Source organism: Shewanella sp. AS1 (assembly GCF_021412565.1).
GTDB lineage: Bacteria > Pseudomonadota > Gammaproteobacteria > Enterobacterales > Shewanellaceae > Shewanella.
In genome coordinates, this window is the sequence record NZ_JAKCLJ010000008.1 from 57672 (window position 1) to 115342 (window position 57671).

The following is a 57671-nucleotide window of genomic DNA, read 5'->3' on the forward strand; positions in this document are numbered from 1 at the left end:
GAGTGTAGATGTGCCTGGAGGGAGCGAAAACAGGATGTTTTCACTAAGCCGTTATGGATGGCGAAAAGCGTCCCGAAGGACTCTATGTGTCACTGCATCTACTACACGCCGTGAATCCATCCTTGGAGGCTTGACGATGGCATCCATGCCATCGACATTCGCAGCTGCAACAACACATGGTGTTATCTCTACAATTTGGCTTTTCTTTAAGTAAGAAGTCAATTTTTGGGTATTCAAAGTTCTCTGCTGGCGTGATATTTATTAGTTTGTTATTAATATCATAAAGATATAAACAACATCTCGCCTCGATAGTAAGTTTGGACGCTATGGAATCATCATGGCTTACAAGCCATTTTAAGTGGCTTGATATAGCAGAGAATAAGGAGTTTCAGTGAAATTAGCCTTGGTTAGCGACAATTCGACAGCCCAGGGAACAGAGGCTGTCGATTATTTATTGAAGAGTATTGGGGTACCGAAAAGCGATATTTCTATCGGTTATATTGCCTCATCTCCCGATCCAGATAAGTTCTTTTTTGGGCAAACAGTGGCGTTTTACCGATCACTGGGAATAGCGGATGTGGTCTATCTGGAATTAGAGGATGGCTATAGCCAGGTGTTGGCAACAGAGGTTTTGTCGAAAAGTGTCATACATCTGTCAGGTGGGAATACCTATAGGTTTTTATCTTGGCTAAAACATAGGGGGTTAGACGTTCAGTTACGTGCCCTGGCATTAAATGGTAAGCCCATGGTCGGTGTGAGTGCCGGTGCAATGCTATTGACCCCCTCAATTGCTTCGGCTGCCTTATGCGGCGATATTAATGAAGTTGACTTGTCAGACGATTCGGCCCTTGGGCTTATCCCTAGCTTATTTTGTGCCCATTCAACAAAAGATGTTGCCGAACAGGAGTTGGCGCTACAAATTTCAGCCAAGACGGGAAACAAGCTTGTTATGTGTAGCGACTCAGATGCTGTGTATGTGGATGATAAGCAGATAAAAGCGTTTGGCAAACCTGTGTGGATTGCATCAGAAACGGACATTTAGATTTGACTCGAGCAATGAGTTTATAAACCGGAGAAGCTATGGCTAAGGGACAGTGTAATTGTGGCGCGGTGGCGTTCGAGATCGATGGCGAGGTGACAGATATCTATGTCTGTCACTGCTCTATCTGCCGCCGATATACGGGTAATAATGGCGTGGCCGTGGTGATTGCCAGTAATGACAAATTTCGCTGGCTCAAAGGGGCTGAGCAGGTCACGACCTGGCGCAAGCCTGTGGGCGATTGGGAGTCGCGCTTCTGTCGTATCTGCGGATCATCACTGCCGATGAGAAATAGTGAGTCCAGTATGGCGGTGCCCGCCGGCAGCATTATCGAGGGCGGGGATAAGCTGCAGGTAAAGCATCATATCTGGGTGGACTCGAAGGCCAGCTGGGATGAGATAGGTGATGCAGGCAAACAGCATCTCCAGGCCTTTGAAGGAAGCGCTTAAGTGAAGTGTTTAAGATAAGCCTTTAAAAAAAATGGTATCTTGTTGTATTTAAAAGTATTACAGCCTTGCCAGGAGAGAAAGTGCAAGTTGGGGCTTACAGCTTGACCTAATCTTAAGTTTCGTTTTGTAGAATTTACTCAATTAGTTTTAATTTAACTGTTGAGATGAGTCTATATGAATGAATTTATTGAAAATGTACGTCAAAAGCTTACAGTGAAAGTGACGACATTTATTCTTCTTCTCTCAGGGTATTTTGCTTTCGTATTAAATCAGCCAGTGATTGGTAAGATATTTGCGCTTGGCAGCACAGTGCCAGACTGGTGGTTCCCCTATACGGCGCCAATACTGTTATTGGCTGCCTTTGTAATTATCTACTCCTTATTTGCCATTCCCTATCTGATTAAACCCTTTGCGATTTTTCTGGTGTTAACATCGGCAGCGGCGCTTTATGCCTCCCAAACCTTTCAGGTTATGTTTGATATGACCATGATGGAAAACCTGTTTGAAACTAATTCAGCCGAAGCCTCATTCTATATTAATGGCACCTCTCTTCTGTTTGTGCTGCTTTATGGTGTGCTGCCTTCCATAGTGATCGCATTGGTGCGTTTTGAGTATCGCAGTACGCTAGGGCAGGAGCTGTTTTCCCGTATTGTTTTGGTGATTAGCGCATTACTGGTGATTTTGATGATTGTGGCCAGCAGCTACAAAAATTACGCCTCTGTGGGACGTAATAATCATTATTTAAATAAGATGATTATTCCGGCTCATGTTTTTAATGGGGTCAAATACATTAAGCGCACCTATTTATCGACGCCATTGGAATATAAACAGATAGGTGATGACGCCGAGCTGATTGCCAATGACAATGGCAAACCGACCATGATGATCTTTATCTTGGGTGAAACGGCCCGGGGTATGAACTATGCCTATAATGGCTACCACAGAGAGACCAATCCCTATACTCAGAATCAGGGTTTTATTTCATTAGCCGATGTGCAATCTTGTGGTACTTATACCGCATTATCAGTCCCTTGTATGTTCTCTAATATGACGAGAGAAAATTACAATAAAGAGCGAGCCTACAATCAGGACAATGTGCTGGATGTAATTGCTAAAGCGGGAGTTGAGGTCTTATGGGTCGAAAACGATGGCGGTGATAAAGGCGTCGCAAAGCGGCTCCCTAAGGTTAAGATAGATCCTAAGCAAAAGGTTGAAAATTGTAACGGCATAACCTGTTATGACGCCGAAATGCTTCGCCATATAGACAATTTTTTAGCAGGAGATGATGTCAAGAACAGGCTATTAGTGCTACACGGTATAGGTAGTCATGGTCCTACTTATTGGCAGCGTTATCCCAAAGCTATGGCACGCTATACTCCGTCCTGCGATCGCAGTGATATCGAAAAATGTAGTGATGAAGAGATCCGAAATGTCTATGATAATACCATTGCCTATACGGACTATGTGACCTCGAAATTAGTTGAAAAGTTAGAAAATTACTCAGATAAATACAATGTGGCTCTGATGTATATCTCAGATCACGGTGAGTCTTTAGGCGAAAATGGGCTCTATTTACACGGCACGCCGTACGCGATTGCGCCGAAAGAGCAAACCACAGTCCCCTGGTTAATCTGGATGCCGCAGCAATATGCTGAGCAGAAACACATTGACCCCGGTTGTTTAGAGGGACAAACCCAGGTGACCCACGATAATCTGTTTCATACATTACTTGGGTTGTACGGGGTTAAAACGGCTGCCAAACAAAGTGATTTAGATTTAACAGCCCGTTGTAGCGTTTAAAGAGCGGCTTAACGCTATGGGGGTGATTGTTTGGCTATCGATTTAAACATTCAGGGTAAAGCCACCGATGAAGTTGCTACTAATAGAGGACTCAGAACCTTTACGACGGGGCCTGATGGTCGGATTACAGAACTTGGGTTACCGGGTTGATGAAGCCGCTGATGGTGAACAAGGGCTCGCGATGGCCTTAAGTCTGCGATATGACCTGATAGTGTTAGATCTGATGTTACCTAAGATGAATGGCCTACAGATTTTAGCCGAAATACGGCAAAAGGGGCTGCAGATTAAGGTGCTGATTTTATCTGCCAAAAGTGAGGTTAAGGATAAAATTGATGGTCTGATGCAAGGTGCAGATGACTACCTAGCCAAGCCTTTTTCTTTTGAAGAGCTACACGCCCGTATTATCGCCCTGACACGACGAGGTGAACTGACCGAGTCGACAAGCCAGGGGGAGGTTAATGGTTTTCGCATCGATGGCGAGAAAAAGCGGCTAACTTATCAACAGCAAGAGATTGAGCTGACTCCCCATGAATTTCGAGTCGTAGAGTGTATCTTTAATGCTCGCGGCAGAGTGGTCAGCCTAGAACAGATAAGTGACGCCCTGGTCGGTGAGTTTGATTATGTTTCTAAAAACACCATAGAATCGCACTTATCTGCGGTGCGGCGCAAAGTCCGCGAGAAGGGGGCCGTGCTGCCCATTAAAAATAAGCGGGGCTTTGGCTATATAGTCGAAGTGCTTTAATAGGGATCTTGTTCCAACAAGGCGATGTAAAAATGAAACGAAGCGCATCAATCATGGGAGGCTTGGTCAACTCGCTCTTGGCTGTGTTTTCACTGTTTATTTTTATTATTTTCCTCGTCGTTGATCTCCTGGTGGATAACTGGGCAGACGAACAATTTGAAGATGATTTAATGAGTCATGCCAGCTATCTCCAGAATTTGATTAAAGAGCAGGAGCAGACCGCAACGCTCAAGATAGATACCTTGTTGATCAAAGAGTTTGCCGATAAGGAACATCCAGAGCTAAGCTTTTTTCAGGTCTGGGATGACAAGAAGCAAACCCTTCAACGCTCCCCTTCATTGCAGGATTTTCCCGATGTTGAACTGATTAGGCTCGAGCAGCCGATTAACAGTATTAAGCTAGTGAATGTTGAGTTGCCAAATGGGGATTCCGGCCGAGCTGTGATGAGCTATTTTGCGATTAACCTTCCTCAGAAAAATAACCCTGTACCTATCTATCTGACCGTCTATAAATCGGATAATGCTTTAGAGACTTTTCTTTGGGGCGTGGATATCCTGCTGTTCATCTCATTTTTTGTGGCCATTTTTATTATGCGCACTCTGGCGATTCGCATAGTTTCTAACGGTTTAAAGCCACTTGATTTTATTAACCAGCAGATTAAGAGTCTCAGTCTGGCTCGGCAAAATAATCACAACCTCTCTCTGAATATTTCCCCCTTTGAGCCACCTATTGCTGAGATCGAGCCGATCCGCAATGAACTGAATAATTTTATTCGTACCAATCAGCAGTTGATTGAAAAAGAGCAGCGAATCACCGCCGATATTGCCCATGAACTCAAGACACCGATCGCGGAAATTATCAGCTTGACTGAGGTGTCGCTTAATTTCCCTGATGATGTTCGTATCAGCGAAACCTATCAGCAGGATATGCTTAAAATCTCCCTGCGGATGAAAAAAATTGTTGATAACTTACTCTTGTTACAAAGGGCATCTTCTGATCAGTTTGTGGTGCAGTTAGAGGAGGTCGAGTTAGAAGATCTGCTGTTAGAGGTTCAAAATAGCCTGATGTTTAAATACCCGGATATAAAACAGCGGGTCGTCAGGAAAGGGGAAGAGTGGCATCAATTGGTGATAGTGGACTATTTCAGCCTCTATACCATTTTGCTCAATCTGCTCGATAATGCGCTCTATTACGGCAAAGACCAAGGCTTGGTCGGCGTTAGCCTGGATCTGGACGCCGATGCAAGTTTAACCCTGATCGTGACGAATGAGTTGGATGAAGTGTTAACCGATAGGCAACTGCAGCAGTTAACCGAGCCGCTTTACCAGGTAGACTCAGCCCGAACCGAACAACAAAAGCATGGCCTGGGCTTATCCATAGTGCAGCAGCTATGCCAGCAGAATCAGCTAAGGTTGAACATAGACAAGGGGGGCGACGGTTCCACCCTGAATGTGGCGATTAAAAACATCCGCTGTGTCGACGCTGAAGCGGAGCAGAGCCGTTAGGGCTAAGGTCTGGCTTTATTTTGCTGTAAAACACTTATTTAAAAGATGATTTAAAAGAGAAGTTAAAAGATGACTTAACTGCTTTATCTTACAGTGATAGCGCATTTTAAAGCCGAGAGTGTAACTAATAAATCGAGGGAAAGACCATGTATCAGGGGCAATGTCATTGTGGCAATGTGCAGCTGAGTATTAGCCGGTTAACGGATACCGCGACCTGTTGTAATTGCTCCATCTGTCAGCGCTATGCCGGGCTTTGGGGCTATTTAACTGAGGCGGAAGTGACAGTAACAGTCGGTGAGCATGGGCTTGACAATTATGAACAGGGTGACAGGTTTCTGAGTGTGAAGCGTTGCAAACACTGTGGCTGCGTGACCCACTATGTCTGCACCGAGCGCTATAAACAGATTGCCACTGAGGGTAAAGGTGATCGGCTGGCGGTGAACTACAATATGTTTCCCCGTGAGCAGCTGGCCGATATCAAGATCCTCTACCTAGATGGCGCCGACACTTGGGAGTATCTGGATGAGGGATGGACAATCCCATCCCTCTAGCATCTCCTGCAAACGCTTAGAGCTATACTCGTTCTGCCGCCAGTTTAGCCGCGCGCGCGCCATGTTCAAACGCCCCGTGGGCATTCTGGGCACCATTTAGCTCTGAGTGGGCTATGATGATGCGGCCATATCCTTGCTTGACTATATCCAGCGGGTTTTGCGAGCCATCCTTGCGCATCATAAAGCCTGCCGGGCGCGCTAAACGGGCGTGTCCCCAACGGTTGAGCACGATACCGGCAATGTCGCGCTTGGCATCGAAACCGTATTTACCGAACATGCGGGTCATCTGGTGGCGCAGCAGCAACTCATAATCGGCATACTGAGTGCTGAACATGCGGATACGGCCGCCCAGGGTCTGGCGTCTGGCGTCCGTCTCATTCTTGTCATAGAGTCCCATATAGAGGGTGAAAATCGCAGGCTTACTGGGATCCATCGGCGGCGTATGACCATCGACCTGCATCGGGGCGCGCAGGTTACCGCAGAAACCGAGCTGGTTCTCATCATCGAACCAGCGCACCGCACCTACTCCCAGCTTAGCGAGGAACTGCCAGTTGCTGAGGGCGACGTTGATCACCAGCGCCGGAGCATGAATAAATTCCTGGTAGGCATTGCTAATCACCTTTGGCATGTCGGTGAGGATATGGCGATTGACCCAGCCGCCGCTGGCCATGATCACTTGTCCTGCGGTTAATTTATGTAGCTTGCCGCCTTTCTCGTAGGTGATCTCTACCTTGTCGCTCTGGTGATCCTGATTTTTGTGTTCCACTTTCACCACAGTCGCAGCCAAGCGCATGCGGGTAGCCTGCTCTGGGCTGTCTAAGGCAGCGAAATTGACCTTGCCAAACAGCATATCGCCGAATGCATCTTCACCATCAATCGCCTTGGGATTGATTTTTCTCGCCAGGGCGCGGGCGAAGGCGCTGTTGCCGCCGGGAAAGGAGGGAATGGCGTTTTTAAGGTTCATCACGAAGCGGCTGGCTTCTTTGGCCGAGGCGTTTTCGGGGGACAGGCCCGTGAGTAGCCCAACCAGCGGGCGACACATATCCTGCACCGCATCGTCATAGCCTTTCACCTGGCTGAGGAAATGGCTGTAGCTCATGTTGTCCAGCTCGAAGTCACTGAGGTTTTCTGTGCCGCCCTTGTTTTGACGCCAGGCTAAGAGATCCTTTTTCGCCTGTTCACTAAAGGGAGTATTTTGTAGCTTGTCGCTCCAGATATTCTTGCTGAAATAGGGGCGGGATGCGCCCTGTTTATTGTCAAAATAGTAGGCCACATCCACTAGATTTTCGCCTATGCCATCCATGTTGGTGTAGTTGTCTGTGGAGAGACGAATATCCTGATAGGGGGCGACCGGCTGAGAAAACTCATATTGGCGTGGCAGTTCAAGTTCGGTAAACAGCCTATCCATCTGGGTGCCTGAGCCCGGTGCAGGAACGGAGAAATCATTAGCGGCCTGGGGGCCGATTAGCTGCACGCCATCGACCACAAAATCATTCTGTTTCGAGGCGCCGCCGAAGATGGGATGGTTATCCAGCATTAAACAACGCTTCTTGCCCTGGGTGAGTTTTTGAAACTCATAGGCGGCTAACATGCCCGCCGGGCCGCCGCCGACGATCACCAGATCATAATGCTCGGCGGCTTCCGGACTCTGGGGCAGTTGTGACCAGGTATTATCGCGAATGCGGTGGGCAGAGGTGACCACATCATGGGTGTTGCCGTTGGACTTGGCATAGTCGCCCGTGCCGCCAAAGCCTGTCCAAGGATCCCAGCTTGGGCTACCGCTCGACGGCTTCTGATTGGTTGGCGCGGCGGCCTGGGTGGTGCTCGACAGGCCAGATAAGAGCAGTGCGCTGCTGGCAAGCGTGCCGTTAACAAAGTCACGACGGGTGATCGCCTTGTCCATACCCAGTAGGTTGGCGATTTTCTTATTATTGTTTTTCATAGGGTTACTCTTGTTATTGCTTGGAGTTGCCTTCGATTATTGTGTTAACCGTGTTTATGATTCAAGGGGTTAATCTTTACCAAATGTGTCCGGCTGAGGTATGTAGCATTTTTGTTGTGTTTATTAACAACTGGCTTTCATTTGCCTGTGGTTTCGTTGTACCCTGAGAAGCAATTAACAGGGGTGGCGCAGATCACCGGATAAAGATAAAAATAACGAGGTTTTCATGGAAGCTATTACTGAGTTTGTCAGTACGATCAACGGCTTTGTGTGGGGCACTCCCATGCTGGTGATGATCCTAGGGGTGGGGCTGTTTCTCTCATTTGGTTTGAAATTGATGCCCATTTTAAAGTTGGGCACAGGCTTCAGGCTGCTCTGGTCCGGACGCATCCCAGATAAAGATAAAGAGGTGAAAGGGGAGATCAGCCCCTTTAATGCCCTGATGACATCCCTCTCGGCGACCATAGGTACGGGGAACATTGCCGGTGTGGCAACGGCGATTTTTGTTGGTGGTCCTGGCGCCCTGTTCTGGATGTGGTGTACCGCGCTGGTGGGGATGGCGACCAAGTTCTCCGAGGCCGTGCTGGCGGTGAAATACCGTGAGGTGGACGACAACGGCAACCATATCGGTGGCCCCATGTACTACATCAAGAATGGTCTGGGTAGTAAATGGGCTTGGCTCGGCACCGCCTTTGCCCTGTTTGGTTCGTTCGCCGGTTTCGGCATTGGTAATACAGTGCAGGCTAACTCGGTTGCCGATGCGCTGAGCAGTAATTTCGGTGTGCCAGCCTGGGTGACAGGCCTGATACTGATGCTGCTGGTGGGCGCCGTGCTGGTGGGTGGCATTAAGCGTATCGCCGATGTGGCGGGTAAATTAGTGCCACTGATGACTGTCTTCTATATCATGGCCGGTCTGGCTGTGCTTGTGGTCAATGCGGCCGAGATCCCAGCGGCGATCGCACTGATTTTCCACAGCGCCTTTAATCCTGTGGCGGCGCAGGGCGGTTTTGCTGGTGCGGCTGTGTGGGCGGCGATCCGCTTCGGTGTGGCTCGCGGTGTATTTTCTAACGAAGCGGGTCTGGGTAGTGCACCAATTGCCCATGCGGCGGCGCAGACCAATAACCCTGTGGCTCAGGGCTTGGTAGCCATGCTGGGCACCTTTATCGATACTCTGATTGTTTGTTCTATCACGGGCCTAGCGATTGTGGTATCCGGCGCCTGGACATCCGGTGAGAACGGTGCGGCGCTAACCTCCTACGCCTTCAGCCACGCCCTACCTATGGGTAACTATATTGTGGCGGTGGCGCTGTCGATATTTGCCTTCACCACGATTCTGGGCTGGAGCGTTTACAGCGAGAAATGTGTGCAGTACCTGTTTGGGGTGCGCGCCGTTAAGCCGTTCCGCTTTATCTGGATCTTAGTGGTGCCGCTGGGGGCTATCAGTTCACTGGACTTTATCTGGCTGCTGGCCGATACCCTCAATGCCATGATGGCAATACCTAACCTGATCGCCCTGGCCTTGTTAAGCCCAGTGGTGTTTGGGTTGACCCGGGAATATTTTATCAAGAAGCGTCAGCAGGAAGCTGAGGCAAAAGCCTAAACTTTCAGACAGATAAAAAGCGCCTCTGGGCGCTTTTTTTGTGTGTAACATAGGCTCAATCGAGTCTCTTGGTGAAACGCACTGAGGCCACGAGTATTCCCAGTCCGGTAAAGCCAACCAACCAGAGGGCATCGAAGCGCATATCCGCCAGTTCGCCGCCGCGAAGCACTATGGCGCGGATAATGCGCATGAAGTGAGTGGCCGGCAGCAGCTCTGCTATCCACTGAGCAGGCTGTGGCATGGCTTCGAAAGGAAACATAAAACCCGAGAGTAAGATGGTGGGTAAGATGATAAAGATGGTCATCTGCATCGCCTGCAACTGACTTTTCGCTATGGTGGAGATGATAAGACCCAGACTCAAACTGGCGGCGATAAACAGCAGGGTGCCCATCAGCAGTTGGCCTACGCCGCCGTTTATCGGCACATCGAAGATGAAATGCCCTAGGCTGAGTATTATGCTCATCTGGATCAGCCCAACCACTATGTAGGGCAGGATTTTACCTAGCATTAGCTCTAACGGCTTGATGGGCGTGGTGATCAGCAGTTCTAGGTTACCCTTCTCCCGTTCGCGCACTATGGCGGCTGAGGTAAAGAGGATCATGGTCATGGTGAGGATCACAGCAATTAAACCGGGAACGATATTCACCGCAGAACGCTGCTCAGGATTATAAAACAGCGCCACTTCGAAGGTTGGTGGACGGCTGGTGTTCAGACCTGTGAGCTGATCCAGCGGCATATTTCTCAGTTGGGCGATCGCTCCTGCCACCATGGTATCTGAGCCATCGACTATCCATTGGCCTATGGTCTCGTTATTGGCCAGTTTCTCGGTGAGATTAGGGGGAAGTACAAGCGCGGCCCTTACTTCGCCACGGGTAATGGCTGCCTGGGCCTCTTGCGTATTGGTGTAATACTCCTTAATCGATACCACTTGAGTCACTTTTACCGCCTCAACTATCCAGCGTCCGGCGGCCGAGTTACTCTGATCGACCACCACAATCGGCACGTTACGCACATCTGTGTTGATGGCATAACCAAACAGTAGCAACTGGATAAGGGGGATCATCACCACCATGGCGAAGGTGATACGATCGCGTTTTAGCTGACGTAGCTCCTTGAGGGTGATCGACTTGATGCGCCTGAGGCTGGCGAGTATTCTCATCATGCTCTCTCATCCTGTTCACTGTGTAGTTTGATGGGATTTTTGCCGGTTACAGTGACAAACAGATCTTCGATATTGGCCTCGACTCGCTTGAGTCTCGCCTGACTCAAATCGATAGGAATTTGCTGCAGCCATTCTATGGGGTGCTGCACTTCTTGCTTAATCAGAACTCTAAGGCGTTCCCCCAGCTGCGCGGCCGAACGCACTTCCGGCTGTGATAGCAACTGTTGCTTGATCCTGCGTAGATCCGGCGCGATTACCTCGACCACATTGACCCCCATCTGCGCCATCAGATGTTTGGGTCTGCCATCGGCGCGGATATAGCCCTGCTCCATAATTGCCAGCTTGTGGCAGCGTTCGGCCTCATCCATATAGTGGGTGGTGACTAAGATGCTGGTGCCCTGCTCGGACAGATCGAACAGTTGTTCCCAGAAGTCGCGGCGATTTTGTGGATCCACCGCTGAGGTGGGTTCATCTAGAAACAAAAGCTCTGGTGAGTTGATGCAGGCACAGGCCAAGGCGAGGCGCTGTTTCTGGCCACCGCTTAGGGTGCCGGCTAGCTGTTTCTGTTGGGAGTGAAGATGGTAAGTGGAGAGTAACTGCTCGGTTTTGCGCTTGCGCTCATTGGGTGTCAGGCCGTAGATATCTGCGATAAAATACAGGTTTTCAGTAACCGTGAGATCCTCATAGAGGGAGAATTTCTGCGTCATATAGCCTATGCGCTGCTTGAGCGCCTCGGCCTGGCGAGGGATAGATAATCCCAATACCTCGATCTCTCCCTGGGTCGGTATTAACAAGCCCGTGAGCATGCGTATGGTAGTGGATTTACCGCAGCCATTGGGACCGAGAAAGCCATAGATATGACCTCTCTCCACCTTTAGGTTGAGATCCGATACCGCATGCAGTTCGCCAAATACTTTGCCTATTTTATTGGCATTGACCACAAGCTCTGCTCTGCCGGAGTCTTTGGATTGGCCTTTGTCTATGGGCTGGCTCATTAAGGCAGCTCCACCTGAGCGGGAATGCCGGTTGGCAGTGCGGCAGCATCCAGCCCCAGATCGAGCTCGGCCAGATAGACGAGGCGCGATCTATCCTGCTGATTAAGCGCGTAATAGGGAGTAAATGCCGGCTCCTTACTCAGCCAGCGCAGCTTGCCTTTAAGTGGCTTCTCGACCCCGTCGATATAGACATTCAACTGCTGGCCTATGGCGACTCGCGCGACCTTGGCCTCGGGAATATAGACACGGGCATAGGGAGCATCGTCGGCCTGAATCGCCACTACAACGGCGTTGATGGGGACGCGCTCGCCTAAGTTGAAGGGCAGGCTTTCTAGACGTCCGCTGCGGGTGGCTGTGATGCTGAGATCGGATAAGGTCTGCTGTTCCAGTTCCAGTTTTGCCCTGGCGGCATCGAGGGCTGCCTGAGCCTGGGTGATATCTTCCTGGCGTACCCCCACAATCAGCTTGGCCAGGCTCTCATTGGCGGCCTTATGCTCCGCACGGGTGCGATCGCGATTGGCGGTGGCATCGTCCAGATCGGACTGGCTGACAAGATTTTGTTTTTTAAGGCTTTTGATTCTCTGATAGCTTTTCTCTGCTTGCACCATGGCGGCCGTGGTGCGGGCCACATTGGCCTGGGCGCTGGCAATATCTTCGGGGCGTTCGCCGTTGGTGAGTCTGAGAAGATAGGCTTGTGCCTGCTCAAGATCCGCTTTCGCTATGGCGACTCTGGTGGCCTGTTTACGGGGATCTAATTGCAGTAGCAGCTCGCCCTGCTCGACCATGCTGCCCTCTTTTTTGGGCAGGGAAGTGATCAGTTCGGCCGCCGTGGCGCGCAGCAGTACCCTGTCTCGTTCGAGTGTGCCTAAGGCCTGAGGGGGATCGCTAGGCTCGCAGCCTGTCATTAATAGGGTGATGAAGGTCAATAAGAGTGCATCGATCTTGAGTTGCTTCATGTGAACCTCATCTGTGAACGCCTGAGACTCATTAAGCTTAGCATCAATTATTGATGGGCTAAACCACTATTAATCTTGGGTATTTTTAGCCTTGATGTGGCTGAGTCGAGAGCAACTTAGGGCGCCAGAGACGCCCTCGTTCCTAAGACGGCGAGCCTTTAGAAGTCGTCTCCCATGGCACGTCTAAGTGCGGCCGCTTCGAGAAGATCATCCAAGCGCTTTTTGACTTTACGTCTCTGCTGCAGTTCATCTGCCGCTTTGACATTGGTTGGCGAGCTGATCGCATCAATCTCGGCATCGTTAGGAATAACATCAAGTATTTGAGTCATGTTGGACCCCTCAATCTCTGAAAATAAACCTATAGCAAGTTGTTGTGCCAGTAATGGGCATAAATGTACGCTGCTTCAATTGATTAGCGTCATATTAGCCAGCACTAATAAGAAAAATAGCAGGGTGGTAAAAATGATGATGGGATCGAGTTAACAAAATGACATTTGTCGTCGGGGTAGAGGGGATGCTGATTGTTTTTGATTATTAGATTGAAATAAAAGCATTTAATCTGAGTTGCCACATGGATTGTGTGGCAACTCATGGGGATTAAGATCACATATCGAAGCCATAGCTGTAGCTAAGAATGACCTTAGGGTCATCGTCATCCAGATCGGTATTGCTGACCATAAAGGAGAAGCTGCCATAGTCGGTTTCTTTATCGAGCGATACCGAGTAGTCGCTATAGCTGTCTTCACTAAACCAGGCGGTTACCACATCACCGGTTGAATAGCCGTAATGGGCTGACACTGAAAGGGTTTCTGATAGGGGGAAGCTCACGCCGCCATTGATATAGCTCATATCTTCGCTATCCAGTGGAGCAGACGCGACATCATCACCCGCGTTGACTATGGTGGAATAACTCAGGCTAAACCATTTCCAGCTGACCCCAACACTGATTTCGCCGAAGTCGATTTCGCCATCGCTGTCTGGATAGGCGTAGTAGAGGTAACTGACATCATAGCCAAAATCTTCCCCTATGCTGCCGGAGTAGCCGCCATAGATATCTAGCTCATAGCTGGTTGCATCACCGAAATCGACGTTAGAGGCCCAGGTGCCTAGATAAAAGCCGCTGTCGTGTTCATAGTCGATACCTCCTTGAACCGCCGTTTCATTACCCGTCTGAGTTACGCCTCGCCATAAGTAGTTGGAGGTTACGCCCACATTGCCGGTAACACTAGCGCTTGCTGGCAGAGCGATCATCAAAGTACCCGCTAGGATGCTTAAGTTCCGAAGTGCTTGTTTCATACTCATTCCTTTTAATTGGTATATGGGAGCAAACTCGCTTTATTGTTTTTAGTATTGTGGATTGCGAATAAAAAATAGCTAATAGTGTGCCAACTATTTAATTACTATTTTTCAGTGCCTTAACAAATAATGCACCCAAGTTGGAATGAGGTGTGGTTAAAAATGAGGCAGAATTGCACAAAAATTGTGCATAAAAAAACCTCCATGAAGGAGGTTTTTACTTATACAAGCGCTAGTTAGTTAACGCTGTCTTTAAGGGTTTTGCCCGCTTTAAACTTAGGTACAGTCGCTGCTGGGATCTGGATCTCTTTACCTGTCTGTGGGTTGCGGCCAGTACGAGCGGCGCGGCTAGTCGTTTCAAACGAACCAAAACCTACAATAGAGATTTTTTCGCCGTTTTTCATTGCTTCCGCTACCGTTTCTTCGAAAGATTTTAATGCTCTGGCAGCTTCTGCTTTGGTCAGTTCAGCGCTTTCAGCGATTTTTGCAACAAGTTCTGTTTTATTCATTTGGATAGTCTCTTCTTTCCGTAGATTTAAGTCCAGCGATCACACTATTACTTGCAATTGCTGAACTTAACATGCCACAAGCATCCCTATAATGAAAGTGGTTTTAAGTCGATATCTGCAGCTTTTAGCAAAATTTTACAAAAATGTTAAATATAAAGGTGTTGAAAAGGAATTTTTAGGTCAGTTTTAATTAACTCATTGTCATATAAGTTATGTTTGAAAATTGTGATGTTGCACAAGTGTTAATTGGTGCAGGTTGTGTGTTAGGGCAAAGATTAGCTCTGATAAGTTACGATAGAGAAGATAAGTTACGGCAAGATGACGCTTTAAGCTGAGTTTCTCACCTTGCTCAAGTATTCCCTTGTTGGCTTACTAAAGGCAATCCACCACTGAAACAGCAGCAGTAACAAGACGGCCAGCGCAATAATAGGGACAGAAAGTTCGCGGCCAAACAGGCTGAGCCTGACATCCTCGGGTGAGACCTGGTAAGCGATCACAGCCGTCACCCCTAAAGCGGTAAAGCCCAGGGTTTGTATGCCAAGGTAGATTTTTAATACCACGCCAGCCCATTGGGTTCTTAGTATCAGGCCCACTAATACAGGTAGCATTCCGGCGCTAAACAGATCCAACGAGGCTGTGGATATCATGCGGTAGATGGCAAACAGGGAGCCGAGAAAATATAAGAAAATTAATATAGATAGCCTTATGGGCGGGCGTTTGGGATCGGATGTCGAAAACTGCATGGTCGCTGGAGCCCTTATTTTTATTGCTCTGCTGCTGTCTATAACGTCCCCGGATTGGGGCGCGCTGCACTATTGCTTAAGTCTGACACAAAAAAGCGTTAAGGTCTGATGATTTTTGCTTAAGCCTGGTAGTTTATTGGCGAGATGGCATGTCTACAATCTACACACATCTGCAGTATGCCTGGGTTGATAACATATTGCCTATTCCTTACTCCATCAGTCGGTCCAGCCTTAGGGGAATGTGCTGACTTGGGTTAGTATGTGGTCACTCTTTTATCATTAGTTATTAAGGCAAGTCTTTGCCGAGTGCGTAACATGACAGAAAATGAATTTTGGCAGCTGGTGACTCGAGACACGCCGGAGCAAGATCAGCAGAGCCTGACCGAAAATTTACGACTTAAGCTTAATCAATTAAGTAATGAGGAGTTGGCAGCATTCGACAAATTTTTTGCTCAGCAGATGCGCCGTGCTTACCTCTGGTCTCTGTGGGGTGCAGCCTACTTGGTCACTGGCTGTGACAGTGAATATGAATTTGCCGAGTTTCGTTGTTTTCTTATCTCTTTAGGGCAGGAATGGTTTGAAAAGGTATTGGTCGATCCGGATGCCTTAGGCTTGCTGACACAATGGCCGTTGAAGGATGCTTATGCCTATCCCTTTGTGGATGAATACGATCTGATTGCCGGTGAGCTTTATGAACAGCGAACCGGGGAGGAGCTGCCTTTTGTTCCTTCCGGGCAGGCGACACCTCAGGGTAAGAAATTTTCCCACAAGAAGAAACAGCTTAAGTTGGCTTATCCTCAGCTGTTTGAGCGTTTTCCTTTCTAAATATTTGTTGGGTGGCAAGGCGACAGGGCAAGTGACAAGTTTCGCGGCAAAAGTAACAACCCTTGTTACTGAGGTGGCTGGCCAGTTCTCACTCGCGCTTCGTTCAATGCACTTCTTTTGCTTGTTTTTTCAGGAACTGAGCCAAGGCGCTAGCGTAGGTAAAGTTATTTAAATTATCTGTCTTTTGCTAACAGCCTAAGTTATAACCGCTAGAGTAGGCTAATCCGGATAAGACTAATGCTAATAAGGATTGCGGCTGAACTGTGAAAGGTAACCAATGGATTTATAGAGATTAAATCCATTGTACATCTTGGCATTTAGCTTAGATTCAGCTTAGCTTGTATAGATACAGTGGCGGAAAAATTGGCCGCCTGAAGGAGGCAAGAATGAAGCGTAAATTATTACTCCTGTTGGCAACTCTAGCGTCTTGGAATCTTGCTGCCAATACAGCTGATGAGAACTCTGTTACCCAGGAGGGCGTGGTTAAAATCACCTGGAAAAAGGTGGATGATTACCAAGATGTGAAGGCTGTTAGTGATATTCAGTCTCGCTATCAGCAGCGAGTTTTTGATACTTTGACTAAAAACATCAACAAATCCGCTAGTAAGATCTTAAAGCCTAACCAAACCCTAGAGATGGTGGTGACAGATGTGGATCTGGCCGGCGATGTGCGTCCCACATTTGGTGCAACGCCCAACGATATTCGGCTTGTTAAAGATATCTATCCACCACTTATCGTCTTTAGCTACCAAGTGCTGGAAGAGGGTAAGGTGATAATCGCCGGCGATGAAAAGCTCAGAGATATGGGATTTATGCAAACCATAGGTGTGGTGAATGATAAGCCATTTCGCTATGAGACGAATATGCTGGATGGCTGGCTAAAGAAAACTGTAGCTCCACAGCTTTAGGCGATCTTACTGGCTGGATAATATTGACATAGTCTATTAGTTTGCAGGCTAAAGGCGTTAAGTGCGCTTTTAGCCTAAGCATTATCTGCAGCATGTTTGCTGTGTCTGGTGCTAACGGGGTTTTAAAGCGGTGGAATTTGATTTGTGGCTGTCATCTTGGGTCGCAGGCTGAAAATAGGCAGCGATCTTATGGCAATAGATGACAGCACTAAGACAAGCTAAGAACCACTTGCCTATTTTGCTTGAGTCTTAAAGGCATGCAGGGTTTGCAGCACCACCCCAAGTTTACGGACAAACTTTTCCAGGGTGGGCGCCAGAGCCGTCTGCTCGGTTGGCAGTTGTGTCATCTCCTCGGCTAGCTCCTGCACATAGGGGGTGAAGCGGTTGCTGCGGGTGCTAAAGCCTTCATCCTGGGTGAATATAGTACTAAACTTAGCGTGCCCCGCTTTTTTTAACTCATCGAGTTTAGCATCGGCATCAATAGCTTGGCGGTATGCCAGTTGGAGATTCTGCTTCAGTTGCTCTGTCAGTTGTGAATGTGGCATAACTGCCTCTCATCAAAAAATTTAGGCGAATTATAAGGGGCTGGCGAGATGGCAACAAGTCGACATTGGGTTTTACCACTACTGTTTGGTGTATGGACGCTATTAAACCCTGCCGTGTCGGATGCAGCCCCAGGCGATCACCCCCCATTTTACAAAATAAGTTACCAGGGTCAGCAGGCCTATCTGCTCGGCTCCATCCATATCGGCCGTGATGATTTTTATCCCATGGCTGAGCAGATCGAATCGGCCTTAGAAAAAGCCACTGCCCTAGTGGTTGAGGTGGATATTGAAAATGCCGATGTGGCATCCTTACTCCGCCGTTATGCCATGTCGCCATATTCGATGAAGCAGGATCCCGATAATCCCAGCGCCCAGCGTTTGCAGCAGTATTGCGATGATAACAAGGCCATTTGCAAAGCCCTCTCTGGCTACTCCCATTGGATGCAGGCAACTCAATTGAGCCTAATGCGATTTAAGTTGCTGGGTTATCAACCCGAATTTGGTGTGGATCAGACTCTGGTCATGAAAAATGCGTCCAGGCCTGTGATTGAACTCGAAAGTGCAGAATTTCAATTTCAGCTGCTCTCATCATTTGAACCTCAGATCCAGTGGAACATGCTATTGGACGCAATCGAAATCCCAGACAGTGAGATGCTTGCCCTAGTGAGTGCCTGGCGCACGGGGGATGAAGCGGAACTTGAGCGCCTCATCACAGGAAAAATAGAGCAGGATGAAGACAAACAGATACTGGAAAAGATGCTGTGGCAGCGTAACCTGACCATGAGTCAGAAGATAGCTGAGATAATGACGGCTTCAGCAAACAAGGGACCACTGTTTATTGTCGTTGGTGCAGGGCATGTGGTGGGAGAGAAAGGGATCCCAGTCAAAATGGAGCAGCTGTTCGATGCCAAAGTGCAAAACTGCTGGCAGCAACATTGTCTCTAGGGCGAGTATGAGAGGATTCACAATCAGTAGAATACATACCATGTTAAGAAGATGACTGAAGTAGGACTTTGACTTGTGTTGATTTTATTGGTTATAAAAGATGCGGCGGGTTGTGATACCCAAGCCTATGAGTTATTAAGGACATATTTTGGCTAAAAATGGAGCGGCTATGTACAAAATTGAAGTTGAAGAAATTGATGAAAAACTGAGTCATATTCGTAAACGTAATACCAGTAAGTTTGCCGTCTGGGGGCTAGGGTTCGCTGTTTTGTTAGTATTATTTTCTGAGGATACGTTTCCTCAATTTATCGCGTTTGGCCTCTTTATTTATACTTTAATAAATCACTATTACATCAGTCCCTTATTAGGAAAAATAGATTTGCTTGAAGAAGATATTGCAAACTTAAAGCGAGCAACTGAGACGGCAGATGTTAAGCATTACTAAAACAGAGCGGCAAGGATAAACCAGATACAAAAAGGATGACCTTAGGTCATCCTTTTTGTTAGTCAATGTGTCCATTGATGCAAACACAGTCATACTGCATGCGGTCATAAAAATACGCAAACATATAGCCAGATAACCGTACAGCACAGATCATTGCTGGTGTAAGCCTGTACTTGAATCACGCGAGCTTATCTTAATCTCGCCCGCGGCAGATAAAGTGCACGTATCGGCCTAAGCCGATATAGGCGGGATGCTGAGAATATTGCAGTTCCATCGCGAGTAGCTGATTAAAGTCGAAATTTAGCGGTTGGCTGCTCTTGAGGTAATCGTGGATCACCCTGACGCCGGATTGGCTCACCAGCTGCATCTGCCAGTTGTCGAGCCAGTGTGTCACATCTTCGATTTGCAGCGGATGGGTCGGGGTGAGACCAACCTTTTTCTTCACCTTAAAATCGGCGGCGACATAATCGAAATTGCCTGAAACTAGGCTGTGGAACCGCATCGCTTCCTTGTTATAGAACATGAGTGAAAATAGGCCATCGGGTTTAACCAGTTTGGTCAGCTCCCTTAGCGTCTGCTGTGCATTACTGAGCCATTCGGCAACCGCGTGACAGAGCACCAAATCATACTGGCCATATTGCTCGCTCGTCAGCGCCTGGATGGGGGCATGTACCAGCTCTATGTCCAGTTTTGTCTGGTTTGCTGTTTCATACTCGTCGATTTGCAGCTTAGCCTGTTCCAACATCTGAGCCGAGATATCGCATAGCGTCACCTTATGTCCCAGTTTTGCTAGCTTCTGGCTGAAAAAACCAAAGCCGCCCCCCGCATCTAAGATGCGCAGTTTGCCTTGCTGAAGCTGAGGAATAGCCTGGGTCAGATCGCGCCAGATCACCGCGGCGCGGATCTCACCTTTGGGAGTTCCATAGATGTTTTTAGCAAACTTACTGGCGAGTTTATCGAAGTTTTTATCTTGCACTTGAGTGACCCATCAAGAGAATAATGTGCCGGGAAAATAGACGGACTATTCTGCCATAGCCTATGCTACTTAGCATCTAGCTATGTAAGATTTAGGTAACATTTATGATTTTTAGGGTATACTTGTCCGCTTGTTAGTGGGTTAATTAGCTAAATAGTGAAGGGTTTTTGACGCGTGAATAAAGAAATTTCTGTTGAACTGAAGGCGATGCCCTCTCTGTTATCGCTTTATCGCAAGATTTTTTTTGGCCGTAAACCCGGTTGGGATCAGCAGCCACTGCCGCAAATTCGTGTCGCTTGTGCCAATGTGAGTGTCAGCGAAGATAAAGTGGCCCAGTATGCCAAGGTGTGTGGTTTCGACTACAAAGGACAGGCACTGCCATTAACCTACCTGTATGTGATGGCGTTTCGTCTCCATGCGGTGATTTTTACTCATGATGCGATCACCTTCCCTTTGCTTGGAATGATCCATCTGAAAAACAGCATCAGTCAGTATCATCAGGTTAAGGCGAGCGAGACTTTCGATATCGAGTGTGTATTGACCAGTAGCACAGTGACAGATTCGGGACTGGAGTTTGAGCTGGTGTCTAAGGCATTTGTGGGCGATGAACTGGTATGGGAGTCGCTATCGACTTACCTGTATCGTATCGAAAGTACGGGTCGGCGCGTACGTCCGCCTAAAGCCAGCACGATGAATTGGCAGGATCCGGTTTTATGGGAGCTGAGTGAGGATCTCGGTCGCCGCTATGCCAAGGCGTCCGGCGATTACAATCTCATCCACCTGCATCCTATTTTATCCAAGCGTTTTGGTTTCGATCGGGTGCTGGCCCACGGTATGTGGTCCAAGGCGCGTAGTGTCGCCCAGTTGATGCCGCAGATTGGCGATAAACCCTGCACAGTAGAGGTGGCGTTTAAGCTGCCGCTGCTGATGCCTGCTCAGGTGAGCTTCGGTGTCGATGAAGCGGACTCAGGGCTGGATTTTGAGCTCAGAGACAGTAAGGGGCGTCGACCACATTTAACTGGTAGCGTGCGTTTTCACAATTGATTTATAGCGCTTAAATGGATGAAAGCCAGTATAAATGCTGGCTTTTTTGTTTGTTCGGCATGACGTTAGCCATTTAACTGTAAAAATCTAAATTCCTCACTTTGTTTGATCTAGTCGGTTTGTTGCTCACCTTTTTTAACTTACTATTAGCGTACACCTGATTTACCTATAACTATTTTAATAATTAGGAGTGGTGCCTGTGCTATCAGATATTGACATTTCAAGACAAGCTAAACTGCAACCTATTGATAACATTGCCGCTAATTTGGGCATTGACAGTTCAGAGCTGACCCATTTTGGTCCCTACAAGGCCAAAGTAGATCTTAAGATCAAACAACGCTTATCCGGCCATTCAGATGCCAAGTTAGTCATAGTGACAGCGGTAACGCCAACACCATTCGGTGAGGGAAAAACCGTGACCACTATCGGCCTGACTCAGGGTCTGCAGGCCATTGGTAAAAAAGCCTGTGCCTGTATCCGCCAGCCCAGTATGGGACCGGTTTTTGGCATCAAGGGCGGTGCGGCTGGTGGTGGTTTCGCCCAGGTTGTGCCTATGGAAGCGTTAAATTTACACCTGACTGGCGATATCCATGCCGTCACCAGTGCCCATAACCTGGCGGCTGCAGCAATCGATGCGCGTCTGTTCCACGAACAACGCCTCGGGGCTGAAGATTTCCGTCTGCAGTCTGGTCTGGCGCCGCTCAATATCGACCCTGAGCAGATCCTCTGGCGTAGGGTAGTGGATCAAAATGAGCGTAGCCTGCGTACCATCAATGTCGGCTATGGCGATAATAACGGCCCTGTGCATCAGAGCGGTTTCGATATCAGTGCCGCTTCTGAACTGATGGCGATTCTGGCTCTTAGCCGGGATCTTAAGGATATGCGTCAGCGCATTGGCCGCATAGTGCTGGCTAAGAATTTCGAGGGTAATTACATCACCGCCGAAGATCTGGGTGTGGCCGGTGCCATGACAGTGATCATGAGTGATGCGATTGCACCGACACTGATGCAGACCCTGAGCGGTGCGCCCTGCTTTATCCATGCAGGCCCGTTTGCCAATATCGCCCACGGAAACTCATCGATCATCGCCGACGATATCGCGCTCAAGCTGGCGGATATTGTGGTGACAGAAGGCGGCTTTGGCTCAGATATGGGCTTTGAAAAATACGCCAACATCAAGTCGCGCAACTCGGGTAAAGCACCGGATGCGGCCGTGATCGTGGCCACAGTGCGAGCGCTGAAATCCCATGCCACCCATCTGGGCGAGCAGGCCAGTGAGCTGGAGAAACTGCAGGCTGGTTTTGTGAACCTGCAATGGCATATTGCCAATGTCCGCAAGTATGGCGTTCCTGTTGTGGTGGCAATTAACCGTTTCCACACAGACACAAGCGAAGAGCTCAACTGGCTACAAAGCAGGGTGATGGAGCAGCCTGGCGTCTTTGGCTGTGAAACCAGTGAAGCGTTTGCACTGGGCAGTGTGGGTGCAGAGAAGTTAGCGCATCTGGTGTTTGATGCGACCCAGAGCCCAAGCCAATTTAAGCATCTCTATGATCTGGAGCAGAGCCTGGAATCTAAGTTGATGACGATTGCCGAAGTGGGTTATGGCGCTTCCTCTATCCTTCTGTCAGATTTGGCTAAGCAGCAGCTTGCGGATTTGAAGCAGCATGGATTCGATAATCTGGCTGTGTGTATAGCGAAAACGCCACTGTCTATCAGCCATGAGCCACAGCAGAAAGGTGCGCCTCAGGGCTTTGAGTTGCCGATTGTGGCGCTGAAACTCAATGCCGGCGCTGGCTTTATCACCGCCTTAGTCGGCAAGGTGATGACCATGCCTGGGTTGGGGATTAAGCCTGGCTACCTGAATATCGACATCAATGAAGAGAATCAGATAGTGGGTCTGGCTTAAGCCAAGTGGACTAGATACAGCAAAGGGGACGCATAATGCGTCCCCTTTTTCTTGAGTGATTTTCGCTACTTGGCTTGAGTGCGATAGATATGCACATCCCGCTGCGGGAAGGGGATGGTGATATTCTCTTCATCGAAGCGCATCTTGACTGCCCGGGTGATCTCCCAGTGAACCAGCCAGTAATCTTCCGGCTTCACCCAGGGACGCACGATAAAGTCCACCGAGGACTCGCCCAAGTTATGCAGCCTGATAGTGGGCTCTGGGGAGGGCAACACCTTAGGATGATTAGTGACTATCTCAGTTAAGATCTGCTCGGTTTTGGGAATATCATCGCCGTAGCCTATGCCGAAGGTCATATCCACCCGGCGCACATGCTCGGCGGTGATATTGTTGATGATGTCGCCCCAAATTTTGTTGTTTGGAATAATAAGTCGCTGATTGTCCGTGGTTTTGATGGTAGTGGAGACCAGACTCATCTGGCTCACCTTGCCAGTGACCCCGGCGGCATTGATCAGATCGCCCACATCATAGGGACGGTAGATCAGTATCATCATGCCCGAGGCGAAGTTAGACAGTGTGTCCTGCAGGGCGAAACCTATGATCACACCCGCGACCCCGAAGCCTGCCAGCAGCGGGCCAAGTTCGAACCCGAGTTGCGATAGGGCGATCATCAGGCCCACGGCGAAGATTATTTTCCCCGAGAGGGAGACGAAGAAATCCTGCAGCAGCTGGCTAAAGTTGAGCTTCGAAGTGCTGACGGTTTTGTTGATGATCCTCCGGGTGGCTTTACTCGCCAGGCTGGCCAAAAATAGGATCAGCAGAAAGATAAACACTTTAAAGAGCAGGTTGGGGCCACTATCGAACGCATGGCCAACGGCGCTGTCCCACCACTGTCCTAGCAGACTGCCGGCCACATCTATATTGAGTACATCCTGAGTGATATCGCCTGAAACACTAAAAAGCGTCTGTTTCAAGATGGCGGTGTCTTGATCTAACTTATCCAGCAGATTGATCGCCACAGAGAAGCTGGCACTGGTGAGTGCCAGACGCTCTTTGAGCTGGCTGACTAGCGCAGTTTGCTCGCTGCTGACATTTTTACCAGCAGCATTGGCATTATCGACGGCGAGTTTCAGTTTATTTTGAGTGAAGAGCACCAGGCTGTTGAGTATGTCGGCACGCTTTAGCAGCCTGTTGGTCAGTGCCGTTTGCTCATCCGAGACATCTACGTCCAGCTGCTTGAGCCAGCTAAGCGTCTCGAATTTGGCCTTGAAAAACTGGTCACGTTCGCTCTCACGGTTGGCCAGCTCAACCATTACATTGTTATCGTTGTCTTTACCCAGTTTGGCCTTAAACAGTTCGATATTGTCGGAGAAATATTGGCCTATCTGGTTGATAAAGGCCAGATGCTCCCGGATTAAGGGAATGAGTGCGGCTTTATCGCTGTGACTATCTGAGATAAGGAGTTTGAGCTTATTGTGAAACTCGGCCGTGTGGTTCTTGATGCGGTATTCGATAAACTGACGCATCTCGCCACTGCTGCCCGGAAGTTGATCGATATCGACGTTGATCGCCTCTTGTAATCTGTGTAAGTCTTCTGTGGGGAAAGGATTGGGTGATTGAACCGAAGCTGTAGTTTCTGCGAAAACGGGTTGAGAATTAAGGCTCCATACTGCTACCAAGACAAATATCAGCGCACGCAACATAGATAAGATCCTTTGATAGATAGAGTTTTGAATCATAAACCCTCTTTTTCGGCCTGTAAAATAACAACTGCGAAATGCCGCCGCGATCTGCTAAACTTGCAGGCCGATCAAGAGAGATTCCAATTGTGTTGTGTACCCATTGTAGTAAAACTTTTCTCGCCGATGCTGTTAAATCTCAGCGTGGCAAAGGTTTAAATGCCCAGATCCAGTGTCCCCATTGTCAGGCCTGGCTAGGCAGAAATCCCACCCTGTCCATTTTGAAGATGTGCGGCTTTTATTTGGCCGTGCTGATGCTCGTTGTGGGTTACTTTCTGCCTGATTGGCGCGGTGTGACAATCCCCGTGGCCATTCTGGCGGTGATGACGCTACTGGTTAGCCATATGATGGATCACCTTAAGGTGACAGAAGCGCCGGAAATAGAGACGGTGGACGATAGCGAGCACAGGCGTAAATACCGGTAAGTCAGATAGGTTAATGGTGGCAAGGAGTTGACTGGTAAGGGCTGAAAAGATCAATTTCCGGTGAGCTGGATTCACCGGAAATCAGCATAGTAGTAGAGAAACCGCAATTACTCTATGACTTGGACTTGAGCTTCGAGTGCGGCTTCCACATAGTAGATACCGCCTAATACGGCGATAAAGAAAACCGAAGTCCAAAATATCATTTTGAAATTTTCACGAAAGAACTCTTTCATTTTGTATCCTAGTTAGCGGGCTAGAGTGTTTAGCTGGCAGAGTATTTATTAGCATAAGTCTAATTACACAGACTTAATACAGACTTAATTTTAGTCAATCCTAAGCGGGGCTTGTCGCCAGTAGTTTAGATCTGTAAATCTTTTTGCTAAATTTTGTTACAAACGCTCAGTACACAAGCTGTTTTGCTGCTTGACTTAACTTATGGATTCCATAAAACTTCACCCTTTAGTTGTTGCCAATAGTTGAATCACAGTCGTTATCATTATGGGTATAGTCAAACAAGGGTTAGCAAGAGGAGTTGCCTTATGGCTTTGTGCCATACTGCTGTGCTTGTCTGTTACTGCCCCCGCCCATAGTCTCGAGCATTTCGATGATACGACGGCTCAAGTACACTGTACTCTCTGTATTCATAAGGCCCATTTCAATCAGCTGCTGCCCAGCAGCGATTTTCATTTTTCCCTTCCCGAATCTGTCTCTGTTGTCAGTGCTGAGCCGATCTTTGCTACACTCAGCACTCATACTAGCTATTTCCAAAGTCGTGCGCCGCCTTATCTGTCGTGATGGTAATTTAAATTAACGATTGATTATGTAACTCTTGCCCAGATGGCAAGAGCAAGCTTTGTTAGATTTTGGAGACATTATGACAACTTTAACTCCCCGCTTAACAGGGGTGGCACTTGCCTGTACCTGCATTTTAGTTTCAGCCTCAGCTATGGCGGAAAGCCCGAGCTTGAGCAATCCGGCCATCAGCGGCGTGCTCGATGGTTATTATCAGAACACAGAGCGCCCTATGGCGGAGCGTGCTGCAGGGTTTGGACTGGGCCATACCGAGTTGGCGCTCAGTGCCAATATCGACGATATGTTTTATGGCAAGTTAACCACAGTGCTGGAAGTGCATGAGGGCGAGACTGAGCTCGGGCTGGAAGAGGCCTTTATTCAGACCCTGGCCATGCCGGCAGGCTTTGCTATCCGCGCCGGTCGTTTCCTCTCCGACATAGGTTATATGAATAACCAGCATGTGCATGCAGACTCCTTTACCGACCGCCCTGCGGCCTACCGCGCCTTCCTCGGTAGTCACTATTTCGATGATGGTGTGCGCTTATCTTATGTGGCGCCAACCGAGCTCTACTGGACCCTGGGCGCCGAGGCACTCAAAGGCGATGGGATGCGCGCGGTCGATGAGATAGGGGATCGCGAATATAAGGATATTGGTGTCTATACCGCCTTCACTAAATTTGGTGGCGATATCGGCATCAGCAGCTCCTGGATGGCGGGACTGAGCTACCTGCGTAATGAAAATGGCCGTCTGTCTGAGCATGATCCCAATGCCACCCCAGGCGCTGTAGATGATCATGACCATGAACATGAGGCCAAATACACGGGGGAAAACCTCTATCTGGCGGATTTCGTCTACAAATGGGCACCTAACGGTAATTACAAATACCAGAACCTAACGCTGAGCGGTGAATATTTCTTGGTGACCGACTTTGCTCCTGAGGAAGATCATGCAACAGCCACAGCCCATGTTGAGCCAGATGATCAGACAGGCTGGTATGTCAGCACTGTGTATCAGTTCAGCCCTAATTGGTCTGCCGGAGTGCGCTATGGACAAGTCGATACTCAGGAGCATCATGACGATGATTTCGAGGCGCAGAAGCTAAAAGAGACTGAGGTGAGTCTGGCCTGGCACAACAGCCATTTCTCCACAGTACGTCTGCAATACACACGTCAGGATGGCACTAACTTCGAAGGGATAGAAGATGATAATGTTATTACACTACAATATGTTATGACTCTGGGGGCTCACGGTGCACATCAATTCTAAACTCATCAAGTTAAGCTGCGCGGCCATGGCTATGGTGTTCGCGCAGGCTGCTCAGGCAGAGCTGAATATTTTTGCCTGTGAACCCGAATATGCCGCGCTGGCCAAAGAGCTGGCACCGGATGCCGACATCTACGGGGCGACCACAGCCATGCAGGACCCCCATCAGGTGCAGGCCAGACCCAGTCTGATCGCCAAGCTGCGCCGTGCGGATCTTGCCGTCTGTGCCGGTGCCGGACTGGAGGTGGGCTGGCTGCCTATGCTGCAGATGAAATCCGCCAATGCCAAGGTACGCTCGACCGATGAGGGCCTCTTCTATGCGGCCGAGCAGATCCAGACTCTGGACAAGCTGGATAAGGTGGATCGCAGCATGGGCGATGTCCATGCTCAGGGCAATCCCCATCTGCACTTCGATCCCGAGCGTCTATTGCAGGTGGCGCAGGCGCTAACGGACAGGCTGATCCAGCTCGACCCTCAGGGGCAGGTCAAGTATCAGGCGGCGCTGGCGGATTTCTCCAGCCGCTGGCAGGCACAGATGCTGAAGTGGCAGGCAGAGGCCGCGCCGCTCAAGGGCAAGAAGGTATTCGCCTACCATACCAGCTTCCGTTACCTGTTTAACTGGTTGAGCATGGAGCAGGTGGGGGATCTCGAGCCCAAGCCGGGTCTGCCGCCCACCACCAGTCACCTGGCCAGCCTGCAGAAACGCGCAGGCCAGGGGGATGTGATGGGGATTATCGTCGCCTCTTATCAGGATGAGCGCGGTGCCGACTGGTTAGGCGAGCGTACCGGCTTGCCCGTACAGGTATTGCCTATGTCAGTTGGCGGTAACGATGACAGTCAGGACTTGTTTTCGCTCTATCAGAGTGTCATCGATCTCTTGCTTAAGATGGCACAAAAATAAGGGACGTGCGCTGGCGTCGCATTTTTGGCGCTAGCGCAATATCTATTTAAAGCACAGCCAGATACCAAGTATGTCTGGCACTAGGATTGACTATGTTTGACTTAGATCTGCTGTCCATTTTACTGCCGGCCTTCGCCGCAGGGGTACTGGTGCTCTCGACCCATGTGTTGCTGGGTAGCCAGGTGCTGAAGCGGGGCATCATCTTTATCGATCTGGCCATCGCCCAGGTGGCCGCCCTGGGGGCGATCATCGCCCATACTCACCATGAGATTGAGCATATTCCCTATGTGCATGTGTGGATGCCGGCCCTGTTTGCGCTGTTGGGGGCGGGCTTTATCGCCTGGTTATCCAAGCGTATGGCAGACGAACTTGAGGCGATTATCGGTTGCTTCTATGTGTTGTCGGCGGTGGCGGCCATGCTACTGCTCTCTAACGATCCCCATGGCGCCGAGATGCTCAAGCAGCTGATGTCGGGGCAGATTTTATGGGTTAACTGGTCACAGCTGCTGGTGCCGACTATCGTCTCCCTGCTGGTACTGGGGACGATCGCCTATCGGCCAAGGCTGCTCGATGGCGCGGCCTTCTATCTGATGTTCGCCCTGGTGATCACACTGTCGGTGGAGCTGGTGGGTGTCTATCTGGTGTTTAGTTCGCTTATTTTGCCTGCCCTGGCGGTGAACAAGTATCCTGGGCGCGGAAAGTGGGTGATGGCCTATGGGGTGGGCATAGTGGGTTACAGTGTTGGACTGATCCTCTCGGCGGTATTCGATCTGCCCAGTGGCGCGGCCATAGTGGCGACCCTGGCGATTAGCACTGTACTGTTTCGTTTATTGTTCGGTGCCTATGGCAGGAAAGGTGTGACTAGAGCCAGTGTGATTGAATAGCACTCTCGTCCCTTTTTGAAATGAAACAGGCCGCTTACCTTATGGTAGACGGCCTGTTTTTTTAAGCCATAGCGAGCCGGATAGCGAGCTGGTATACTAGCGCCTCTTAAGTCATAGGGGTTGGTTGTGCTGTTAATTATCCGCTCGTTGATCTTGGCGATCATGTTGTTGTTGGCCTTTGTGTTTGGTGGGCTGTACTGTTTGCTTAGGCCGCGCCATCGCGATAATGTCTATTTGTTTGCTCAAATTTTCTCCTGGGCTGCGCCTGTATTGGGCGTCAAAGTGGTATTGCGCAAGCCTAAGGCATCCAGCAATGAGCCCTGTATCTATTTAGCGAATCACCAGAATAATTTTGATCTTTTTACCCATACGGCCGCCGTGCCTAAGGGCACAGTGAGTTTAGGTAAGAAAAGCCTGGCCTGGATCCCTCTGTTTGGACAGATCTATTGGTTATCGGGTAATCTGCTGATCGACAGGAAAAATCGTGGCCGTGCCTTCGAAACCATGGCCAGGGCGGCGCAAAAGATCAGAGATAAGTGTCTGTCTGTGTGGATCTTCCCCGAGGGTACCCGTTCGCGAGGCAAAGGCTTGCTGCCCTTCAAGGCGGGGGCATTTCACACAGCGATCGATGCGGGGGTGGCCATGGTGCCAGTGTTGGCATCTAACCAAGAGCATATTAAGCTTAATCGCTGGAATAACGGCGTGGTGATCATCGAAGTGATGCCACCGGTAGCGACCAAGGGGCTGGCCAAGAGCCAGGTGAAAGAGCTTTCGGACCGTATTCATGCCATGATGGCAGACAAGTTAGCGCAGCTCAATCAGGAAGCCATGGCGTTAATGGCTAAAAAAGCGGTTTAATTCATACTATTTTCGTTATATCCGGAGAGATCCATGTCGACACAACAGCAGATTCAGGAACAGAAATTAGAGAATCAGGAGATCGTTAAGGCGATCCTCGACGACGGCTCTGAGCCTGATGCTGAATACACAATTGAACACCATTTCTCGGCCACCAACTTCGACAAGCTGGAGAAGGCAGCGGTGGAAGCCTTTAAGATGGGGTACGAGGTCAATGATGCCGAAGAGACTGAGCTGGAAGATGGTTCGGTGATCTTCTGCTTCGATGCCATCGCCTACCATAAGCTGGATACTGATCTGTTGGATAAGGCCTGTGAAGAGCTCATCCTGCTGGCCGCTAAGGTCAAAGTGGAATATGACGGTTGGGGCACTTACTTTATCGGCGATGAGGCCGATTTTGACGAGGATGAGCTCGATGACGAATCGCAGTTTCATTAACTCGTTTGCATGAACCCGTGACTTTAATTAAAGCCCATTGACTATGGGCTTTTTTGTGTTTGTTTTTCAATGATATTGTCTGGACTAAGCTGATGACTCAGAGCATGCCGAGTCAAGGTGAGTTGCATCACATTCTAAACTGCTCGCGGTGACGCCGCCGGATTAGCTGGTTAGGATCCGCCCACATAGGGTAAAGGAAAGGGAATAATAACAATGCGTGAACTGTTTGAACGTTTTTTATGGAGTAGCCGTCTGTCTGTGATGATAGGCGTGCTGGCCTGTATCGTCGCCGCCTTTGTGGTGTTTATCATGGGGGTGAAAGATGTGCTGCACATGCTGGAGCTGATCTTAAGTTATCTCACGACAGGCAGCTATCAGGTGCGTAACGAGCTAGTGATGGTAGTGGTGGAGATCTTAGATACCTTCCTGCTTGGCTCTGTGCTGCTTATCTTCGCCTTCGGCCTGTATGAGTTGTTTATCAGTAACCTCAAGGCCGCCGAAGACAGTGTTGCCGGCGGTAAGATCCTGGTGATCGGCAGTATCGACTCGCTCAAGAGCAAGCTGGGCAAGGTGATTTTGATGATGCTGATCATCAAGGTGTTTTCCTACTTTACCGAGATGAAACCCGCCTCCATGCTGGAACTCCTCTATATGGGCCTTATCGTGGTGCTGGTGGCGCTGGCCTTGATGCTAAGCAAAGATAAGAAATAATAACCTGAGGTTGAAAACAGCTTAAACATAAAAAAACGGCACTAAAGAGTGCCGTTTTTTATGGACGTGCGCAATTAACTTAAGCGTGGCTCACCAGCACTAAGCGCACCGCATCCAGCTGCAGCTGGCAGCCATCGAGGTAGCGGCCGAGTTCATTCATCTGCTCACGCAGGTGATCTATCTCCTCGTCACGGATATTGGGGTTGACCGCTTTTAACGCCTCGAGTCTTTCCAGTTCGCCGGTCAGCTGACCCGTCATCTTAGCGCGGGCATCACTCACCAGCTGCTCAAGCTCAAGCTGTGCGAAATCTTCCCCCTTGGCAAACAGTGGATGCAGCAGAGTTTGCGAGGCATTCACTAGCTTGCTAGCGATATGGCGATTCACCGCACTGAGCTGCTTGTCGAAATTGTCGTAACTGACGTTGGCAGACAAATTATTGCCGTTTTTATCCAGTAAGATGCGCACAGGCGTCGGCGGCATATAGCGGTACAGCTGACTCGATTTCGGCGCAGACGCATCGGCCATATAGATAAGCTCGAGGAACAAGGTGCCGGCGGGCAATGCCTTATTCTTCAAGATGGCGACACTTGTGGTACCGGTTTCTGAGGAGGTGATTAAATCCAGCCCCGTCTGCACCAGCGGATGTTCCTGAGTGATCAAGGCGATATCATCCCGTGACAGGGCCATCTCACGATCGAAGGTCACCGTCAGGCCATCTTCCGGCAAGCCCGGATAGGTGGGGAACATCATGTGTTCGCTCGGATGCAGCACTATGGCATTCTCGCCGCTGTCCTGCTGCTCGACGCCGATAATGTCCCACAGGCGGATCACAGCGCCTATCAACTGGGTATCCTGATCCCGCGCCGCCAATTCGGCAACCAGTTTTTCGGCCTTCTCGCCGCCGTGGGAGTTGATCTCTAGCAGACGATCCCGTCCCTGTTCCATCGCTTTTTTCAGGGCTTTGTAACCGGTCTGGGTATGGTTAAGCAGCTGAGTGAAATGGTCGCTATCATTCTCAACCAGTTGGGTAAGCAGCTCATCGGCAAACTCATTAAACAGAATATGGCCGATGGGACAGGTCTGCTCGAAGGCATTTAGCCCCTTGTGATACCACTGCATCAGGCGTTCCTGGGCGGTATTTTCTAGGTAGGGCAGATGGATCTGTACATCGTTTGCCTGACCGATACGGTCCAAACGTCCGATCCGCTGCTCTAATAGATCCGGATTGAGCGGCAGATCGAACAGTACTAAGTGGCTGGCAAACTGGAAGTTACGCCCTTCCGAGCCAATCTCCGAGCAGATCAGCGCCTGGGCACCGCCGGTTTCTTGGGCGAAATAGGCGCCGGCCTTGTCCCGCTCGATAATCGACATCCCCTCGTGGAATACGGTCGCCTGTATCCCCTCACGGGTGCGCAGCGCCTCCTCCAGACTCAGGGCGGTTTCCGCTTGACTGGCGATGATCAACACTTTCTTGCTGCGATGGCTTTTTAGGAAGTCGATCAGCCAGTCGACCCGAGGATCGAATTTCCACCAGGTGACATTCTCGGCTTCGAAGGATTGATAGAGTTTTTCCGGGCTCAAGGCCTGTTTGACTTTGGCCTGCAGATCGTCTCTGCCGTTCATGATGGCCGTCACTCTTGCCGCCGTAACATACTGCTCCGGCAGGGCCTGAGGGTGGGAATGGAACAGACGCAGGGGGAAGCCTTTGACCGAGGCGCGGCTGTTACGATAAAGCACCCGGCCCGTACCGTGTCTGTCGAGCAGTTCCTGCAGCAGCTCGTCACGGGCTTCATTTCGCTGATCTATGTCTATGCTGTCATCTTCGATCAGCCGTAGTGAGGGAGTGATATCTTTTTCACCCAGCAATTCGGTCAGGCTCTGCACCGCGCTGTCCGGAAGTTTGTCGCCCTTGGCGAGGGCATCGGCGGCGCTGGCCACCTCTTTGTAGCTCTCCTCCTCTTTGAGGAAAGCCTGATAGTCGTAGAAACGATCCGGATCCAAAAGACGCAGGCGGGCAAAGTGACTCTGATGGCCAAGCTGATCCGGGGTGGCCGTCAGTAGCAAAACGCCGGGCACCACCTGACTTAAGGCTTCGACTACTTGATAAGCGCGGCTTGGCGCCTCTTCGGTCCATTCAAGGTGATGGGCCTCATCCACCACCATAAGATCCCAGTCGGCATCTAAGGCCTGATCCAGACGCTTTTTCTTACGCAGCAGCTCTAATGAGCAGATCACCAGCTGCTCGGTATAGAAAGGGTTGTCGTGATCGGCATAGGCCTCGATACAGCGATCTTCATCGAAGACAGAGAAACGCAGGTTAAAGCGGCGCAGCATCTCTACCAGCCATTGATGGCGCAGAGTGTCTGGCACTATCACTAAGATACGCTCGGCGCGGCCGGTCAGCAGCTGCTGGTGAATAATAAGACCCGCTTCTATGGTCTTACCTAGCCCCACTTCGTCTGCCAGCAAGACTCTTGGGGCATAACGCTGACCCACTTCGTGGGCGATCCACTGCTGGTGGGGAATAAGGCCCACGCGCGGGCCTTGCAGCCCGAGTAGGTCGGAGGTCGCCAGTTTGTGGCGCAGCAGCTGGCTCTGATAGCGCACGCCAAAGCGATCCAGGCGGTCTATCTGACCGGCGAACAGCCTGTCCTGGGGCTTGTTAAAACGGATATTGTGGTTGAGCAGAGTTTCTCTGAGGCTCACGGCGTCACCAGTCTCATTGTGAGTGCCGTGGTAGATCACCAGCCCATTTTTCTCTTCCACTTCGCCGACCGTCAGGCTCCAACCCTCATGGCTTTCTATGCTGTCGCCTGGATTATAGATGACTCGGGTTAAGGGGGCGTCACTGCGGGAAAACATGCGGTTTTCGTCGGTGGCAGGAAACATCAGGGTAACCATGCGGCCTTCTAAACCGACCACAGTACCTAAACCAAGTTCTGATTCGGTATCGCTGATCCAACGCTGACCTAAGGAAAAAGGCATTACAAATACTCAATTACAGGGCTAGAAAGGGCGCGTATGTTATCCAATCGAGACGGTGATGTCGAACACAAATCTTACGCGATGGCATGCTATAAAAGCCTAATAGTTCAATACCTAGATTACAAATTAACCGATCGAATTTTTAGGGGGAGTTTTGTTCATCTTAGTGTCATTTTTTATGGGCAATTTACCGCTAAAACCCGAGCGAAAAATGATCTGAATTTTCCATTGAAGCCGAGCCAATTTGATGTAGTATGGATTTAGGATTGTTAATTTGATGTTATTACAAGAAGAGGGTTAAAAATTATCGCTGGGCTTATTTAATTGACAATTTATCCCTACGCACAAATGGAGGCGCCATGGAATCAGACGACAAAAAATTGTTTGTATTGGATACCAATGTGTTATTGCATGAACCTTTAGCTATCTATTCGTTTAAGGAGCATGATGTCGTAGTCCCCATGACAGTTCTGGAAGAGCTGGATCAGATAAAAGATAGAAAGCGAGACGTTAGCCGCGACGCCAGAGTCGCGATTCGAGCCTTAGAAGATATTCTTGGCGGCGAAACCACCCCTGAGCAGATAGTTAAGGGGGTTGAACTACCCAAACGTGAAGGACATGGCGATGCGGTCGGCCATCTGTCCATCTTCCCCGACCATCAACTGGAATTTACCCAAGCGTCACTGCCCGGTGACAATAACGATAATCGCATCATCAATACCGCACTGCATCTACAGAATCTGCACTACCCCAAGAAAGTCGTTCTGGTTACCAAAGACATTAATATGCGCCTCAAGGCCAAGGGTGCTGGCATCAGTTTTGTCGAAGATTACCGTACCGATCAGCTTATTGACGATATTCGCTTTCTAGCCAAAGGCTTCCATCAATTTGAAGGGGATTTTTGGGCACGCAAAGAACATGTCCAAACCGACGGACAGGGACGCCATACAGTGCACAAGGTGCCACTTGCTGAGGTCGGTGATGAAAACTTCTATATTAATCAATACCTCATAGATCAGGACTCCAACTTCTGCGGCCGGGTGCTGAGTAATGACTCCCAGGAACTGGAGATCTTAGACCTCGGCCGCGAGCGACTGCTGCACTTGGATGCCTGGGGGATTAAACCTAAGAATATCTATCAAGGGATGGCGCTGCAGGCACTGTTGGACCCGGATATCGATCTGGTGATCCTCACAGGCCCAGCCGGTTGTGGTAAGACCCTGCTGGCGATGGCGGCGGCGCTTGAGATGGTGGTGGAGCGCGGCCTGTATGACAAGGTGATCGTCACACGTAATACCCCGGAAATTGCCGAGTCTATCGGTTTCCTGCCCGGCACAGAGGAGGAGAAGATGGCGCCCTGGCTGGCGGCGATCACTGATACCTTAGAGGTGCTGCATAAGCATGATGTGAATCCATCAGGCAGCATGAACTACATAATGGACAAGGCCAATATCCAGTTTAAGTCGATTAACTTTATGCGCGGGCGTTCCATTCAGAACTCTGTGGTACTGCTCGATGAATGTCAGAACCTGACGGCATCGCAGATCAAGACAATGATCACCCGAATGGGTGAGGGGACTAAACTTATCTGCAGCGGTAACTTGGCGCAGATAGACTCCAACTACTTAACCGCTGTGACCTCGGGATTAACCTATATAGTGGAGCGATTTAAGAACTTCGATGGCAGCGCCAACATCTACCTTAATGGCGTGGTGCGCTCGCGTCTGGCGGAGTTTGCCGAAGAGAATCTCTAACGCAAGCCTAGCCGTTTAAGGCCAAAAGACCCTGCCAGTCAGGGTCTTTTTCCTGCAGACTAGATATAAGTCATTTTTCCTTTTACTTAAGTCTATTATGCTAAGTATTCCAAAGCCCTAGCTTCCTGCTACTATAGCACCTTGCGCAGCCACACTTTGTCGGTGGTTGCTGTGTATTCTCAAAGGTAATGAATGAAAGCGACAGAGCCAGACTTACAGTTAAAGTCACCTATTCAAAAGAACTATAACCGCGCCGTATTTTACACTTACTTAGGCGTGATCATTATGGCCCTGTTAACGGCATGGGTCTTCTTTGAACGTCAAAAAGCCCAGATGATCACCCAGCGCGAAGAGCTGGTTGAGCGCCATGTATTGCAGATTGACCTGCTGCTCGAATCCAGTATCCGTGCGGTAAAGAGCCTGCGTAATGTCGCTGTGGATCACTTAAAGCTGGGCGAGCTGGTGCGTGCCGACCGCCTGCCTCAGTATGAGAAATTCAACGAAAGCGGCCAGTTCTTCACCCTAGAACCTAACTACGCCACCAGTGGTAAACCCTTTACCAATATGGGACGGATCACAGGTGCGGGATCGCTCAACGGTCGCAGCGAGAAGTTCTATCAGGAACTGGAGATGCTGTTCGAGCTGTCGCTCTCGTTTCCAGTGGCCACAGAAGCGGCGCCCAAGGCTTCCTCTATCTACTACATCTCTAAACATAAGATGATGTCCTACTATCCCTGGCCATCGGATGAGCAGCGTTTTCGCGAAGAGCTGCTTAACAAGAACCAGTTCCAGTTAGCGACACCTGCGATGAACCCCCAGCGCAGCGTATTTTGGAGCCCGGCCTATGCCGAGCCCACAGGCAAGGGGCTGCTGACCACCTTAGGTGTGCCCATCTATCTGGAAGATGAGTTTATCGGCTCCATCAACCTGGATATGACCCTGGCCTCGCTGGCTAAGCAAATTCGCCTCTATTTTAAGATGCCGGGCACAGTTATTCTGCTGGATCAGCAGAATAACATTCTGTCCCACAGCGATATCGATACCGCCGACATCAACCGTGTCTATCACATTAGCCAGAAGATCCCCTCTGAGCTGCATTCTGTGTCAGAGTCTGAGCTGTTCGATGCCCACGAAGGGATAATGCGTAACGGTTACTATATCCATTCGGTGGCACTGAAAAATGCTCCCTGGCGTCTGCTCTATCTGCAAAACGAGAATGAGCTGTTTAAAGACTCCTGGGAGAAGCTTGAGCTGACCTTCCTGCTGGTGGTGATCGCCCTGTCTGTGCTGGTGACCATAGTACACTGGCAGACTCGCCGCTCCTTTGTGAGCCCGGCCTCGCGCCTGCTGACTCACCTCGAAGGCTGCTCACAGGAGCCCCGTAAGCCGCCACAAAAGATCACCAAGGGTTGGGAGCCTTGGTTCCAGCTGGTGAGCCGTATTTTCGAAGAGAACCAGCAATACACCCGCCATCTGGCCGAGCAGAATCGCCGTCTGGATAAGCTGGTGGCACGGCGCACCGAACGCTTAAAAGAGACCACAGAGCGGCGCGAGCGCGAATACGCCTTGCTGCGCTCCCTGCTGGACTCTATCCCCGAGGCCATTGTATTTAAGGATAAAGAGGGCAAGTACCTGGGCTGTAACAAGTCTGCCGAGCGCATGCTGGGATTCACCGAGAGTGAGATCATAGGTCAGGACTCCATCTCCATGACCCCCAATGAGCAGTCGGTACGCATTCGTGCCGAGGATGAGCGGGTGCTCAATGAACGTAAGCCGCTGCGTTATCAGGAGAAAGTGGAGCTTGCGGGCAAGCCCGTGCTGTTAGATACCCTAAAGATCCCCTTCTATAACCGCCGCGGCGAACTCTTAGGCCTGATCGCCGTCTGGCGTGATGTCACTAGGGAATATGAATCCGCCGAGCAGCTGCGTCTGTCGGAGGAGCGTTATCACTTAGCTATGGATGCGGTGGAAGATGGCTTGTGGGACTGGTATTTAGACTCGGAGCAGATCATCTGTAACCCGGCTTACTACTCTATGCTGGGCTATAAGACCAATGAGTTCCCGGCGTTAGTGTCGGCGATTGACGATCTGACTCATCCCGATGACAGAATTCGGGTCGAAGAGTACCGTGAGCAGTATCTGGCCGATCCCGTCGGCGCCTATGAGATTGAGTTTCGTATGCTGGGTAAGAGCGGCATGTACCACTGGGTGCTTAGCCGTGGCCGTGTGGTGGAGTTCACCGCCGACAAGCAGCCTAAGCGTATGGTGGGAACCCATAAGGACATTACCAAGCAGAAGAGCAACGAAGTGGCGCTGCTGGAAGCCAAGCAAGATGCGGAATCGGCCAACCTCTATAAGAGTGAATTCCTGGCTAACATGAGTCATGAGATCCGCACCCCAATGAACGCCATTATCGGCATGCTGGAGTTGGCGCGGCGCACCTCGTTAACGCCGCAGCAGATGGATTATCTGGAAAAGGCGGGCTTCTCGGCTCAGTCTCTGCTGCGCATCATCAATGATATTCTCGACTTCTCTAAGATTGAGGCCGGTAAGCTGGAACTGGAGCGTGTCTCCTTCCCGCTGGATAAGGTGCTGGATCATGCGCTCGATCTCAACGCCCTCAAGGCACAGGAGAAAGGGGTCGAGCTTCTGCTGTATGCTCCTGTGACCGCGGGTCTTATCCTCGAAGGCGATCCGCTGCGTCTGGGTCAGGTGTTGATTAACCTGCTGAGCAATGCGGTGAAATTTACCCAAAGCGGTGAGATTGAGCTGGGCTGTGAAGATGTGGGCGGGCGCGATCATCGCATTACTCTCAAGTTCTGGGTGCGTGATACCGGCATAGGCATCAGCAAGGAGCAGCAGGAAACCCTGTTCGATGCCTTCGCTCAGGCCGATGGTTCTACCACACGTAAATATGGCGGCACTGGCCTAGGGCTCTCTATCAGTAAGCACCTAGTTTCCATGATGGGCGGCACAATGCAGGTGGAGAGTGAGCTGGGCGTCGGCAGTACTTTCAGCTTTACCATCAGTTTTGAGATCGCCGAAGAGGCCGAGGTGAAGCCCCTGGTCGTGCCCGAAGTCTTAGGCAACCTTAAGACACTCGTGGTGGATGATAACCCGACGGCGCTGCAGATCTATTCCAGCACTATGCGTGACTTCCATTTCGATGTAGAGAGTGCCTCGAGTGGCGCCGAAGGCTTATACAAGCTGGCGCGTCGCCCTGTGGATCTGCTGCTGCTGGACTGGATGATGCCAGAGATGGATGGGGTCGAGGTGATCCGTGAGATAGATGCCATGGTGGCCGATGGTCGTCTGGAAAAACGCCCGGTGATCATCATGATGACAGCCTATGCCTCCGAGCCTTTAAAAGAGGATTTAGGCGATCTGAACATCTATGCCATGTTACAGAAACCCTTTAAGGCCTCGTCGCTGTTTAATGAGATCATCGCCGCCTTTATCGATAAGCCCGAGCTGAATCCGACCCTGGAACTGCCCAATAAAGAGGGCACCAGTGAGGCATCTGGCTGCATATTGCTGGCGGAAGATAACTTTATCAACCAGCAGGTAGCGACCGAACTGCTCAAGAGTGCCGGTTACGAAGTCGATGTGGCCGAGAATGGCCAGATTGCCATAGATATGGTGGAGAAGAAAAAGTACGATGCGATCCTGATGGACATTCAGATGCCAGTGATGGATGGTCTGAGTGCCACTAAGGAACTGCGTAAGCGATACTCGCAGACTGAGCTGCCCATTATCGCCATGACGGCCCATGCCATGTCCGGCGACAGGGAGAAGAGTCTGGCGGTGGGTATGAACGCCCATATCACTAAGCCAATCGTACTCGACGAACTTTTCAGCACCCTGAGCCACTGGATTAACAGGCAAGACTAATCGATTGACTTAGCCTTAGGCCTAGCGCCAGTAGCAATACCAGACGGGAGCTTAGGCTCCCTTCTTTTTTTGCTGGCATTTACCTTGTTCGCACAGGGAGCAGATTAGCACTTGAGGCTTGATAAATACCTGTTAAGCTAGTTCAGCGCTAAATTTCAAAAACTATCCCTAATAGAATCAAAGACGACTTTTGGCAGTACAAGCATGACTATTTGCCAAGGACAAGGAGCCATCATGAGACCCTCTTCATTCGCATTGGCCGTCGCACTTGCGATCCTCCCCGCCGCCAATGCCCTTGCCGCCAACGCCCTCACCGCCAACGATAAGAATGCCAACAATGACAGCGCGGCGCTGATCAAGAGCGGTCAAGCCGCCCAGGGATTTTTCAATCTTTTCTATCAGCAGGACTCGGGTGAACTCTATCTCGAAGCCAAGCGACTCAATCAGCCCTTTCTGCTGCTGACCAGTCTGCCTCATGGGGTTGGCTCAAACGATATCGGCCTGGATCGCGGCCAACTGGGTGTAACCCGTTTGGTGCAGTTTGAGCGCCACGGCCCCTACCTTATCTTAAAACAGCTCAATACCGGCTATCGCGCTCAGACGGATAATGCCGCCGAGCAGCGCGCCGTCAAGGAAGCCTTTGCCGAGTCTGTGCTGTGGCGCGGCAAGCTGGTCGAAGGCAAGCGTTTGCTGGTGGCTATCAACGATCTGGTGATTAATGATCTGCACGGTATCACAGAGGCGCTGGAGCGAACCAAGCAGGGACATTATCGCCTCGACACGGCCCATTCGCTGATCTTGCCTAAGTGGGTCAAATCCTTCGAGCGCAACAGCGATGTGGATGTGCTGCTGACCTTTAATAGCAGCAAGGCGGGCGCTCAGGTGGCAGAGGTCACCCCGGAGGGCAAGCAGCTGTCGGTGCGGATGCGTTACTCTTTTATCCAGCTGCCAGACAACAAGTATCAGCCCCGCGCCTATCATCCCAACAGCGGTTACCTTTCCGATGATTATCTCGATTACGGTACTGGCATAGATGAGGATATAGTTAAGCGCCATCTGCTGCGTCACCGGCTGGAGAAAGTCACACCCGGCGATGGGCCGTCCAAGGTGAAGCAGCCTATCGTCTATTATCTGGATCCCGGCGTGCCTGAGCCTATTCGCAGTGCCTTGCTCGATGGGGCGAGCTGGTGGGAGCAAGCCTTTACCGACGCCGGTTTTATCGATGGCTTCAAGGTGAAGTTACTGCCTCAGGATGCCGATCCCCAGGATATTCGTTATAACGTGATCCAGTGGGTTCACAGGGCGACCCGCGGCTGGTCCTATGGCAGCGCCATTGCCGATCCGCGCACGGGGGAGATAATCAAAGGCCATGTGACCTTAGGCAGCCAGAGGGTAAGGCAGGATCATCTGATCGCCCGCGGCCTCACCGCCGGTTGGGCCGACAGGCAAGAGGCGAAAGATGCTGCCACGGCGCTCTCCTTGGCACGTATTCGTCAGCTCGCCGCCCATGAGGTGGGTCATACTCTGGGGCTGGATCATAACTTTGCCGCCTCCAGCAATAACAATGCCTCAGTGATGGACTACCCCCATCCGCAGATCAGCTTGAAAGGCAGCCATATCGATATCTCGGCTCCCTATGGTGTGGGTGTCGGCCCCTGGGATAAATTCACCATCGCCTATGGCTATGGTCAGTTCAGCAAAGAGAGTCAGGCCGCGCATCTAGCCACCCTGATGCGAGATGTAGAGCATGCCGGGCTGCGTTATATCGGCGAGGCCGATTCGCGCAGGGCTGATGCCAGCAACGCCTACGCCAGTTTGTGGGACAACGGCCCCGATCCCGTGGCCGAGCTGGACAGGCTAAGCACAGTGCGGCTACAGGCGATCGATCAGTTCTCCGCCTCTGCGCTGCTCGATGATCAGCCCTATGGCGAGCTGCGCGATGCTTTCGTCCCCATCTATCTGCTGACGCGTTATCAGATCACCGCCGCAGCGAAATTTATCGGCGGCACAGATTACAGCTATTCAGGCAATGATCTGGGCAAAGAGTGGCACTTTATCGCCCCTGAGCTGCAGAAAAATGCCCTGTCCAGTCTGGTGGCGACTCTAAAAGCGCAAGACTTAACGATCCCGGTCAATCTGGTCAATGCCCTGGTGCCAAAATCGGGTAACTACAGCTCGACCAGAGAGAGTTTCGACTCAGCCACAGGGGTGATTATCGACCCTGTAGGCATGGCAGAGGTGCTTAGCCGCCATGTGTCCCAGGCGCTGCTCTCGCCTCAGCGTCTTAATCGGGTGCAGCAGGGATTTATGGCCGACAGAGAGCAACTATCTGTCGTGGAGATAGTGGATAAACTAATGGGCGCAACGCTTTATACAGAGACTCCGACTGGCTCGGAGCTCGCGGTCTGGATGCGGGTCAATGCCGTGGTGCTGGATCAGCTTCTGGCAAGTTATCACAGCCCAGACAGTTCCCCTGAAGTGAAGGCCCTGCTCGCTGAGCGACTGGATTATTCCCTGAAACAGCTGAGTCGCAAGGCCAAACGCAGCAGTGCCTTCGAGGCGGCCCATTTCGAATGGTTGCGCCTAGGCGTCGAGCGAGGATTGAAAGAGAAGGAATTTAAGCTGATAGAGAAGCCTAAGATCATGCCGCCCGGCTCGCCCATCTAACCTTTTGCACTCAGCCATGATTTGTTGAGATTAAGCCTCTGCCATGCAGGGGCTTTTTTACAGCGCTTTCTCTCTCTTTCTCTTTTTATGTAGTTTTTTGCAGGCGCTTTTCACAAGAGATTTTTATTGATATTTTTCATATACTTGCGACTTTCTGTTCTGCTGGTTTTACAATGGCACATCAGCCAATTCTGTGTGCTGATTCACATACCCACCCCCTTGGGTTAGTATCGGAGAGCTCTTTGCTCAACAAGAGTTTGCTCAACAAAGATTGTGGTCAAGAAGATTGGAGTTCATTTATGAATCTATTAACCAGCGCGACCCTCGTTATTTCTGTTGTACTCGTCTCAGCCCCCGCTTTAGCTGAGAGGCCGGATTTTTCAAAAACCCGAGCCGCTCAATCGGATTATCGCTTCAGCGATAATCAACCTGCACAATATAACTTCCAGATGCAGCGTACCACTCGTCATGATTTTTCTAAGACGACGGCGGCCAATAGCCAGTACAATTTTAGCGATAACGATGCCGTCTCAAGCGGCGAAACCAGGCTCGATTCGAGCCAACATGACTTTTCTAAAACCGATGCGGCGCGTGGCGCCAGCTAAAAATAAAAGAGAGAGTCATTGAAAGAGGGCGCCTGTGGTGCCCTTTTTTTCTTATTTTTCTTGGTCCGCTTGCCTGCCGATACGATAAGCATCGAGTATGCCGACCACCCAGGCGGCGATAAAGGCCAAGGTGGCCAGGTTGATCCAAAGGGTATCGCTGCCAGGGGGAGTTTGAGTGATCTGCTGATAGATGAGGGTGAAATCCAGCGGGATCTCGCCAGCGAGGATGCGATCGGATATCGCCTGTGCCCGCTCGACAGCTTTAAAGAGCAGATAGACCAGCCCTGACAGGCTGATGCCCGAGAGCAGGGTGCCCATGTTGGGACGCTTTAAATAGAAGTGGCCACTGCCAGGACAGACAAAGGCTGAGAGCAGGGCGGCGATAACGGCTTTGTTCATGGGACTCCCTTGGCCTCGACGGCATGGCTAATTCGACGGTATGGCTAATAAGAAGGAACAGTTAATTGGAAACTTATCTTAAAGTGAGTCTGGAGAACAGCCACAAGAGGCTGAATGAAACACAATTAATCTGAGGTGATGATTAAGCCCAGGGTTTCAAGCAGCTGACTCTGCTGCCAATGACTGATGATCACGCCATCGAGGGCGACCGTCCTGGGATCTAGCTCACTTAGCTCCACTCGGGTGAGATCTGCGCCTCTGAGATCGAAACAACCCCACTGCTCGGGCGAGAATTCGCCGCCGCTGAGGTTTGCGCCGCGAAGGGATGCACCGCGTAAATCCGCTCCGCTCCAACGGTTGTCTGTTAGCTCACACTCTTCGAGCAGCAGGCCGCCTAGGTTGGCGTAACTTAGATTGCTCTCTTTTATCGCACCGCTGCAAAAATAGTGCTTCTGTGAGATGTAGTTGCTGAAACTGGCGCGCTGAAAATCGCTGCCTTTGAGGTTACAGGCGTGAAACTCTGCGCCGAAGCAGCGGCTACCGGTGAACTGACTCAGGCTTAAGTTGCATGCCTTGAACTGGCAGTTGGTGAGTGTGGCATAGCTAAAATCGCAGCCGCTAAGCTCTTCACGTCCAGGCTCGTCACGTCCAGGCTCGCCTGTTTGTAAAAACTGGCAGCGTTCAAACAGGCTGTCGGTGAGTTCGCATCGGCTGAAATTACAGCGGTAAAAGTGACAATCACTAAAGTGGTGATCCTGCAGATCTTCGCCGCTGAAATCATGGTCTACATAATACTCGCTTGTGATGCTAATCATTTACGGATCCGCTGGGCGTGCAGTGCGGCGCGTTTGCCTTCGCTAATGCGGCTGGCCAGAAAATAACAGGCGATCCCCATCAGGGTGTTCGTCACGGGCAGCGCCAGCAGTAGCCCCTTAACGCCGCCGATATAGGATCCAAGGGCAGCCAGCGGCAGCAGGATAAGAAATAGACGGCAGATATTGAGCACCAAGGAACTCATGGGTCTGTGATAGGCGTTCAGTGACGTCGCCATGATGATCACTATCCCCAGCGGGCCATAAGCCGCAGGCAGGGCGATGATATAGAAACTCAGCCACTCGATCACCTGGGGATCGTCGCTGAACAGCCGGGCGATGGTCGGGGCGAGAAACAGCAGCGGCAGATAGAGCAAGGTCTGAAATACCAGCACAAAACGCAGCGACAACATCAGCGCCCTGTGGGCACGCTCAGTCTGACCCGCCCCCAGGTTCTGGGCGATAAAGGGAACTAGGCTAGAACCTAAGGCCATCACTACAATCAAGAGTACAGATTCTAAACGCGTGCCCGCACCAAAGGCGGCGACGGCGCCGTGATCGATACGCGCCAGCATGGCCATCATGGCCGCATTGGCCAGAGGGTTAAGCAGATTCATCAGGGCCGCAGGCTGAGCGATATGAGCCAGCTGTCGCCAGTTGCTGCGCATCCTGTCGACATTGAGGCCGACCAAGTGGATCAGCTTATATTTAATGATCAGCAGGTAACCTGAGAGTGACAAAGCAACCAGCCAGGAGATAAGCGAGGCGATGGCCGCGCCCTCAATTTCCAGGCGAGGGAAGGGGCCGATACCGAAGATAAGCAGGGGATCCAGCACCAGATTGATTAAGGAGGCCAGGGCCATGATCTTGGCTGGCGAGCCCGTATCTCCTGTAGCGCGCAGTCCCTGATTGCCTATCATAAGCAGCACCAAGAGCGGCGCCCCAAAATACCAGATGCTCATATAGTCGTGGATCAGCGGCAAACTGTGCTGGTTGGCACCGAGCAGACCGAAAAGCGGCGTGATAAACAGGCTGCCTATGATACAGAGCGCGCTGATCAGTGTGACTGTGAGGATAAGAGCATCGTGCAGAAAGACCTTGGCCTTTTCGCCGTTGCCGCTGCCTATGAGTCTGGCCAGATTGGTCGACACCCCAGCGCCTATGCCTATCGCCAGGCTAGAGATGATAAGAGTGACTGGAAAAGTAAAACTGATGGCCGCCAGGGATTCGGTACCCAACTGACTGATAAAAAAAGTATCGACCAGACTAAAACCGAGAACTGTCAGGATACCAACCAGGTTAGGCAGACTCATTCTTAGCAGCACTTGGCCGATAGGTTGGGTTAGGATCCCGTATCTGTTTCTCATTAACTCTGGCAGGCTTTCATTTATACAAGAGGGCAATTCTATCAGGATTGACCTAGCTTTAATAAACCCGAGTTAAAATTTTAAAATTTTTTTTGTAAAGCCCTTGAATCTGACCTCGATGACCCCATATAGCAAACATCGACGACATAAGCTCATTGTCGTAATAATTCGATAATCCGCCAACTTGATGTTGGGCAAAAATCTTTAGGAGAGTTCATAGATGAATATTCGTCCATTACATGACCGCGTCATCGTTAAGCGTTCTGAAGTTGAATCAAAATCTGCCGGTGGCATTGTGCTGACAGGTAGCGCCGCAGAACAGTCAAGTCGTGGTGAAGTCCTTGCAGTAGGCAATGGCCGAATTCTTGAAAACGGCACGGTTCAGCCTCTCGACGTAAAAGTAGGTGACATAGTGATCTTCAACGAAGGTTACGGCACGAAGAAAGAGAAGATCGACGGCCAAGAGGTGTTGATCCTGTCTGAAGCCGATCTGATGGCTGTAGTGGAATAATCCACTGAGTTAATTTTCCAGCTAACCCTATTTTTTTAAAAGGATACAGAAGATGGCAGCTAAAGAAGTTCTTTTTGGTAATGACGCACGCGTAAAAATGCTAGCGGGCGTAAATATCTTAGCTAACGCAGTAAAAGTAACCCTAGGCCCTAAAGGCCGTAACGTCGTATTAGACAAAAGTTTTGGTGCGCCGCTGATCACTAAAGACGGTGTGTCAGTCGCAAAAGAGATCGAGCTTGAAGACAAGTTCGAAAACATGGGCGCGCAGATGGTGAAAGAAGTTGCTTCTAAAGCCAACGACGCTGCTGGTGACGGTACCACTACTGCAACAGTTCTGGCTCAGGCTATCGTAACCGAAGGTCTAAAAGCCGTTGCTGCGGGCATGAACCCAATGGATCTTAAGCGCGGTATCGACAAGGCCGTTGTGGCCGCCGTTGCCGAGCTTAAAGCTCTCTCACAAGAGTGTGCCGACACTAAGGCGATCGCCCAGGTAGGTACTATCTCTGCAAACTCTGACGAGTCAATCGGTGAAATCATAGCTACCGCCATGGAGCGCGTCGGTAAAGAAGGCGTGATCACAGTTGAAGAAGGTCAGGCGCTGGAAAACGAACTGGACGTAGTTGAAGGTATGCAGTTCGACCGTGGTTACCTGTCTCCTTACTTCATCAACAAGCCAGAAACTGGCAGTGTTGAACTGGACAGCCCATATATCCTCTTGGTTGACAAGAAGATCTCTAACATCCGCGAACTGCTGCCTATCCTAGAAGGCCTGGCAAAAACCGGTAAGCCTCTGCTGCTGATAGCCGAAGATGTTGAAGGCGAAGCCTTAGCAACATTAGTTGTGAACAACATGCGCGGTATCGTGAAAGTGGCTGCGGTTAAGGCGCCAGGTTTCGGTGACCGTCGTAAGGCTATGCTGCAGGATATCGCTATCCTGACCGGTGGTACTGTAATTGCCGAAGAGATAGGTCTTGAGCTTGAAAAAGCGACCTTAGAAGACTTAGGTACAGCTAAGCGCGTAGTTATCACTAAAGATGACACTACCATCATCGACGGTAACGGCGAGCAAGAGCAGATCTCTGCCCGTGTAGCTCAGATTAAAGTACAGGCCGAAGAATCGACCTCTGACTACGACAAAGAGAAACTGCAAGAGCGCATGGCGAAACTGGCCGGCGGTGTTGCCGTGATCAAAGTCGGTGCAGCGACCGAAGTCGAGATGAAAGAGAAGAAAGCCCGCGTAGAAGATGCCCTGCACGCGACCCGCGCCGCCGTTGAAGAAGGTGTGGTTGCTGGTGGTGGTGTCGCTCTGGTTCGCGTTGCTAGTAAGATTAGCGAAGTTGAAGTGGCTAACGAAGACCAGAAGCACGGTGTGACTATCGCACTGCGCGCCATGGAAGCGCCGCTACGTCAAATCGCAACCAACGCAGGTGAAGAAGCCTCTGTAGTTGCCAACAACGTGAAGAACGGCTCTGGTAACTACGGTTACAACGCAGGTAACGACACCTACGGCGACATGCTAGAGATGGGTATCCTTGACCCAACTAAAGTGACCCGTAGTGCGCTACAGTTCGCCTCTTCTATCGCTGGTTTGATGATCACCACAGAAGCTATGGTGGGTGAACTGCCACAAGACTCTGCGCCAGATATGGGCGGTATGGGTGGCGGCATGGGCGGTATGGGCGGAATGGGCATGATGTAAATCTAACCCGCCGCAGATTGATCAAGGCGGTTGCCTTGGTCTCTTTGATACCACAACTAAACCCAGCTTCAGTTGGGTTTAGTTTTATATACCAAGGACAAGGCCCACGTATCGACGCGGGCCTTTTCCATTTCAGAGGTTTCTGCAGGGGGAGTGGTTTGGGATTGGTATGACTGCCGGGCTTTTCGGGAACCACTTCTATGAATGGTAGCCGCTTGCAGCGGCCTAAAGTCGCGGCCTTCCAGCCCGCCTCCGGGCAAGGGGCTTTGCTTGTCCAAAGCCCCTTGCATCCCAAAGGACACCCGCAACGAAGCGGACGACTCCTTGGGCATTAGGTGTCCTTTTGCTATCGCGTCAGACGCTCATCCCTGATTCGACTGACGCTGTCTCGGCTCCATGCCTCGGCCACGCAACAGACACCTATGCCCTACGGCCGCTTCGAGCGGGATTGGTGCAATCCTCGGTAGTAAGTGTTGTGGATGTCCTGACTTTCTTAGTTTCGCCTATTTCAACTTGAACACTACACTCTAAATACCTAATATTTTGATATTAAACAGTTTATTAAGCTATAGAAAACGTAAGTGATAACCGCAGAAGGGCCACCAACCTTTGATGCTTTACTCCAATCCATAGAAAACTCGAAAGTGTTTATAATGAGAATGTCGGGACATCCAAAACTCAATACGCTTAGCCGTTTGATGGGCGCTTCAGTACAGCTTCTTCAAGTCTTTCCGGTTGTGGATTGCGGTGCTCCAGCCAGTCGAAGCTGAATACTCTCATCTGGTCTTTGGCATATTCGGTGGCTTGTGCGCCCGTAAAACCGCTGCCTGGAAGCCCTGATTCTTGCTGAACCACCAAAATGGTTAATGGTGGCAGGCCGTGAACTAGGCAATACGACTGTATGGGCTCTAGTAGTTGACCTAAGCCCGCAGCTGGTACGCCTGTCAGCTTAGATAGGATTCCATATGTCAATGATTGACGGTTGCTTGCGGCAAGAGCCAAAACAGCCCATATCTGACTTGCACGTTCTGAACGGGTCATATCAAATCCTTATTAAATTTGAGCAAGGTAATTATCAGTTGCCTTAACCAGGGTTCTAAAGAAGAACAGGCATTTATCGAGGTCCGTACGTTTGACAATGTGTGTCGTTTGTTTATCTGTTTGTGCTCTATGTACCGCATCACCACGTTTGCGTATCCATTGGTTCAGCATGGTGCTAACTTCTTTCGGTGTTGAGTAGTTGTTGAAAACCCAGCTAGAAGTAACATCTACCCCAAAGAATTCAAAGAATAGGTGTTTGGTTTTTTGTGAGTCTGGATTATGGAACATTTTGAGTTTTTCCGAGAACTGTCGCTCCATGAAAGTACCGATCTGACACCCTTTGATAGAGCTGAATTTATTGTTAAACAGCTCTACAGCAATATCTTCAACATAGGTTTCCCATGCTGTGAGTACCAGAATTAGTGATGCTCTTTTTAATGCTTCAGGTGGGGGGATAGTCTTATCCACATCGATGTTTAAGTCGTCATAGCATTTGAGCAGTGCCTCTGCATCGCTTAACGCTCGTTCAAAGGTTTTTATGGATTCTGACATGGTCTATTTCTCAGGGAGTTTATTATTCATTACTTATGGTTGTAGGGTTGTGGTTTATTGCGTTTGGAGAAAGTAAGGGCATCCAGAATTGCTGATTACTCAGCAAAAAACTGAAAGGAGAATTCGTAACGCATGAGAGTTAGCGAAGGGATTACTTTCGCAGCAGCGTGTGCTTTCTTGTCAAAGTCAGAGGCTATAAGAATACCTCTTACATCATCGCGTTCCTCTTCATCCATAATACTTCCCATGTAACTCAGTATTTGTGCGACGGCTCGCTGACCAGCGATACCTGTCTTCAGTTCTATGACGACTGGAGTTTTTTCAGCATCTTCGGCTGTTATATCGATGAAACCTGTTTCCACAGAACGCTCTTTGCCACCATCGGTTATTCGTAAGCCAAGTTCTACTTGCTCAATATTGTGGCGAATGGCGGCCTGCATATCTTTTTCAAGCCCTATGGTTTGAGGAGGTTCATTGTCGAAAGTCGTTTCATGTATTTCCTCGTTTACTGAGTCAAAATCTATAGAGTCTTCGTTATCTTCTAGGAATCGCTTGTAGCGTCTCACAGCATCTCTGTAAGAAGCTAAATTGTTGTATGCATTGCCATTGAATGGAATCTTGGTTTCGTTGGGCCTATTGCTCATGCGGTCTTGAGTGGTATAGGTTAGCGTTGCAATTAAGCTCTCAAGTCTATCTTCTTTGTAAAGGTCATCGAGATTTCCATAGTGTTCTTCGACTCTTCCAGCTCTGTGCATCTGGGCTGTTATTGTGCCACCTTGATAGTTTTGAGCCATAAGCCAATTTCTATAAAGTTCTGATTTCATAGAGCCACCAATATTCCCTATTGATTGTGAATATAGAATTTAAGGACGGGTTTCAGTCATCGCAAATTCCGCTTCGTCGCGGGTCGCGAGGGGATCGATAAGGGCAATTGCTCGTAGAGCGTTTATGAGCGCGAACCAAGGATGGGGAGGTGGCTCTTTTGCATGGACGCAATTTCTTGTCGAAACTGCCCCTTATCCCGGTGTGGTGTGGAGCACCACGACTTTAGCCAAGCGCAGCTTGGCATCAGGCATTAAAACAGCATCAGGGCTGTCATGCCTACCACAAGCGATAGCTACCGCCCGAAATTCTAAGCTATTCCAGAGCGAGACAAATCCAATTAATGCTAATAAAAACAAGGTTGAAGCTATCAGGCTACCACAGATAAAACCTTATCCAAGGTCAAAAATTGTGCAAATTTATCAAGATGCTTAGGCTGGTTAAATCATCGGGAAGGTGGTTTATAGGTGAGGTATTGAAAGCTATCCTTGCCTTATGCTTGCGCTTTAAGAGCGGCGCCATCCCTGAGATTCATTCACAACTTTGGCGAACGATTAAATTTTGTTTTAACACTAAAAACCTACCTTACAATATCGCCGCCGCGCAAGGCAATAGCTAGCAAGGTAATAACAGCAAGCCACTGGCTAATGTTTAGAGGGCAACGGTTATTGTCAGAGTAGCGTCATAGGTGATGATTGGCTTAGCAGAGTTATTTCAAAAAAGTGTAACAAGTGACACTTTGTTATCTGTAATTTAGTTTTTAGGCATTAAAGTGTATTATATTACACTTTTATGTCTATCAGTTGTATTTACTCCCTAAAAGTGTATCTTCATCCACTTTTTTTGTTGAGTTATGCGTTGAGGCTAGCTAAAGTGTAGTAAAGTACACTTTAAGATGATCTTATGAGCCGTTCGATGACCCAAGATTCATTGGGATTACTGATTAAAACTCGCAGAAAGGAAGCTGCACTGACTCAAGAGGTGGCGGCAATGTTGTGTGGCGTCACTAAAAAAACCCTGATCCGTGTTGAGAAGGGGGAAGATATCTACGTCTCTACTCTATTTAAGATACTTGATGGCCTAGGGATTAGTCTGGCTGTCGAGTCAAAGCCGGATGCTGGTTCAAGTGAGTGGTACTAGCCATGGCTGAATCCTCAACCTTTGTCTTAGATATGCTCCTTGGCGATCAGATTATTGGTGAATTGTCATTTAACTCTAGCACCGAGAATTTTGCCGTGAGCTACACCCAAGCTTGGCGGCAAAATGGCTTCCCCCTCTCACCTATGATCCCCTTTGATGGCTCTGGTACTAGTGTGCAGATTGCCATGTTTCTGGTTAATTTACTGCCTGAAAACAAGGGATTGGATTACCTCATTGAGTCGCTTGGTGTCGCAAGGGGAAATACCTTTGCGCTTATCCGTGCTATCGGTCTTGATACTGCGGGTGCTATCGTTTTTGCTGCTAAGAGGGCAACATTTGGGCCGACAAGGTTCAGGCCAATCAGTAATGATGAGATCATTCAGCGACTGGAAGACCCTGAGTTCTGGCCGATGGAGATTTGGGATGCTAAGCCCAGGTTGTCGGTGGCAGGAGTTCAGTCGAAGTTAAACCTCTTTTTTAACGGCGAAGAATTTGGTTTTGGCGAAGGTGCCTTGTCGTCGACTCATATCTTGAAGTTTGAAAAACATCCGCATCTCGTTATCAATGAGTTTTTAACTATGCGTTTGGCTAAGGCGCTATCCATGAATGTTGCCAATGTCGAGATCCGTTGTTTTGGCCGACACAAATCATTATGCGTAGAACGTTTCGATCGTCGATATGTTGTCGATGAAAACCGGGTGCAGAGGCGGCATATTATCGATAGCTGTCAAGCACTTGGATTTAGCGTAAATAAGAAATATGAACGTAACTTTGGTAGCGGCCGAGATGTCATGGATATTCGTGAAGGCGTGAGTTTACCAAGGTTGTTTGAACTTGCGAGCCAATGCATTAACCCAGCCGCGGCCAAGCTAGATATGTTGCAGTGGACCTTGTTTAATCTACTGAGTGGTAATGCCGATGCTCATGGGAAAAACTACTCGTTTTATATGACCCCTAATGGGATGAAACCCACGCCTTGGTATGATTTGGTTTGCGTCGCCTTATATGGGGACTTTGAGCAAGATTTGGCTATGGCGATTGATGATGAATTTGATCCAAATAAGATTTATGCCTATCAGTTAGCAGCTTTTAGCGAGGAGGTAGGATTATCCAGAACCTTAGTAGTTAATAGCTTAATTAAGATGGTGACTAAGATAAGACAAGAATTAGATGGTGTGATCGCCATGCTCAATGAATTGAATAGCGAAGAGCAGATCTTTGTTACTAAATATCAGTCACAATTATTGGCAAGGTGTGAACGCTACTTGGGTATCGCATCTGAAATCAAAACTATCACCTTATAATGCAAACAACCAAGAGTGTATTGGTTCACCTTTTTAATCTCCACCTCAGCTAGTTTGGCTACACTTCTGGGTCAATTGCATTTTAAGAATAAGATGAGGGAGCGGTGATGGGAAAACAGGATTCAGAAAAGACGACTAAAAAGCCTTGGATTGCGCTGGGGGTGATCGCCTCTGTGGTGGTATTGTTTACATTGCTGGTGATGATGATGCCCAAAGGCTTTAAGGCGACCCACGAGGAGATAGGCACGGGTAAGCCTGCCTTAGTGTTTGTGTATGATCCTAATCTGGCATCGAGTCATGCTCAGACTGAGCAGATGAATGAGGCACGAGATCACCTAGGAGACAATGTCCACTTTCTGCTTGCCAGACCAGGCACGCCTGAAGGCGATCACTTGATTGCTAAGTATCATGCCAATGCGGCCGAATTACTGTTGTTTGATGGTCAAGGTCAGCTGATTAAGCGTCAGTTTGCGGTGAAAGACGCCAACCAGCTGATGCGCTGGGTACGTTAACCGGTCGACTTAGAGAGAAATGATATTACCGCCATGAGTGCTTCGCATGTGCTCATGGCGTTTGTGTTTCAGCGGCCAGCAGTTTGTTGAGCAATCTGATTTGCCTTCTAATCCTTTTGGCTGATGCAGGCAGTTATGATACTGATTAAAACTCGGCATCCCAATATGAGATGCCGATAAGTATGACTTAATTGAATATGAATTTACTGAATGTCAGTAAATTCTGTTGGTATTGCCGGGCAATTTTCTGGGTTAGATGGGATAAATTTAACCCCGCCTTCACCTTCACCCACTTTCATATTATTAAAGGCATCGAGTAAGGTTTTGTAATATTCAGGGTCATATCCATTAACGCCTTGCCAAGCCTTTATTGCCCCGCTGACTAAGTCGACAGTGGAAATAGTGCCGCCACCAGGTAGCATTAATACCGCATCGCCACCGAGGTTATATTCAATGTTGAATAGGAAGGCGAGTAATTGCTGAGCCAGTTGCTCTCTGGGATCACCGCCAGCATTGGAATCGATCAGGAAGTGTGAAACCTCGGCTTTAATGGTACCCGTTCCGGCAGATATGCCGTCGGTGATCTTATCGTTATTAAAGGCTGGAGCGACGTCTGTGTTGTCAGAGAACTTACCGTCAAATGGCTCATCACCCGCACCGAAATAGCTGGTTTCGCTATTGTACGGATCTAAGGTGTTGATATAACCAGTGACAAAGCTTTCCTCTATCCTTCCCAGACCATTCTTGTTGTGCCAATAACCTTTAGTACCGAAACCGACCTCGTTATAACACAGGTTGGTAAACACAATCTCATTGATTGGTGTATCGCTATTGTTCTCATAGGTTTTACCAACAATTGGCGTTAACCTACCTTCGCTCCCACTGGCTTCAGAGCGAACATCGAAATCGATTGCCGTCGGTGAACTTGCTATCCAGCCTAGCGCACCGGCTTCTTCCACGGTATAGAAATCCGACGGATATGGAGTAAGGGTGGCGTCGCCATAGCCATTAGGCAGTAACAATTTAAAGGTGTGGGTACCGTCTGCTTTGGTCATTCGCGTCGCGATACCATTAACCAGTAAAGGCTCGCCTAAGGGCACATTGGGACTGAAGCGCGTGATGATCTCATCATAAAGGTCAGCGTTTTCTGTGGGGCTGATGGTGTCGGGTATTGGACCGCCATTGGACTGTAACAGCGTAGGCGCATATTTGATTCTAACGGGCCAATTCTCAATGCCCATTTCGCCTTCGTCGACAACACCATTGTTATTGGTGTCGAAGATTTTAGAGACCTTGATATCGGCAAAACCCACTTCACCTAAGGTGAGGGTAATTTGTGGGTCGCTACCTGTTTGCGAGGTGACACCTAGCGCTGAAGGTGTAAAGCCGGCAAACTCGTTAGCGGTTTGTGGGCCAAGGCCGTCATCGTCTACCTGATCTAAACACACCATCTTCATCAAGAAACGTTGAATATAATCACTGGCTTGGTCACCATCCCAAAGTGCAGGGTCTTCGGGGCCGAGGTTATCGCCAATAAAGGCTTGATACTGATGCACATAGCCCGAGGTGGTAATGTAGCGACTATCGAGGTTTTTATCCTCATCATTGGTCCAGTGGAAGTGGTCTAATATCCACTGCTCATCTAACATCCCCAGCGCCTCTTTCATTAAAATACTGCTAGGGTCGCCGTTAGATTCATCGACGGTAACGTCTTGGTTACGTACGCCTAAACCATCCTCAATCCCATATTCCCAGCGCCAGATAAATTTCTCACCGGGGTCGAGTCGGCAGTTGAGGTTGGCATCGTGGTAGTTACGCAGGGCGATAATACCGTATTGGGGTTTACGTTCTTTCACCTTGTAGTTATCGGTTTTAGAAAAACGAGGAATAAATCCGTGGAAGTTACCGGCTTGATAACCTTCCTGATTGACCTGTTGGGATTTTCCACCGAGCGGGTCAAAATTATTCACCGGATCATATTCATCGACTGGAGTGATCCATACCTTATAGACCCCGCCATTGTTTGGCGTGTCGTCATAGGGATAGAGCTGGATGACCATTGCATTCAGTGGTGCGCCACCATGGTCGATATCGCTATTAAAGGCATGAACATAAGTAATGCTATTACCATTGCCTGAATATTCTGTGCAGGATTGTGATGACCATTCTTTGTCTTTGTTGCTGTAGGTATAATTGCTACCGGATGCTCCGGGATAGTCGGTGATCACCCCGTTGGTAATGACAATCTCACGGCAACTGATATGGTCACTGGATAAGAGATCTTTACCACTGGGATCTGTGACCTGAAAATAGTAGTGGCCGTCGGGCAGTGCCGCAGCCGATGCGGGAGCATTTATTTTGGGCCCGCCATCTAAATAAACATCTAATTTACTTTGATACCTCACATTTTCGTTGACGATTGAACCATCTTCGGTGGTGGTGAAAATGGCACCGGATAATGCATTTGCTAGAAACGGAATGGCTGCCAGGGTGATGATACCGCTGGCCAGCAATGGCGTTACTTTAAATCTGAATGATTTACTCATCGCAGCCTCCAATTTTTGCTCGCTTAAAGCGTTAATAGCGTCGCTTATTTAGCGGTTTATCGAAGAGGTGGAGTGTGAGCTAAATAGGGAAGCGTATTAAGGCTCTCCCCATTTTGGAGCATTAACCATGCCAGCAAATTAAGACGTTGATTTATAAATACAAAATATTTTGCGAATAATTATTAGAAGTGTTCACAACCTTAAGTGAAACACTTTTACAAATAAATATATGAATTATAAAAAGATTGTTTTTTTGCACAAAGTGTCTCATTTTTGAGACACTTTTTGTGTTTGGTGAATTATTCGGGTGCTTAGGCGTACCTTACAAATTGAAATATCACAAGTCGGCAGCGGTTAAATTTCCAAATCACCGAAGTGTCCCTGATGCTTCAGCATTAAATAGTTCGGTGTATCATGGCTGTTAAACTGAATGATATTGGCCTGATCCCGCTCCAGCTGATTGATCCAGTGGTATTGCGCCTGTAAGGCCTGTTGATCTTCTTTGACCCAAGGGGCGCTCTTCATCTTCTGCTGGCGGATATTATCCATGGTCCAGCCGGTATCGACACTGTGCAGAAACTCCTGGCCGTTTTGCAGTTTGATATAGAACATCTTGGAGTCAGGAGTGTGGCCTGGCGCCTTAATGGCAACGATACCTGGGGCGATAGGGTAATAGCGGGCAAAATCGGCTTGGATAAAACGATCGACCTTTTTCTGAGTGATGGCGACGGAGGCTTTATGTGGTTGGTTTACCATCAAATCAGCGGTATCGCTTGCCAGCAAGACCTTATGGGCTATTTGGTCGAAATGGTTTGAGCGTACCACCCCTGCCACATGATCGGCATGATAGTGACTGAGGACGATTAAGTTGGCTTGTAACAGTGCCTGATTTAAGCGCTCGAACTGATCTTGATAGAAAGGGTCTGTCTTAGCACCGAAGAAGTCATGGGTGACGGCATCCATACCACTGTCGATCATAATGCTGCCGTTGGGGTAAACCAATTGATGGGCGGCGCGAGCCAGAGTCACCTTCTTATTCAGATCGCCGCCTTGCATGACTAAATCTTCATTTCTGAAGGTGTTGGCAATTTTTACTATGTTGATACGCTGCGGTAATTCACCAGGGACGGCATGCGCAAGCTTTCTGATCTGTTGCAGGTCGGGAGTGAAGTTTGGGTTCTCAGGCGAAATGCCGTTGTTGATTTCTGAGGTAAATGGTTCAGCTTGTGCTAGATGAATCAAGGGTAAGCTGGTGCCTAGTACAGTACATTCTTTTAAAAATTGACGACCTTGCATGGTTAAATCTCGGATATTGTTTTGATAGCGAGATTCTAGTGGGCCTAAGATGAAGAATGACTTGTCAGTTGATTAACAAAGCTTTAGATAGCGATTTATGTGAACTGACGTGGATTGCTGACAGGAGATACTGGTGAGCTTGTTAATTTGGAGCGAAGTGAAAGCTGTTGTATCGCTGCCAATGCGAACATTCACCTTGGCAGCGGCATCACTTATTGTTCTAGCTGCGCCTTAGCGGCCTCAACCTTGTTGTAGTCTAACCCTAGTTCTACTACCGCTTCTTTAATCAGGGCTGGGTTCTGCATTACCAGCGCCATCAGTTGTTGCAGTTTTTCTGGTGGAATACCCAGCTGTCCAATAATCCCCATGGCCATCAAGGGGTTGTCTGTGAGCGCCTGAAACAGCTCGTTAATTTTCTCGTCGCTGACGTTATGCTCTTTTAAGAGGGCAATAATTGGGTTCATTACTCTACCTTGAATTTACCTGGTGACTGTGAAGAGCAGGCATCTTACCACATCTCATGCCCAGTTTTGTTAGTCAAACAGGTTCCACAGCAATCGCAGCCCGATGATGATCATCAGGCCAAAGATGATCTGCTTAAAGCGCTGTTCATCTATCTTGTCCTGGATCTTAAGTCCGAGCCTGACCCCCAGATAGGCGATGGGTGCCAGCACTAAGGAGGCCTGCAGGTTGGTTAGATTGATCTGCCCCAGCAGGCTGTAGGGGATGAGCTTGACGGCATTCACTACGGCAAAAAACAGCACGGCGGTGGCCAGATATTCCCGCTTCAGCAGTCGTAGCGGCAGCAGGTAGCTGTTGAGTGGCGGCCCGCCTGCATGGGCGACGAAGCTAGTGAAACCGGCGAGGGTGCC

General features: G+C 49.6%; 53 protein-coding genes (1 of these 53 only partly in view). 31 read left to right on the plus strand and 22 right to left on the minus strand.

Annotated elements, in window-relative coordinates; translation table 11 throughout:
• Nucleotides 1-391 precede the first annotated feature (391 nt).
• From LZP69_RS11655 to LZP69_RS11680, 6 genes are all read left to right on the plus strand, one after another.
• Nucleotides 392-1042, plus strand: a complete 651-nt coding sequence (locus tag LZP69_RS11655) for a Type 1 glutamine amidotransferase-like domain-containing protein (protein WP_234200768.1) — start codon at nucleotides 392-394, stop codon at nucleotides 1040-1042.
• A 38-nt stretch (nucleotides 1043-1080) separates the two neighbouring features.
• A complete protein-coding gene (locus LZP69_RS11660) occupies nucleotides 1081-1488 on the plus strand; it encodes a GFA family protein (protein ID WP_234200769.1) in 408 nt (135 codons plus the stop codon).
• 174 nt (nucleotides 1489-1662) lie between these two features.
• The gene (locus LZP69_RS11665; protein ID WP_234200770.1) at nucleotides 1663-3288 is read left to right on the plus strand and encodes a phosphoethanolamine transferase; all 1626 of its coding nucleotides are present in this window, start codon (nucleotides 1663-1665) and stop codon (nucleotides 3286-3288) included.
• Nucleotides 3289-3355: 67 nt separating this feature from the next.
• The gene (locus tag LZP69_RS11670; protein WP_234200771.1) at nucleotides 3356-4030 is read left to right on the plus strand and encodes a response regulator transcription factor; all 675 of its coding nucleotides are present in this window, start codon (nucleotides 3356-3358) and stop codon (nucleotides 4028-4030) included.
• 32 nt (nucleotides 4031-4062) lie between these two features.
• Nucleotides 4063-5535: an ATP-binding protein gene (locus LZP69_RS11675; RefSeq protein ID WP_234200772.1), complete on the plus strand. Its 1473-nt coding sequence runs from the start codon at nucleotides 4063-4065 to the stop codon at nucleotides 5533-5535.
• Nucleotides 5536-5681: 146 nt separating this feature from the next.
• A complete protein-coding gene (locus LZP69_RS11680) occupies nucleotides 5682-6086 on the plus strand; it encodes a GFA family protein (RefSeq protein ID WP_234200773.1) in 405 nt (134 codons plus the stop codon).
• A gap of 22 nt (nucleotides 6087-6108) precedes the next feature.
• Here LZP69_RS11680 and LZP69_RS11685 read toward each other — a convergent pair whose 3' ends face one another.
• On the minus strand, nucleotides 6109-8028 hold the full coding sequence (locus tag LZP69_RS11685; RefSeq protein ID WP_234200774.1) for an NAD(P)-binding protein: 1920 nt from the start codon (nucleotides 8026-8028) through the stop codon (nucleotides 6109-6111).
• Nucleotides 8029-8254: 226 nt separating this feature from the next.
• Here LZP69_RS11685 and LZP69_RS11690 point away from each other — a divergent pair, with 226 nt between their 5' ends.
• The gene (locus LZP69_RS11690; protein WP_234200775.1) at nucleotides 8255-9628 is read left to right on the plus strand and encodes an alanine/glycine:cation symporter family protein; all 1374 of its coding nucleotides are present in this window, start codon (nucleotides 8255-8257) and stop codon (nucleotides 9626-9628) included.
• A gap of 55 nt (nucleotides 9629-9683) precedes the next feature.
• Here LZP69_RS11690 and LZP69_RS11695 read toward each other — a convergent pair whose 3' ends face one another.
• The 7 genes from LZP69_RS11695 to LZP69_RS11725 form a co-directional block, all read right to left on the minus strand.
• Nucleotides 9684-10790, minus strand: coding sequence for an ABC transporter permease (locus LZP69_RS11695; protein WP_442800680.1), 1107 nt, complete (start codon nucleotides 10788-10790; stop codon nucleotides 9684-9686).
• A complete protein-coding gene (locus LZP69_RS11700; RefSeq protein WP_234200776.1) occupies nucleotides 10787-11785 on the minus strand; it encodes an ABC transporter ATP-binding protein in 999 nt (332 codons plus the stop codon). The genes LZP69_RS11695 and LZP69_RS11700 overlap by 4 nt, the downstream gene beginning before the upstream one ends.
• Entirely contained in the window at nucleotides 11785-12741 is a 957-nt protein-coding gene (locus tag LZP69_RS11705) for an HlyD family secretion protein (protein ID WP_234200777.1), read from the minus strand. The genes LZP69_RS11700 and LZP69_RS11705 overlap by 1 nt, the downstream gene beginning before the upstream one ends.
• Nucleotides 12742-12899: 158 nt before the next feature.
• A complete protein-coding gene (locus tag LZP69_RS11710) occupies nucleotides 12900-13070 on the minus strand; it encodes a hypothetical protein (protein WP_234200778.1) in 171 nt (56 codons plus the stop codon).
• A gap of 274 nt (nucleotides 13071-13344) precedes the next feature.
• On the minus strand, nucleotides 13345-14037 hold the full coding sequence (locus LZP69_RS11715; RefSeq protein ID WP_234200779.1) for a TorF family putative porin: 693 nt from the start codon (nucleotides 14035-14037) through the stop codon (nucleotides 13345-13347).
• A gap of 236 nt (nucleotides 14038-14273) precedes the next feature.
• Nucleotides 14274-14546 carry an HU family DNA-binding protein gene (locus LZP69_RS11720; protein WP_234200780.1) on the minus strand — a complete coding sequence of 91 codons (273 nt, stop codon included), beginning with the start codon at nucleotides 14544-14546 and terminating at the stop codon, nucleotides 14274-14276.
• Between the two features lie 326 nt (nucleotides 14547-14872).
• Nucleotides 14873-15289, minus strand: a complete 417-nt coding sequence (locus tag LZP69_RS11725; RefSeq protein ID WP_234200781.1) for a hypothetical protein — start codon at nucleotides 15287-15289, stop codon at nucleotides 14873-14875.
• A gap of 315 nt (nucleotides 15290-15604) precedes the next feature.
• Between LZP69_RS11725 and LZP69_RS11730 the strand changes: the two genes are divergently transcribed.
• Together LZP69_RS11730 and LZP69_RS11735 are read left to right on the plus strand one after the other, a co-directional pair.
• Complete coding sequence (locus LZP69_RS11730; protein WP_234200782.1) at nucleotides 15605-16114, plus strand: DUF4240 domain-containing protein; 510 nt, start codon at nucleotides 15605-15607, stop codon at nucleotides 16112-16114.
• A gap of 386 nt (nucleotides 16115-16500) precedes the next feature.
• The gene (locus tag LZP69_RS11735; protein WP_234200783.1) at nucleotides 16501-17022 is read left to right on the plus strand and encodes a DUF3016 domain-containing protein; all 522 of its coding nucleotides are present in this window, start codon (nucleotides 16501-16503) and stop codon (nucleotides 17020-17022) included.
• Nucleotides 17023-17255: 233 nt separating this feature from the next.
• Here the strand turns inward: LZP69_RS11735 and LZP69_RS11740 are convergent, their stop codons facing one another.
• Entirely contained in the window at nucleotides 17256-17567 is a 312-nt protein-coding gene (locus LZP69_RS11740; protein ID WP_234200784.1) for a prephenate dehydrogenase, read from the minus strand.
• A gap of 48 nt (nucleotides 17568-17615) precedes the next feature.
• On the opposite strand from LZP69_RS11740, the gene LZP69_RS11745 reads away from it, so the two are divergent.
• Entirely contained in the window at nucleotides 17616-18512 is an 897-nt protein-coding gene (locus LZP69_RS11745; RefSeq protein ID WP_234200785.1) for a TraB/GumN family protein, read from the plus strand.
• Between the two features lie 148 nt (nucleotides 18513-18660).
• On the plus strand, nucleotides 18661-18957 hold the full coding sequence (locus tag LZP69_RS11750; protein WP_234200786.1) for a hypothetical protein: 297 nt from the start codon (nucleotides 18661-18663) through the stop codon (nucleotides 18955-18957).
• Nucleotides 18958-19150: 193 nt separating this feature from the next.
• On the opposite strand, the gene LZP69_RS11755 is transcribed toward LZP69_RS11750, so the two are convergent.
• A complete protein-coding gene (locus LZP69_RS11755) occupies nucleotides 19151-19933 on the minus strand; it encodes a methyltransferase (RefSeq protein WP_234200787.1) in 783 nt (260 codons plus the stop codon).
• A gap of 207 nt (nucleotides 19934-20140) precedes the next feature.
• Here LZP69_RS11755 and LZP69_RS11760 point away from each other — a divergent pair, with 207 nt between their 5' ends.
• Entirely contained in the window at nucleotides 20141-20977 is an 837-nt protein-coding gene (locus tag LZP69_RS11760) for a MaoC/PaaZ C-terminal domain-containing protein (protein ID WP_234200844.1), read from the plus strand.
• 199 nt (nucleotides 20978-21176) lie between these two features.
• Nucleotides 21177-22883, plus strand: coding sequence for a formate--tetrahydrofolate ligase (locus tag LZP69_RS11765; protein WP_234200788.1), 1707 nt, complete (start codon nucleotides 21177-21179; stop codon nucleotides 22881-22883).
• A gap of 65 nt (nucleotides 22884-22948) precedes the next feature.
• On the opposite strand, the gene LZP69_RS11770 is transcribed toward LZP69_RS11765, so the two are convergent.
• On the minus strand, nucleotides 22949-24586 hold the full coding sequence (locus LZP69_RS11770; protein ID WP_234200846.1) for a mechanosensitive ion channel family protein: 1638 nt from the start codon (nucleotides 24584-24586) through the stop codon (nucleotides 22949-22951).
• 125 nt (nucleotides 24587-24711) lie between these two features.
• Between LZP69_RS11770 and LZP69_RS11775 the strand changes: the two genes are divergently transcribed.
• The 8 genes from LZP69_RS11775 to LZP69_RS11810 all read left to right on the plus strand — a co-directional run bounded on the left by LZP69_RS11775 (nucleotide 24712) and on the right by LZP69_RS11810 (nucleotide 30895).
• Nucleotides 24712-25047, plus strand: coding sequence for a hypothetical protein (locus tag LZP69_RS11775; RefSeq protein ID WP_234200789.1), 336 nt, complete (start codon nucleotides 24712-24714; stop codon nucleotides 25045-25047).
• Between the two features lie 498 nt (nucleotides 25048-25545).
• Entirely contained in the window at nucleotides 25546-25842 is a 297-nt protein-coding gene (locus LZP69_RS11780; RefSeq protein ID WP_234200791.1) for an ABC-type zinc uptake system zinc chaperone, read from the plus strand.
• 79 nt (nucleotides 25843-25921) lie between these two features.
• On the plus strand, nucleotides 25922-27106 hold the full coding sequence (locus tag LZP69_RS11785) for a porin (RefSeq protein ID WP_234200793.1): 1185 nt from the start codon (nucleotides 25922-25924) through the stop codon (nucleotides 27104-27106).
• Entirely contained in the window at nucleotides 27090-28004 is a 915-nt protein-coding gene (locus LZP69_RS11790) for a metal ABC transporter solute-binding protein, Zn/Mn family (protein WP_234200795.1), read from the plus strand. Before LZP69_RS11785 ends, LZP69_RS11790 begins: the two co-directional genes overlap by 17 nt.
• Before the next feature lie 92 nt (nucleotides 28005-28096).
• A complete protein-coding gene (locus LZP69_RS11795; RefSeq protein WP_234200797.1) occupies nucleotides 28097-28888 on the plus strand; it encodes a metal ABC transporter permease in 792 nt (263 codons plus the stop codon).
• A gap of 126 nt (nucleotides 28889-29014) precedes the next feature.
• A complete protein-coding gene (locus LZP69_RS11800) occupies nucleotides 29015-29746 on the plus strand; it encodes a 1-acylglycerol-3-phosphate O-acyltransferase (RefSeq protein WP_234200798.1) in 732 nt (243 codons plus the stop codon).
• A gap of 33 nt (nucleotides 29747-29779) precedes the next feature.
• On the plus strand, nucleotides 29780-30184 hold the full coding sequence (gene rraB, locus LZP69_RS11805; protein WP_234200799.1) for a ribonuclease E inhibitor RraB: 405 nt from the start codon (nucleotides 29780-29782) through the stop codon (nucleotides 30182-30184).
• A gap of 213 nt (nucleotides 30185-30397) precedes the next feature.
• On the plus strand, nucleotides 30398-30895 hold the full coding sequence (locus LZP69_RS11810) for a YqhA family protein (protein WP_234200800.1): 498 nt from the start codon (nucleotides 30398-30400) through the stop codon (nucleotides 30893-30895).
• Nucleotides 30896-30974: 79 nt separating this feature from the next.
• Here the strand turns inward: LZP69_RS11810 and rapA are convergent, their stop codons facing one another.
• On the minus strand, nucleotides 30975-33881 hold the full coding sequence (rapA, locus tag LZP69_RS11815) for an RNA polymerase-associated protein RapA (protein WP_234200801.1): 2907 nt from the start codon (nucleotides 33879-33881) through the stop codon (nucleotides 30975-30977).
• A 359-nt stretch (nucleotides 33882-34240) separates the two neighbouring features.
• Here rapA and LZP69_RS11820 point away from each other — a divergent pair, with 359 nt between their 5' ends.
• From LZP69_RS11820 to LZP69_RS11835, 4 genes are all read left to right on the plus strand, one after another.
• Nucleotides 34241-35635: a PhoH family protein gene (locus LZP69_RS11820; protein WP_234200802.1), complete on the plus strand. Its 1395-nt coding sequence runs from the start codon at nucleotides 34241-34243 to the stop codon at nucleotides 35633-35635.
• Between the two features lie 192 nt (nucleotides 35636-35827).
• Nucleotides 35828-39526: a response regulator gene (locus LZP69_RS11825; RefSeq protein ID WP_234200803.1), complete on the plus strand. Its 3699-nt coding sequence runs from the start codon at nucleotides 35828-35830 to the stop codon at nucleotides 39524-39526.
• A gap of 234 nt (nucleotides 39527-39760) precedes the next feature.
• Nucleotides 39761-42193, plus strand: coding sequence for a zinc-dependent metalloprotease (locus tag LZP69_RS11830; protein WP_234200804.1), 2433 nt, complete (start codon nucleotides 39761-39763; stop codon nucleotides 42191-42193).
• Between the two features lie 299 nt (nucleotides 42194-42492).
• The gene (locus LZP69_RS11835; protein WP_234200805.1) at nucleotides 42493-42798 is read left to right on the plus strand and encodes a hypothetical protein; all 306 of its coding nucleotides are present in this window, start codon (nucleotides 42493-42495) and stop codon (nucleotides 42796-42798) included.
• 51 nt (nucleotides 42799-42849) lie between these two features.
• Here LZP69_RS11835 and LZP69_RS11840 read toward each other — a convergent pair whose 3' ends face one another.
• From LZP69_RS11840 to LZP69_RS11850, 3 genes are all read right to left on the minus strand, one after another.
• On the minus strand, nucleotides 42850-43197 hold the full coding sequence (locus LZP69_RS11840) for a hypothetical protein (protein WP_234200806.1): 348 nt from the start codon (nucleotides 43195-43197) through the stop codon (nucleotides 42850-42852).
• A gap of 125 nt (nucleotides 43198-43322) precedes the next feature.
• Entirely contained in the window at nucleotides 43323-44012 is a 690-nt protein-coding gene (locus LZP69_RS11845) for a Qnr family pentapeptide repeat protein (protein ID WP_234200807.1), read from the minus strand.
• Nucleotides 44009-45376 (minus strand): MATE family efflux transporter, encoded by a 1368-nt coding sequence (locus tag LZP69_RS11850; RefSeq protein WP_234200808.1) that lies wholly within the window; start codon nucleotides 45374-45376, stop codon nucleotides 44009-44011. The genes LZP69_RS11845 and LZP69_RS11850 overlap by 4 nt, the downstream gene beginning before the upstream one ends.
• A gap of 220 nt (nucleotides 45377-45596) precedes the next feature.
• Here LZP69_RS11850 and LZP69_RS11855 point away from each other — a divergent pair, with 220 nt between their 5' ends.
• Together LZP69_RS11855 and groL are read left to right on the plus strand one after the other, a co-directional pair.
• Nucleotides 45597-45887, plus strand: a complete 291-nt coding sequence (locus tag LZP69_RS11855; RefSeq protein WP_234200809.1) for a co-chaperone GroES — start codon at nucleotides 45597-45599, stop codon at nucleotides 45885-45887.
• Between the two features lie 52 nt (nucleotides 45888-45939).
• Nucleotides 45940-47586: a chaperonin GroEL gene (groL, locus tag LZP69_RS11860; RefSeq protein WP_234200810.1), complete on the plus strand. Its 1647-nt coding sequence runs from the start codon at nucleotides 45940-45942 to the stop codon at nucleotides 47584-47586.
• 687 nt (nucleotides 47587-48273) lie between these two features.
• Here the strand turns inward: groL and LZP69_RS11865 are convergent.
• The 3 genes from LZP69_RS11865 to LZP69_RS11875 form a co-directional block, all read right to left on the minus strand.
• Nucleotides 48274-48627 (minus strand): hypothetical protein, encoded by a 354-nt coding sequence (locus tag LZP69_RS11865; RefSeq protein WP_234200811.1) that lies wholly within the window; start codon nucleotides 48625-48627, stop codon nucleotides 48274-48276.
• A gap of 12 nt (nucleotides 48628-48639) precedes the next feature.
• Entirely contained in the window at nucleotides 48640-49179 is a 540-nt protein-coding gene (locus LZP69_RS11870) for a HEPN domain-containing protein (protein ID WP_234200812.1), read from the minus strand.
• Nucleotides 49180-49274: 95 nt separating this feature from the next.
• Nucleotides 49275-50003, minus strand: a complete 729-nt coding sequence (locus tag LZP69_RS11875; RefSeq protein WP_234200813.1) for an endonuclease NucS domain-containing protein — start codon at nucleotides 50001-50003, stop codon at nucleotides 49275-49277.
• Nucleotides 50004-50127: 124 nt separating this feature from the next.
• On the opposite strand from LZP69_RS11875, the gene LZP69_RS11880 reads away from it, so the two are divergent.
• The 4 genes from LZP69_RS11880 to LZP69_RS11895 all read left to right on the plus strand — a co-directional run bounded on the left by LZP69_RS11880 (nucleotide 50128) and on the right by LZP69_RS11895 (nucleotide 52957).
• Nucleotides 50128-50436 (plus strand): hypothetical protein, encoded by a 309-nt coding sequence (locus LZP69_RS11880; RefSeq protein ID WP_234200814.1) that lies wholly within the window; start codon nucleotides 50128-50130, stop codon nucleotides 50434-50436.
• Between the two features lie 468 nt (nucleotides 50437-50904).
• Nucleotides 50905-51141 (plus strand): helix-turn-helix domain-containing protein, encoded by a 237-nt coding sequence (locus LZP69_RS11885; protein ID WP_234200815.1) that lies wholly within the window; start codon nucleotides 50905-50907, stop codon nucleotides 51139-51141.
• Nucleotides 51142-51143: 2 nt separating this feature from the next.
• Nucleotides 51144-52445 carry a HipA domain-containing protein gene (locus LZP69_RS11890; RefSeq protein ID WP_234200816.1) on the plus strand — a complete coding sequence of 434 codons (1302 nt, stop codon included), beginning with the start codon at nucleotides 51144-51146 and terminating at the stop codon, nucleotides 52443-52445.
• A 107-nt stretch (nucleotides 52446-52552) separates the two neighbouring features.
• A complete protein-coding gene (locus LZP69_RS11895; RefSeq protein ID WP_234200817.1) occupies nucleotides 52553-52957 on the plus strand; it encodes a hypothetical protein in 405 nt (134 codons plus the stop codon).
• 203 nt (nucleotides 52958-53160) lie between these two features.
• Here LZP69_RS11895 and LZP69_RS11900 read toward each other — a convergent pair whose 3' ends face one another.
• The 4 genes from LZP69_RS11900 to LZP69_RS11915 all read right to left on the minus strand — a co-directional run.
• On the minus strand, nucleotides 53161-55503 hold the full coding sequence (locus tag LZP69_RS11900; protein WP_234200818.1) for a hypothetical protein: 2343 nt from the start codon (nucleotides 55501-55503) through the stop codon (nucleotides 53161-53163).
• 354 nt (nucleotides 55504-55857) lie between these two features.
• Nucleotides 55858-56799 carry an MBL fold metallo-hydrolase gene (locus LZP69_RS11905; protein WP_234200819.1) on the minus strand — a complete coding sequence of 314 codons (942 nt, stop codon included), beginning with the start codon at nucleotides 56797-56799 and terminating at the stop codon, nucleotides 55858-55860.
• 212 nt (nucleotides 56800-57011) lie between these two features.
• The gene (locus LZP69_RS11910; RefSeq protein ID WP_234200820.1) at nucleotides 57012-57263 is read right to left on the minus strand and encodes a DUF2999 family protein; all 252 of its coding nucleotides are present in this window, start codon (nucleotides 57261-57263) and stop codon (nucleotides 57012-57014) included.
• A gap of 69 nt (nucleotides 57264-57332) precedes the next feature.
• Nucleotides 57333-57671, minus strand: the 3' end of a protein-coding gene (locus LZP69_RS11915; RefSeq protein ID WP_234200821.1) for a sulfite exporter TauE/SafE family protein. Its footprint extends 402 nt past the window's final position; the window shows 339 of its 741 coding nt (coding positions 403-741); the start codon falls outside the window, past its right edge; it ends in the stop codon at nucleotides 57333-57335.

What these genes read in the sequence shown, in the direction of transcription:
- LZP69_RS11660 (WP_234200769.1), top strand. Translation starts at nt 1,081, where the DNA reads ATGGCTAAGGGACAGTGTAATTGTGGCGCGGTGGCGTTCGAGATCGAT.
- LZP69_RS11665 (WP_234200770.1), top strand. Translation starts at nt 1,663, where the DNA reads ATGAATGAATTTATTGAAAATGTACGTCAAAAGCTTACAGTGAAAGTG.
- LZP69_RS11670 (WP_234200771.1), top strand. Translation starts at nt 3,356, where the DNA reads ATGAAGTTGCTACTAATAGAGGACTCAGAACCTTTACGACGGGGCCTG.
- LZP69_RS11675 (WP_234200772.1), top strand. Translation starts at nt 4,063, where the DNA reads ATGAAACGAAGCGCATCAATCATGGGAGGCTTGGTCAACTCGCTCTTG.
- LZP69_RS11680 (WP_234200773.1), top strand. Translation starts at nt 5,682, where the DNA reads ATGTATCAGGGGCAATGTCATTGTGGCAATGTGCAGCTGAGTATTAGC.
- LZP69_RS11685 (WP_234200774.1), bottom strand. Translation starts at nt 8,028, where the DNA reads ATGAAAAACAATAATAAGAAAATCGCCAACCTACTGGGTATGGACAAG.
- LZP69_RS11690 (WP_234200775.1), top strand. Translation starts at nt 8,255, where the DNA reads ATGGAAGCTATTACTGAGTTTGTCAGTACGATCAACGGCTTTGTGTGG.
- LZP69_RS11695 (WP_442800680.1), bottom strand. Translation starts at nt 10,790, where the DNA reads ATGATGAGAATACTCGCCAGCCTCAGGCGCATCAAGTCGATCACCCTC.
- LZP69_RS11700 (WP_234200776.1), bottom strand. Translation starts at nt 11,785, where the DNA reads ATGAGCCAGCCCATAGACAAAGGCCAATCCAAAGACTCCGGCAGAGCA.
- LZP69_RS11705 (WP_234200777.1), bottom strand. Translation starts at nt 12,741, where the DNA reads ATGAAGCAACTCAAGATCGATGCACTCTTATTGACCTTCATCACCCTA.
- LZP69_RS11710 (WP_234200778.1), bottom strand. Translation starts at nt 13,070, where the DNA reads ATGACTCAAATACTTGATGTTATTCCTAACGATGCCGAGATTGATGCG.
- LZP69_RS11715 (WP_234200779.1), bottom strand. Translation starts at nt 14,037, where the DNA reads ATGAAACAAGCACTTCGGAACTTAAGCATCCTAGCGGGTACTTTGATG.
- LZP69_RS11720 (WP_234200780.1), bottom strand. Translation starts at nt 14,546, where the DNA reads ATGAATAAAACAGAACTTGTTGCAAAAATCGCTGAAAGCGCTGAACTG.
- LZP69_RS11725 (WP_234200781.1), bottom strand. Translation starts at nt 15,289, where the DNA reads ATGCAGTTTTCGACATCCGATCCCAAACGCCCGCCCATAAGGCTATCT.
- LZP69_RS11730 (WP_234200782.1), top strand. Translation starts at nt 15,605, where the DNA reads ATGACAGAAAATGAATTTTGGCAGCTGGTGACTCGAGACACGCCGGAG.
- LZP69_RS11735 (WP_234200783.1), top strand. Translation starts at nt 16,501, where the DNA reads ATGAAGCGTAAATTATTACTCCTGTTGGCAACTCTAGCGTCTTGGAAT.
- LZP69_RS11740 (WP_234200784.1), bottom strand. Translation starts at nt 17,567, where the DNA reads ATGCCACATTCACAACTGACAGAGCAACTGAAGCAGAATCTCCAACTG.
- LZP69_RS11745 (WP_234200785.1), top strand. Translation starts at nt 17,616, where the DNA reads ATGGCAACAAGTCGACATTGGGTTTTACCACTACTGTTTGGTGTATGG.
- LZP69_RS11760 (WP_234200844.1), top strand. Translation starts at nt 20,141, where the DNA reads ATGCCCTCTCTGTTATCGCTTTATCGCAAGATTTTTTTTGGCCGTAAA.
- LZP69_RS11770 (WP_234200846.1), bottom strand. Translation starts at nt 24,586, where the DNA reads ATGTTGCGTGCGCTGATATTTGTCTTGGTAGCAGTATGGAGCCTTAAT.
- LZP69_RS11780 (WP_234200791.1), top strand. Translation starts at nt 25,546, where the DNA reads ATGGGTATAGTCAAACAAGGGTTAGCAAGAGGAGTTGCCTTATGGCTT.
- LZP69_RS11785 (WP_234200793.1), top strand. Translation starts at nt 25,922, where the DNA reads ATGACAACTTTAACTCCCCGCTTAACAGGGGTGGCACTTGCCTGTACC.
- LZP69_RS11795 (WP_234200797.1), top strand. Translation starts at nt 28,097, where the DNA reads ATGTTTGACTTAGATCTGCTGTCCATTTTACTGCCGGCCTTCGCCGCA.
- rraB (WP_234200799.1), top strand. Translation starts at nt 29,780, where the DNA reads ATGTCGACACAACAGCAGATTCAGGAACAGAAATTAGAGAATCAGGAG.
- LZP69_RS11810 (WP_234200800.1), top strand. Translation starts at nt 30,398, where the DNA reads ATGCGTGAACTGTTTGAACGTTTTTTATGGAGTAGCCGTCTGTCTGTG.
- rapA (WP_234200801.1), bottom strand. Translation starts at nt 33,881, where the DNA reads ATGCCTTTTTCCTTAGGTCAGCGTTGGATCAGCGATACCGAATCAGAA.
- LZP69_RS11820 (WP_234200802.1), top strand. Translation starts at nt 34,241, where the DNA reads ATGGAATCAGACGACAAAAAATTGTTTGTATTGGATACCAATGTGTTA.
- LZP69_RS11825 (WP_234200803.1), top strand. Translation starts at nt 35,828, where the DNA reads ATGAAAGCGACAGAGCCAGACTTACAGTTAAAGTCACCTATTCAAAAG.
- LZP69_RS11830 (WP_234200804.1), top strand. Translation starts at nt 39,761, where the DNA reads ATGAGACCCTCTTCATTCGCATTGGCCGTCGCACTTGCGATCCTCCCC.
- LZP69_RS11835 (WP_234200805.1), top strand. Translation starts at nt 42,493, where the DNA reads ATGAATCTATTAACCAGCGCGACCCTCGTTATTTCTGTTGTACTCGTC.
- LZP69_RS11840 (WP_234200806.1), bottom strand. Translation starts at nt 43,197, where the DNA reads ATGAACAAAGCCGTTATCGCCGCCCTGCTCTCAGCCTTTGTCTGTCCT.
- LZP69_RS11845 (WP_234200807.1), bottom strand. Translation starts at nt 44,012, where the DNA reads ATGATTAGCATCACAAGCGAGTATTATGTAGACCATGATTTCAGCGGC.
- LZP69_RS11850 (WP_234200808.1), bottom strand. Translation starts at nt 45,376, where the DNA reads ATGAGAAACAGATACGGGATCCTAACCCAACCTATCGGCCAAGTGCTG.
- LZP69_RS11855 (WP_234200809.1), top strand. Translation starts at nt 45,597, where the DNA reads ATGAATATTCGTCCATTACATGACCGCGTCATCGTTAAGCGTTCTGAA.
- groL (WP_234200810.1), top strand. Translation starts at nt 45,940, where the DNA reads ATGGCAGCTAAAGAAGTTCTTTTTGGTAATGACGCACGCGTAAAAATG.
- LZP69_RS11865 (WP_234200811.1), bottom strand. Translation starts at nt 48,627, where the DNA reads ATGACCCGTTCAGAACGTGCAAGTCAGATATGGGCTGTTTTGGCTCTT.
- LZP69_RS11870 (WP_234200812.1), bottom strand. Translation starts at nt 49,179, where the DNA reads ATGTCAGAATCCATAAAAACCTTTGAACGAGCGTTAAGCGATGCAGAG.
- LZP69_RS11875 (WP_234200813.1), bottom strand. Translation starts at nt 50,003, where the DNA reads ATGAAATCAGAACTTTATAGAAATTGGCTTATGGCTCAAAACTATCAA.
- LZP69_RS11880 (WP_234200814.1), top strand. Translation starts at nt 50,128, where the DNA reads ATGAGCGCGAACCAAGGATGGGGAGGTGGCTCTTTTGCATGGACGCAA.
- LZP69_RS11885 (WP_234200815.1), top strand. Translation starts at nt 50,905, where the DNA reads ATGAGCCGTTCGATGACCCAAGATTCATTGGGATTACTGATTAAAACT.
- LZP69_RS11890 (WP_234200816.1), top strand. Translation starts at nt 51,144, where the DNA reads ATGGCTGAATCCTCAACCTTTGTCTTAGATATGCTCCTTGGCGATCAG.
- LZP69_RS11895 (WP_234200817.1), top strand. Translation starts at nt 52,553, where the DNA reads ATGGGAAAACAGGATTCAGAAAAGACGACTAAAAAGCCTTGGATTGCG.
- LZP69_RS11900 (WP_234200818.1), bottom strand. Translation starts at nt 55,503, where the DNA reads ATGAGTAAATCATTCAGATTTAAAGTAACGCCATTGCTGGCCAGCGGT.
- LZP69_RS11905 (WP_234200819.1), bottom strand. Translation starts at nt 56,799, where the DNA reads ATGCAAGGTCGTCAATTTTTAAAAGAATGTACTGTACTAGGCACCAGC.
- LZP69_RS11910 (WP_234200820.1), bottom strand. Translation starts at nt 57,263, where the DNA reads ATGAACCCAATTATTGCCCTCTTAAAAGAGCATAACGTCAGCGACGAG.